The sequence below is a fragment of the Aquirufa rosea genome (assembly GCF_004118285.1).
GTDB lineage: Bacteria > Bacteroidota > Bacteroidia > Cytophagales > Spirosomataceae > Aquirufa > Aquirufa rosea.
In genome coordinates this window covers 1-57,671 of the sequence record NZ_SDHY01000006.1, presented here as the reverse complement: position 1 = coordinate 57,671, position 57,671 = coordinate 1, and the positions used below count along the sequence as shown (strand labels likewise).

The window sequence follows — 57,671 nt, the reverse complement described above, 5'->3', positions numbered from 1 at the left end:
GCTAAAAAGATTTTTGATAAGTGGGATCTCAATTGTGAGCAAATTGGTGTAGTTACTGACACCAAACGTCTTGAGTTCTACCAAGATGGAAAATTAGTAGCGGATGTGCCTGCTGATGATTTAGTTTTGGGTGGAGGTGCTCCTATTTACCATCGTGAATACCGTGAGCCTGCATATTATCAAGAATTTAAGAAATTCAAGATTGATTCAGTGCCTGATTTAGCTCCAGGTGAGATTAGTAAGGCTTTTGATTTCCTAATGAATCACCCTAACATCGCCTCTAAAAAATGGGTAGCTGAACAATATGATTCGTCCATCGGTCGTGCCAATCGAAATACCAATGCTCCTTCGGATGCGGCGGTAGTCAAGGTGCATGGTTCTAATAAGTCCATTGTCATTACGGTGGATTGTAATTCCAGGTATGTGAATGCGGATCCAGAAGAGGGTTGCGCCATAGCCGTAGCGGAGGCTGCACGCAATATTGTATGTTCAGGTGGTGTTCCAGTGGCCATTACCAATTGCTTAAATTTTGGTAATCCATATGTACCTGAAGTATATTGGCAGTTTGTGGGTGCCATTAAAGGAATGAGAAAAGCTTGTCTGGCCTTTGAAACGCCTGTGACTGGTGGAAACGTTAGTTTTTACAATCAATCTTCAGATGAAGGCCCAGTATTCCCAACTCCAACCATTGGTATGTTAGGAATCTTAGAGGAGGCAAGTAAAAAAATGACCTTAGATTTCAAAGAGGAAGGTGATTTGATATATTTGGTAGGGGAGAGTGTGAATGACATCGCTTCTTCTGAATACTTATATTCTTATAAAGGTGTGAAAGCTAGTCCGGCTCCTCACTTTAATTTGGAAACAGAACAAAATATTCAGGGAGCTATAGCTAGTTTAATTCAACAAACTTTAATCCAATCTGCGCATGATCTATCAGATGGTGGATTGTTAGTGGCTTTAGCTGAATCATCTTTCCCACGTAAGAAAGGGTTTTCAATCAATTGTGATACAAACATTCGTCAAGATGCCTTCTTGTTTGGAGAGGCGCAAAGTCGTGTATTAGTATCAGTTTCACCTGCTAAGCAGGCAGATTTTGAATCTACTTTGAAAAATCAAGGAATAGTATTCAGTGCATTGGGTAATGTGACAGGTAGTGATTTTGTGGTGGATGGACAAGTTATTTCTTCTCAATCCAAGGCTTCGGAATCCTTCCATACTGCTTTAGAGAAAGCATTGAACTAACAATTTTTTTAGATTGATATGAGCCGTTATCTACTACAATTTTCGTACGATGGCGGCTTTTTTCATGGGTTTCAGATCCAGGAAAATGCGATTACGGTTCAAGAGGAGTTGGAAAAAGCCTTGACAAAAGTAGCAGGTGTAAAGGTAGATTTGGTGGGAAGTAGTAGAACCGATGCTGGAGTACATGCGAAGCAGCAGTTTGCCCATTTTGATTTACCAGAGCATTCAAAGCCAGTAAACCTAGATTGGTTATATCGATTAAATCGCATCCTTCCGGACACCTTAGCTGTTCAAGCAATTTATCAAGTTCATAAAGACTTCCATGCGAGATTTGAGGCTACTTCTCGTACTTATGAGTACCATATTAGTCAAGTCAAAAATCCATATTTAAAGGATTACGCCTATTGGTTTGAGCTTCACTTGGATTTGCAGGCTATGAATCAAGCAGCGGCTATTTTGTTGAATCACAGAGATTTTCAAAGTTTTTCTAAAGTTAAAACCGATGTGAATACCTTTGACTGCCATATTTTTCGTGCCGAGTGGAGGCAAGAAGGGAATCAATTAATTTTTACCATTCAAGCTAATCGCTTTTTGAGAGGTATGGTACGGGCTATAGTGGGAACCTTATTAGAGATAGGTGCTGGCAAATGGACTCAGGATGATCTCATACGAATTTTAGAAGCCAAGGATCGGAAACAAGCTGGTAGAGCTGTTCCAGCCCATGGACTTCATTTAGTGCAAGTAGCTTATCCTGAGGCTACCTTTGCTTCCAAATGTTCATCATAACCTCCATCCAAGTACTAGCAAGTTTCACTTGAATGTTTTTGGCTCGGTAATTGATGCTTTTTTGATTGTACTTACTGATCCAAATCTCTTTAAAACCCAGTTTTTCAGCCTCGGCTATTCGCTGATCGATGCGGGTTACTGCACGAAGTTCACCTCCAAGTCCAACTTCAGACGCAAAGCAAATATTGGAATCTATGATTTTATCCTCATAGGAAGATAAAATAGACATACAGGCGGCTAAATCCAGAGCAGGGTCATCTACCCGAATACCACCGGTGATGTTAAGGAATACATCTTGCGTTCCCAATCGAAATCCCCCTCTTTTTTCTAATACGGCAAGCAACATATTTAGGCGCTTGGCATCATATCCTGTGGCAGTTCTTTGAGCAGTAGCATAAGATGTTTGGGTTACCAAAGATTGTATTTCAATCAACAAAGGTCTATTTCCTTCTAAAATAGTTCCTATGGCAATGCCTGAGGCGGGCTCATCTCTTGAGGAAAGTAAAATTTCTGAAGGATTACTAACAGGCCTAAGTCCATTTCCTAACATTTCATAAATACCTAATTCTGAGGTACTCCCAAATCGATTTTTAGTAGTTCGTAAAATTCGGTAAATCATATTTCTATCCCCCTCAAATTGTAAAACGGTATCTACCAAATGCTCTAAGACCTTCGGGCCAGCTATAGCACCCTCTTTGGTGATATGGCCCACCAGGAAAATGGGTGTGCCACTATCTTTGGCAAATCTCATAAGTTCCAAAGCACATTCCCTGATTTGAGATACCGATCCTGGCCCCGATTCTATTTGATCGGAGTAAAGGGTTTGAATAGAATCTATGATGATAAGGTCTGATTCTATATCAATCAGGTGCTTGAAAATTTGCTGGGTATTTGTCTCTGTGAGGATATACAAATTATTAGATAGAGTACCTAACCTATCGGCTCTCAACTTAATCTGTTGTTCCGATTCCTCCCCAGTTACATACAATATTTTTGGTCCTTGTAATGATAAGGCCACTTGAAGCAAAAGTGTTGATTTGCCTATTCCAGGCTCTCCACCAATTAATACGAGGCTACCAGGTACAATTCCTCCTCCTAAAACCCGGTTGAATTCTGGATCGGAACATTGTAGTTTGGGACTACTTTCAAAGCTGATTTCTTGCAATAATTTAGGCTTGGGAGCCGTTTTATGAGTGCTTTTGTTTTTCCAAACTTCGGCAGGGTGAATAGGTGTTTCTAGGAGCTCTTCCACAAAGGTGTTCCACTCACTGCAAGAAGGACATTTCCCTAACCATTTCGGTGAGGATTGTCCACAAGACTGACAAATAAAAGTAGTTTTGGCTTTTGCCACGTAAATAAATTAAGTACTCAAAATTACGCTTTGATTTGGTTTTTCCTTTTTTTTCGGTAAAAAAGGATAATTTTACAAGCTAATTGAATTAAACCGCCCAAACATGAAAAATTTATTGAAATTAACATTAATTATTTTGTTTGCCTTTGGGATTATGGGGCATTCAAACGCGCAATTTGGCGCCCGAAAAGCAACAGGAAGTTTTTTTAGGTTGGGAATTAAAGGAGGATTAACATTTTCTTCAATCAACGTGAAAAGTGCTTCATTTAAAGGAAGTTCCATTGATGTTCAAAGTCTAATTGATCAAAATTTAGCTTTAAAATCAGGCTATGTGGGAGGTATTTATGCTCGTGTGGGGCGTAAATTATTTTTAGAGCCTGAGATTTTACTTTCGGCAAAAAATGCCTCAATTAATATCACCGGATTAAATAAAATGGTAGATGTTTCTTACACTAGTTTGGATGTTCCATTGCTTTTGGGGTATAAATTAGGACCATTACATGTCATGGCTGGCCCTGTTGCTTCCTATAATTTAAATTCAGACAATACTATCGCACAAACTATTACGTCTGTCACTAGTTCAGCTACCGTTCGTGATGCCATATCTAAGGCGTATTTTTCCTATGCCGTAGGTGGAGGAATTGATTTATTAGGTCTGACTTTGGATATCCGATATGATGGTAATTTGACAGATTTATCGCGTACTATTCCTGTGCCAGCGGACGTGAATATATCACAAAAGGCTAGTGTTTGGAATCTTACACTGGGTATAAAAATATTATAATTAAATTTTTATTGAATGAATGAACAAATAAAGGTAATTCAGGATGAAATTGAGGGTTTTGTCATTTCAAATGAATCTGATGTCGAGCAATTCCGAATTCAGTTTGTAGGTCGTAAAAGTCGTTTGGCCAGTTTATTTGATGGGCTAAAAGATGTACCTGCAGAAAATAGGAGAGAGGTAGGGCAAGCATTAAATCAATTAAAGAATTTAGCAGAAAATAAGTTTAATACGGCCCAAGAGGCTTTTGCGAATTCAAAAGCCCATTTTGAGATTCCTTCCGATTTGACCTTGTCGAATCCTATTCAACAAGGAACCTTACATCCGCTTAGTTTAGTACGTAGTCGAATTCTTGAAATTTTTAATCGCATGGGTTTTTCTGTTTCGGATGGCCCAGAAATAGAAACTGATTTTTATAATTTTACCGCATTGAATTTTCCAGCAAATCATCCCGCAAGAGAAATGCAGGATACTTTTTTCATTGAGAAAGGAGCTGGGGATATTCAAGATGATGTCTTATTAAGAACGCATACCTCTAATGTTCAGATTCGTTTAATGCAGCATCAAAAACCCCCTATTCGGTCAGTTATGCCAGGAAGAGTTTATCGTAACGAGGCTATTTCTGCGCGCGCGCACTGTTTGTTCCATCAGGTGGAGGGCTTATATGTAGATGAAAAAGTTAGTTTTAAAGATCTAAAGGATACTCTATACCATTTTGCCAAGGAAATGTTTGGTAAAGATACTCGGGTACGTTTTAGACCTTCCTATTTTCCATTTACTGAACCCAGTGCTGAAATGGATATTACCTGTTTATTGTGCAAAGGCGAAGGCTGCAATGTATGCAAACAAGCTGGATGGGTAGAGATTGCAGGTGCTGGTATGGTAGATCCCAATGTGTTGGAAAATGTGGGTATTGATTCAAAGAAATATAATGGCTTTGCCTTTGGAATGGGCATTGAGCGTATCACGATGTTGAAATACCAAATCAAGGATTTACGCCTTTTCACGGAAAATGATGTTCGCTTTTTAAGGCAATTCAATTAACAACTCTTAACAAGAAGCTTTTTTTTGACAGGTTCAATCCCTGTACATTTGAATTTAATTTGTAAAATATGATGAATTTTAAACGCTTGAATAACGTAACTGGCTGGGCTGTTTTTGTTATTGCTTTGATTACGTACACTCTCACCGTAGAACCAACAGCATCATTTTGGGACTGTGGTGAATTCATCGCCTGCTCATATAAATTACAGGTTCCACATCCTCCAGGAGCCCCTTTGTTTTTGTTGTTAGGTCGAATGTTCTCCTTGTTCGCCTTGGGAGACGTGAGTAGGGTAGCCTTTTGGGTCAACATGCTTTCGGTGGTCAGCAGTGCCCTGACTATTTTATTTATGCATTGGACTATCGTCATGATTGGTCGTAAGGTTATCAATAAACCTTTTGAGGAGCTGTCTAAGACAGAGGCTTATACTTTGTTGTTTTCAGGTGTTGTTGGCTCTTTGGTTTATACTTTTTCCGACACATTTTGGTTCTCTGCCGTTGAGGCCGAGGTTTATGCCATGTCCTCATTTTTTACAGCTATCGTTGTTTGGGCTGCATTTCGTTGGGAATTGGTGGAGGATAAAGCGGAAGCCAACCGTTGGATTTTGTTTATTGCTTATTTGATTGGTTTGTCCATCGGTGTTCACTTATTAAATTTGGTGACTTTACCAGCCTTGGCCTTATTATACTATTTCAAACGTGAGGCTAAACCTAGCTACAAAGGAGGTTTCATATCTATATTTATTGGACTCTTTATTTTAGGTATTATCAATTCGGGTATTATTCCGGGATTGCCTTCCATTGCGTTTAAGTTTGAATTATTTTTTGTGAATTCCTTAGGATTTGGAAACGGAAGTGGTGCTTTATTTTTCCTATTCCTATTGGTAGCTGCTGTAGTGATTGGAATTAGGTATTCCTTTGCCAAGGGAAAAGAGGTATTGAATGTGGCCTTATTCTCTTTTGTATTTTTAATGATCGGCTATTCTACCTATACTGTGGCGTTGGTACGTTCGGGCTATAATCCGCCCATCAATGAAAATGATCCAAGTAATATTTTAAATTTCTTAAAATACTTGAAACGGGAGCAATATGGGGAAAGATCATTACTGTATGGACCTATCTATACGGCTGAAATTGAGGAATTTAAGCAAGGGGAGCCTGTTTACAAATTGAAAGATGGTAAATATGAAGTGTACACCTATAAGCCAGAGTATGTCTATCAAAAAGACCAGCAAATGCTATTGCCAAGGGTTTATAGTAATTCTCCTCAACACGTAGCGCTGTATCAAGAAATGCTGGGCATTCCAGCGGGACAGAAACCTACTTTTGGAGATAATTTAAAGTTCTTGTTTACGCATCAAATTGGACATATGTACATGCGATATCTGCTCTGGAATTTTTTAGGTAGAGAGAGTGATTATCAAGATGCCTGGGCTATTAATCCGTTTCAGGATTCTAGCAATCTTCCAGATAATTTGGTTAATAATAAGGCTAGAAATAACTATTTCTTCCTGCCATTAATCTTGGTTTTCCTTGGTTTTTATTTGTTATATAGTAAAAACGAGAAGGATTTTTTGGTAACCATATTGATGTTTGTACTAAGTGGGGTGGCTTTGGTGGTCTACTTAAATTCGCCACCTGTGGAGCCTCGCGAACGTGATTACATTTATGTGGGGTCCTTCTATTTCATGGCCATTTGGGCAGGTTTAGGGGTGATGCAACTAGGAGATTGGCTGGGAAAAATAGTGCGGAATAATAATTTAAAATGGGCTTTATTGGTAATTTTTGGTTTATCTGCTCCGATTATCATGGCGCAACAAAACTGGGATGATCACGATCGTAGTGGTAGATACCATCAAATAGACTTTGCTAAGAACCTATTGAATAGTTGTGCACCAAATGCCATTTTGTTTACGGGTGGTGATAATGATACTTTCCCATTATGGTATGTACAAGAAGTGGAAGGTTTCCGTACAGATGTTCGTGTTTGTAATTTATCCTTATTAGGAACAGATTGGTACATTGATCAAATGAAGCGTCAAACTTATCAATCTGCACCACTTCCTATTGAATTGACCAAAGATCAGTTCTTGGAGGGAGTTAATGATCAGGTAATGTACAATGGAAATCCGAACATCAAGGGTATGTCTTTGCCAGATTATTTAGACTTATTACATAAGAATGATCCAAGAATTCAAGCCCAAACACAGTCGGGTGATATGATTAACACTTTTCCTTCGGATTCATTGGTTATCCCTGTAAATCCAACAGAGATTGCGGCAAGCAAGTGGTTCCCTAAGGAATTTGTACCATTTTTAAGCAATAGCATAGGTTGGAAGCTTCCAGGTAAAAATATCTTCAAAGGAGAGTTGATTCAATTGGAGGTTATCGCCAATAATGCCAAAACAGGTTGGAAGCGTCCTATTTATTTTGCTTCTACCTTGCCGAATGACCAGTATTTAGGTTTGAAGGAAAGCATGCAATTGGAGGGATATGCTTATCGTTTGATGCCATTTAAAATTCCGGGTGCTAAAGATGGCTTTGTGAATACCAAAATCATGGCAGACAATTTCTTGAATAAGATGTATTGGAGAGGTTTGGATGATGAAAAGGTGTATTACCATGGAGATTTCTATTTAGGAATCCCAAGCGTAACTGCTCGATTAGGCGTTTACCGTTTAGCAGATCAATTAATTCGTGAAGGAAATTTACCTAAGGCTAAGCAAGTGCTTGATCATCTGGAGAAAGTAATGCCTGATAAGGTTATTCCATACGATCAATTCTCTGCGAGCATGGTCGGATTGTATTTAGAGGTAGGGGATGAGGCAAAAGCTATAGCTATGGCCAACAAGATAGTGAAACGTAATTCTAAGGCAATTGATTATTATTTCTCTGAGGATAATGTTCGTTCACATGACAGAGATATACAAATCGCATTTTACGAAATGAATTTGATTGTATCAGCTCTAAAAGAGTCCAAAGTATCACCTGCCAAATACAAAGAATTGGAAGATATTTTTAATAAGCAGATTGCGAGAATTAATGGATAAAGTTTAATTGAATTCCATTTAAAAAGAAAGGGCTTGATCAAATCAAGCCCTTTCTTTTTTATGTACCTAATCCCAAATTAACTAAACATATCTCTAACCTTGTGGAAGAATCCTTTATCAGATTTACCTGGCTGTGGAGCAAAGTTCTCCGAACTTCTGAGTTTCTCCAATATGGCTGTTTCTTCTTTACTTAATTGTTTCGGAGTCCAGATATTCACGTGAACTAATTGGTCGCCTACATGGTATCCATTTAATTCCTTGATACCTTTTCCTTTCAATCGTAAGATTTTGCCACTTTGTGTTCCTGCTTCCAAATTGATTTTGGCCTTCCCGCCTATGGTAGGTACTTCTACGGATGTACCTAGGGCAGCGTCTACGAAGCTAACATATAAATCATAAATAATGTTGTTACCATCACGGTGAAGCACTTCATGCGGCTCTTCCTCGATGACAATTAATAGATCACCCGCCACACCTCCTCTTGGGGGTACATTTCCTTTGCCATTCATGGACAACTGCATGTCGTTAGAAACACCTGCAGGTATTTTGATAGGGATAATTTCCTCCTCTAATACTCTACCTTCTCCAAAACACACTTCGCATTTTGCACCAATACTTTTTCCTTCTCCGCTACAGGTTGGACAGGTAGAGGATGTAACCATTTGTCCCAACATGGTTTGCTGTACTCGACGGACTTGCCCTGAACCTTGGCAGGTTTGGCAGGTTTTTAAATCTGTACCATTTTTAGAACCATTACCCGAACAAGTCTTACAAGCTACATGGCGTTTAACTTTAATTTTTTTCTCCACTCCATTAGCAATCTCCTCTAAATTCAACTTCAATTTGATGCGAAGATCGGAACCTTTACGCTGACGTCTTCCTCCACCTCCTCGACCACCGGAGAAAAAGCTTCCAAATGGACTTTCATCTCCAAATATGTCGCCAAACTGGGAGAAAATATCCTCCATGTTCATACTTCCACCACCAAATCCGCCACCAGCTGCACCGCCCATTCCCGCATGTCCAAAACGGTCATATTGAGCTTTTTTCTGTGCATTGCTTAAGACTTCGTAGGCTTCAGCCGCCTCTTTGAACTTTTCCTCTGCTTCCTTGTTGTCTGGGTTTTTGTCGGGATGGTACTTGATAGCCAATTTTCGATAGGCTTTCTTTATTTCTTCTTCAGTAGCGGTTTTCGACACCCCAAGAACCTCGTAATAATCTCTTTTTTGAGCCATTTTATAATTAGTTACCAACCACCACTTTTGCGAAGCGGATGACCTTGTCGTGTAATGTATATCCTTTTTCGATTACCTCAATTACTTTGCCTTTATCAGTTTCGGTGGGCGCTGCGAACTGTGTAATGCAATCGTGTATTTCAGCATCAAACACCTCACCTTTAGCGGGTAATTCTTTAAGGCCTTTTGACTGCAATACGGATTGTATTTTAGAAAAGATTAATTGAATTCCCTCTGAAATTTCTCCCTCTGGAGCATTTGCTAGGGCGCGTTCATAATCATCAATCACGGGAAGTAAATCAATGATTAATCCAGCGGATGCCGTCTGAATTAATTCAACCTTTTCTTTAGCAGTACGTTTTCTGAAATTTTCAAAATCAGAATACAAGCGAAGGTATTTTTCCTTCATTTCTGCCAATTCATCTGTTGTTGAAGCTTGCTCATCAGATCCTTCATTCTCTGTCAAATTTTCCTGATTTTCTGCTTGGATGTTCTCTTCCTCTAAATTACTCTCTTGTTCTTTCTTTTTCATAAGGCAAAATTAATACAATACCCATTTACACAAATCACAAGCCAAAAAGTATTGTCTGACAGTTTGGCAGAGATAAGTCATCTTCGTAATTTTAGGTTGTATGACACGCAGTCCCCATCAAGTTTCAACCATCATCAAATCAAAAGCCATAGAGGCTGGATTTTCCTTTTGTGGAATTTCAAAAGCTGATTTTCTGGAGGAAGAAGCCCCTCGTTTGGAGTCTTGGTTAAATCAGGGTTTGCATGGAGAAATGGCATATATGGCGAATCATTTTGATAAGCGTCTGGATCCTAGGAAATTAGTAGAGGGATGTCAGACAGTCGTATCCTTGGTTTTTAACTATTTTCCAAGTCCATCCCATATTCCCCTGAATCACCATTTTAAGGTGTCTAAATATGCTTATGGGGAGGATTATCATCGTGTAGTCAAGGATAAAATGCAAATCCTTTGGGATTCCTTACAAGATGACTTAGGAGAAATATCGGGCCGTATGTTTGTAGATTCTGCACCGGTATTGGAAAAGGCCTGGGCCAAGAAGGCAGGCCTAGGTTGGATTGGTAAAAATGCTAATTTAATCATTCCGAAGAAGGGGAGTTTTTATTTCTTGGCAGAGCTATTGATTGATATTCCTGCTGAGCCAGATGGCCCCATCAAAGATTTTTGTGGTACTTGTACGCGCTGCATTGACGCTTGTCCTACGGATGCACTTAGTCCATATTGGATAGATGGTTCCAAATGTATTTCCTATTTTACAATTGAACTGAAAGAAGGTATTCCAGCTTCTATGAAATCTGATTTTGAAGACTGGATTTTTGGTTGTGATATTTGTCAGGACGTTTGTCCCTGGAATCGTTTCTCTAAAGCTCACCAAGAGCCACGATTGGAGCCTTCGGCTACTTTTTTGGATATGAAAAAGGAGGATTGGGAGAACCTTTCAGAAGTGGTATTCAAAGAATTATTTCATTATTCAGCCATCAAGCGAACCAAGATTTCAGGTTTACAGCGAAATATTCTTTATGTCAATAAAAAAAACGAGTCATGAATTCATGACCCGTTTCCACAAAATTAAACCCTAAAGTGATAGTCTTACGATCAATTGTAGATCAATTTCTTCGGTAGTCTTGATGCTTTCACCAATTAGTGCGGCCGCTTTTTTACCAATTTTTTCAGGTTGATTGGACAACACCGTGATTCCACCTGCTAATATTTCTTTATATCCTTGGTCATGATAGGATATGATACCGATATCTTTACCTAATTTCCAGTTCTTAGCATCTGCGTATTTGATGGCCTGAATGAGATCAGTATCGTCCAAAGTGAAATACAATTCACCTTCGTTCAATTCTTCTCCTTCCAGACCATCCAATACTTTAAAATCCATTTGAATGGATTCACAGAAATCTCCACAGCCATTGATGAATTCTGCATCGAAGTATTCTTCTTCTGTCAATACAAGATTCAAACAACGGTATTTTTTGAACAGGTTTGTATGGTTACTAAATTCTTGAATGATTTGTGATTTGGGATGACATACGATGCTCGCATGTGTATTTTGTATGCTTTTAAACTCATGGTCCAAAAGTATCAAACGATCTCCCGCAATTTTCTTTAGGCATTTAATGTTTTCCTCTTCCTCTTCAATTAAATGAGGCATGATCACATAATAGTGGTAATTGCCCAACTGTTGACCTAGAATTTCTTGGAACTGGCGTGTCTTATATTGATAAGTAAAAATATCTACCATGACATTTTTACCCACTGCTTCATTAAATGAGTTGAAAATTGCTTTGTTGGTATCGGTAATTTTACCCACCAAAAACATGACCTTGGTTTTCAACTTGTGAGATGAATTGGAGATGAAATAGCCCTTTCTGAAAATGGAAGTGATGGCGCCCATTTTATGTAATTCAGTATAAGCTCTTTCTACTGTATCTCGGGATAAATAACATTCTTCTGATGCCTCATTGATAGATGGTAAACGCTCACCGGGCTTTAATTCCCCCATCTCAATATCTTGAAGAAGTGAATTAATTAATTGCTGGTATTTCGGCAACTTATTGTCAAAATTTTTGCCAGAAAACGAAACAAATGATTTATTCATAAACGATTAAGATAATACAGGCTTTAAAATCAGTTATAGGATAAAAACTAAATTATTTTGTCTTTAAACTTGTTCAAAATTAAGTTTGAATGCTTGTTTACATTAGGACAAATCTTTCATATATATGGATATATCTTGCAAATGAGACATTTTGCAAGAATTAGAAGGTAAATACTTTCCATTTTATCATCTTAATGTATGCCCTCTAAGCAGTCGGAACGTATAACAAGGACAAATCAGCTCAAGAATCAGGAATATTTTTCTAATTTTAAGTTTATATTTTTTGAATCCGTTGAAGCGTTTTTTTTATCTCTTATTTTGTTTGTTTACCTCTGTCTCCCAATATTTGTGGGCTCAGAAAAGTCAGCGCTATGAGCGATTGACAACGGCTTCAGGATTATCCCAAAGTACCATCTCTAAAATCATTCAGGATAAAAAAGGCTTCCTATGGTTTGCTACATCGGATGGATTAAATCGGTATGATGGTAATAATTTTTTGGTATTTAGAAGTGATCCTTCGGACTCCACTACCTTAAGTGGTAGTGATATTTTTACAATGTGCGAGGATGATGAAGGTAATATGTGGGCTGGGACCAGAAATGCAGGTTTAAATAAAATTGATTTATCTACAGGGAAAGTTTACCGATTCAGTCAGGGGCCCAATGGGGAAGATTTTTCCTCCATGACGGTTTCCTCTATTTTGAATTTAGGGAATCACCGTGTTATGGTTTCTGCCACAGGATTAGGTCTATTGGTATATGATACTCGTGAAAATAAATTGATCGCGAAGGAGACGGATGTGAAAAATCCAATGATGGCTGATGTGGTTCGCATTTTTAAACATTCCAAAGGCTCTATCTGGTTAGGAACTCGTACTGGCCTTTTGATTTCAAGGTTGGGTCCTAAATCCTATTTGCCCTTTAAATTAGCAGAAAATAACAATACTCCGGATTTTAGGGTAAGGGTGATTAATGAAGCAGCAAATGGTGATATCTTAGTAGGAACTGAAGGGCAAGGGTTATTTCGCTTTAACTCTCAAAATCAGCATTTCACCAGGGTTTTCTATCATGCGCAAAATCCTTTAAGTCGTCAAAACATTGTTACTAGCTTAACCAAAGATGCCTACAGGAATTTGTGGATAGGAACTGATAATGGCGTCTATGTAATGAATAAGGAAGATTTTTCTTCTTATTATCAAATCTCCTCCAATCCTGATCCAGATTTAGGTATCAGTTCTTTTTCTGTCACCAGTTTGTTTACAGACTCTAACCTCAATACTTGGGTAGGTACTTGGGAGGCAGGTTTGAATATAGCATTTTATCAAAAACCTAGGTTCTCCATTTTAAGGTATAAACCTAATACCTTGCAAGGCCTCCTAAGTAATAAGGTCACGGCTATTGCTGCTAGTAAAACTGATCCTGATGGAGTTTGGATTGGCTTAAATGTGGGGCTTTCTTACTTTAATTACAAGACAGGAAAAATTGATCATATCGTCAATAATGCAGGAGTAAATAAACTGAATTCCTTAGCTGATTTTGATGTCACCCTCATGCAATCGGATAAAAAGGGAAATCTTTGGATTGGGGTTTGGGGACATGGACTCATTAATTTGACTCCCCAGAGAAAGCAAATGGCTTATCCATATCTCATGGGAAATCGAGCTGCCAATTTAACAGCCATGAATCTTATGGGAGATAAGTTGTTGTTGGGTACAGCTGGTTTAGGAGTCATAGAGTTTGATATTCCAAGCAAAAAATACCGGGTTCCTTATCCAATGTTGGGCCCAAGAAATTTCAGTGCAAAAAATATTTCAAGTCTGTTAGTAGAGGCTAATAAACGGATTTGGATAGGAACCACAGGTTTTGGATTATACATCTACCATCTTGATAAGCATGAATTGACACATATTGATAAAAATGGTACATCCAATGGTATTCGATATAACAATATCTCAAAGATTTTCCAAGATAGAAATAAGCGAATCTGGGTGCTGAGCAATGGTGGGGGGTTACATTTATACCTCGGGGAAGGAAAGGGTTTCAGAAATTTTACCGTGGCTGATGGTTTAGCTTCCAATACGCTTAGAAGTATGATGGAGGATAAGCAAGGAAATCTATGGATCAGTACCAATGGAGGAATATCTAAAATGAATCCTAAGACTTTTAAATTCGTGAATTTCGATGAATTGGATGGCTTGCAAGGGAAAGAGTTTCTAGCCAATGCCTATAGTCAAAACGATAAAGATTGGTTGTTTTTCGGTGGTGCCAATGGCTTAAATTTCATTAAAGCGGATAGCTTGAGGATGAAAATGGACATACCTCCCATTTATTTAACAGGTTTGAAGATATTTAATAAGCCAGTGAAGGTAGGTGAGCCTAATTCACCTTTGGAGAAGGATATTTTGCAAACCAAACATTTGGTGCTACAGCCTGACCAAACTGTATTTAGTTTGGATTTTGTGGCCTTAGAATACCAAAGACCCAAAAACAATCGCTATGCATATATTCTGGAGGGTTTTGATAAAGATTGGAATGAAGTGGGTACTCAAAGGACAGCCACCTATACCAACTTAAATCCGGGTGATTATATCTTTAAAGTTAAAGCAACAAATTCAGATGGGGTATGGGGAGAAAAACCTTTTGAATTGAAAATAACGGTACTTCCTCCTTGGTATCGAACCTGGTGGGCTTACGGACTTTATGCCATGCTATTCTTTGGAACGGTGTTTGGATTTATGCGGGAAGTACGAATTCGGGAGGCTTTTAAGACCGATTTACGAATGAAGGAAATTGAAAAAGAGCGTATCAGGGAGCTAGAGCAAGTAAAAACACACTTTTTTACTAATATTTCACATGAGCTTCGTACTCCATTGACCTTGATTATCAGTCCTTTAGAAAAGTATTTTCTCAATAATCCACAGGCCAATAAGGAACAGAAATCTAGGATTTTAGCTATATATCAAAATGCTCAAAAGTTACTGCATTTGATTAATCAATTGCTGGATTTGTCTAAAATAGAAGCAGGTAAACACCAGCCTGTAATAGCTCAGCATGATTTGATTTTGCAAATGAATGGTATTATTCATGGCTTTGAAGCTTATGCCCTACAAAAGCAGATCAAATTGAAATGGCTGAGCCCTGTAGAATCTCTGTTTGTGTATTATGATGCTGACATCATTGAAAAATGTATCACGAATTTATTGTCCAATGCCTTTAAGCATACACCTGAGGATGGAACCATTGCTGTTAAAATGGAATTGATTAAGCAATTTTCCAATAAGTCGGAGGAGATACAAATGGTCAAAATTCATGTTATGGATACTGGCAAAGGCATCGATAAAAATCATTTGCCGCATATTTTTAATCGATTTTATCAAGTACCAGATTCGATTGGGCGAGTGGGAACAGGAGTGGGTTTATCCTTGTGTAAGGAGTTAATGGATTTGCATTTAGGTAAAATTCAAGTCAATAGTGAATTAGGAAAAGGGAGTGATTTCAATATCGAATTCCCTGTTAATATCCATCATTATGATGCTTCATGGATACAGACATCAGTGAATGTATCCTACCCTGAACCAAGCTTATTGAAGAAATCGGATGAAATGGAGATTGAGCAGGAAAAGCAAATTTTAATGGTGGTGGATGACCATGCAGAAATGCGTCTATTCATTTCAGATATTTTCAAGAATCGATTTCAAATAATTGAAGCGGAAAGGGGAGAAGAAGCTCTTGAAATGGCTTTGAAATTTATCCCTGACGTGGTCATTACTGATTGGATGATGCCGGGCATGAGCGGCGTTAATCTTTGTAGAGCCTTGCGACAAAACCCTAAAACAAATCATATTCCTCTATTAATTTTAACGTCAAAGAGTTCACATGAAAGTCAAATCGAAGGTATGCAAGCAGGTGCTGATGATTTTGTTTCCAAGCCATTTAATGCAGATATATTAGAGATTCGAGTGAATAAATTGTTGGAAACCAAAGAGCGGATGCGCAAAAATTGGCAAAAACAAATGATTCAACAAAGCTTGTCTGAGGGTAAAGCTCCAATTTATGAGGATCCTTTCTTGCAAAAAGCTACACAGTTAGTGATTGATAATCTTTCCGATGCCGAATTTGAAGTAGATGATTTAGAAAAAGGATTAGATATGAGCAAAATGCAATTGTACCGTAAATTGAAAAATTTGACCTCTTTGGCTGGAAATGAATTTATCCGATCTATCCGATTGCAACAAGCCAAATTGTTGTTGGAAAATTCTGCTTATAATATTTCAGAGATTGCTTATCAAGTAGGTTTCAATGATCCCGCTTATTTTACACGTGCATTTAAAAAACAATACGGAAAATCCCCTAAATCATTTATTCAACAAATGCAAGATGAAAAATCCTAAATACCTCGTTTTATTACTTTTTGTTCCTGTAAGCATTTTACTTTCTTCTTGGGGATTTTTAGCACACAAGACATTGCAACAAGTATCTATATATGCTTTGCCAGAGGCATTGGGAGTTTATTTTTATGCCCATCAAGATTATTTGGTCAATCAATCTGTGCGGCCTGATGTTCGTCGAAATGAAGATAAATCAGAAGAAGCCAAACATTATTTAGATATGGATGCTGATTTATTTGGGGTTAATTACAAAACGAGTATCCCACATGAATATACCGCTGCGGTGGCAAAATATGGAATTGACTCTTTGCGTAAGGAAGGTTTAGTACCATGGGAAGTTGTTCGTGTATATGGTCGCTTGGTGAATGCCTTCAAAAAGGAGATGAAAGACTCAGTACTGTTTTATGCAGCTGATTTAGGTCATTATGTGGCAGATGCACATGTGCCCTTGCATACGACTAAAAATCACGATGGGCAATTGACAGGTCAAAAAGGATTGCATGCACTTTGGGAGAGTTTAGTTCCTGAGGAGCAAGTAGTTCAGTATAATTTGGCTCAATATCAATCAAAGCCATTGGATTATATCAAAAACCCGCAAGATTTTATTTTTGAAATATTATTGGAATCGCATGCCATGCTTCCTGAATTATTTCAAGTGGAAAAAGAGGTAACTGCTGCCTTGGGAGCAGATAAAAAGCACATGCAAGTGATTCGCAATGGAAGAACCTTAAATTACTATACCAAGGAATTTATTCAGGCCTATGCGGCTAAATTGGGTAACAAGGTCCAAGATCGTATGTTAGTTTCTGCCCATCGCGTAGCCTCATTCTGGTATTCAGCCTATCGTGATGCTGGCTCTCCGGCTTGGGTAAAATCTGAGATACAGGTAAATGCAGATTTAATGTCAGCTTTTCGTAAGGAAAAGAGTGCCTGGCAGGCAAATACCTTGGTAAGTGATAAATTGTTGATTTCCATTAAGAATAGAAAAGCGGAATAAGCCGTGAAGAAAATCCTCATCCTTTCAGATACGCATTCTTTTTTAGATCCAAGATTAGAGCCACATTTACAAGCTTGTGACCAGATTTGGCATGCGGGAGATTGGGGGGCTGTCCAATTGGCTGATCAATTAATTTCTTACCAAAAGCCTATTGCTGGTGTCTATGGTAATATTGACGATCGGACTATTCGGAATATGTATCCTAAAATCATGAGATTCAAATGTGAGGAAGTTAATATTGCGATGACACATATTGCAGGCGCACCTTCTTCTTACAAGCCCGATGCGTATGAAGCCTTCTCACAGGGAATACCCCAAATTTTTGTGTGTGGTCATTCGCATATATTGCAAGTGAAGCGGGATATCAAGCGTAATAATATGTTATTCATTAATCCTGGAGCAGCAGGTCAACATGGTTTTCATCCCATTCAAACAGCCATACAATTAAAGATTGATGGGTCTAGAATTTTTGATTTGGAGGTGATACATATGGAAAGAAATCGGAAGGTGCCTAAAGAAATGTTGGAGGGTAAAATGTAAACCAAGCTAAGGAAAAAAAAAAGGTGTAAACGATAAACTGTTTACACCTCATTATATGAACACAGGATTTGGTAATTAAAAGGCGGAATAAATATTTTTAAAAAAACCTTATTTCAAGTCCCAGAAGCAAATCACTCTGCTTTTCTTGAAACAAAATTGAATAAAATATACTAGTAGCAAAAGGTTAATTTATGCCAGATGATGGTAAATATTGAACCTTATTTAATGGCAGCTCTAAATTCTAAGGGAGTTATTCCAGTCGCTTTTTTAAAATACTTGACAAAATTAGTGGGTTCATCGAACCCGGTTTCAAAGCAAATTTCTTTGACAGATAAGCTCGTTGAGCTTAGTTTACGCTTTATTTCCAAAATGATGTAATCATCCAAGAATTCTTTAGCTGTTCTATTCGTAAAGCGCTTAGATATTTCGTTTAAATGTTTGTAGGAGATGTTCATTTGATCCGCATAGTCATTGACATTACGGCTTTTATTGTACTCCTCCTCAATCAGATTTTTAAACTTTTCGAACAAATCAAATCCTTGTTTTAAATTTTGGTTCGACTGAATTAAGAGGTTTCTGTTGTTGAGTTTATATAAAATAATAGAGAATAGTGAGGAGATAATTTGGTTTTTAAGTATATAAGGGCTGTAAATATATTCTGAGGCTACCCTTCCTGCATAGTCCATCATACATTCATCTAACTGATATACAGGATGAAACATGTGGTAATTAAACAATTGAGAAATATGAAAGAAAGTGCTTGGGGTGAAGTAGTTAAGTAAATATTCTTTGGTGAAGAGAAAGAAATGCCCATGGTATTCTGATTCACTGTTTAAAGCATGAATTTGATTGGGAGAAATAATCAAACATTCGTTTTCATTTACAAGGTATTCTTTTAAGTCGACCTTGTGCCTTACTGAACCTTTCGTGATAATTAATAAAACGTAAAATTCTAATTTATGGGGGAAATAGGGAGATTTAGGTTCGTATTTAGACCAATCTCTGGAGCAAAATTCTTGCAAATCTATGCTCTCAAATCCTTCTATTTTTAGATCTTCTTTAAAGGGTAATTTGGGTATAAATTTCAAGGATTTAATAGGTTTAATTATTCTATAACGAGTCTTTCAACAACAAATTATTATGGTAATTTATTAACACCCATCAATTTAATTTATTTTACGGTTAATCGTAAAATTTTGAGAAATTTATTCAATTATTTTTTTATATGTCGACTGAAAATAGTTTGACCATTCTCATCAATTAAATGAAATTCCAAGGTTTTGGCTTGCACAAAAAAGGCAGCAAAACCATTGGTGGATTTAGCAAATTTGGCTTTATTCTGAGATTTTAAAGGAGTAATCTTACTGCCAGCCCCTGAAATAATATGATGCAGTGAAGGCCCAAGTTGATTATATTCCAAATGATGCTCGTGTCCAGCTAGGTAAAAATCTATTCCTAGGTCATTCAATAAAGACTTCCATGAATTAGCTACATGATTGACACGATCCATTCGCGGTCCCGAAGTTTCTAAGGGGTGATGTCCAACAGCAATTTTCCAACGGGCCTTGGATTTAGACATTAATTCCGTAAACCATTTCTTTTGAGCCAAAGTATCTTGAGAAATGACATTCTTTCTAAAAGGTTCATCGTCATCTTTGAAATAGCTTAATTCAAAAGGAGATGTATCCAAAAAAGCTATTAATAATTCACTTCCATCAGACAATTTAAATGATTGGGAATAATACCTAGCGGGCATATTCCATCTTCGGCTGATTTGTGAATACTCTATTTCTGCCTGCGGATTACCCGCATAATCATGATTTCCTAAAACTGGATACCAATTGACATGTAAACTATGTCCAGTGTAAATATCTTCAAAACTACTTTTCCAAATAGGATCCAAGGCGCTCGCCACGCCTTTGGGATATATATTGTCTCCCGTGGTGATGATAAAGTCTATATCTGCCTCTGTACCTGTGATGGCCATCTGCTTAGCTACTTCTTTTTGATGGTATTCACCTTGTCTACCAAAGTCACCTAACACTAAAAAGCTGATATCTGCCTTAGGATAAGTTCTGGTCTGTTGGGCAAAATTTACTTGACCAAACAACCCAATTAATAATAGCAGTAATACAAATCGTTTCATACCGTGAATGATTGAATATGTTCAAATACGCTACCTTTTTGAAAGGATTTTAATATCCAACCACCTCCAATGACATCATCTCCTTCATAAAATACCGCCGCTTGGCCGGGAGCAATGCCCGATACCTCATCGTGAAATTCCACTTTAATTTTGTCACCTAACTGCACGATATGCCCCTCTGTTCCAGGGTCTTTATAACGTACTTTGGTGATGGTTTCTATGCCCCTTTCTGGTATTTGGGCATATTTTTGTAGGTTCAATTGGCCTACATACATCCCAGTTCTATTCAAATCTTCCAGTTTACCAATGACCACCTCATTCGTTTCTTTCCTGATTTCAGTGACAAAAGCAGGAAATCCGAAGGCTTTACCTAGTCCTTTTCTTTGACCTATGGTATAAAATGGATAACCCTCGTGCTTTCCAATGATTTTTCCCGATTGGTCTACAAAATTTCCCCCTTTTACGGATTCCTCCAGATCAGGAAGACGCCTCTTTAAAAACCCTCGATAGTCATTGTCGGGCACAAAGCAAATCTCGTAGCTTTCCGATTTATTAACTAAATCCACAAAACCCCTTTCAGTAGCCATTTCTCGAATCCGACTTTTGGTCAAATGTCCTAATGGCAAAATGGTTCTGGCCAAACTTTCCTGGGATACTCCCCAAAGCACATAACTTTGATCTTTCAGATTGTCTACTCCTTTAGAAATGACATACCTGCCATTTTCATGTCGAATTTGGGCATAATGTCCAGTTGCAATAAAATCACATCCTAATTGATCTGCTCTTCGTAATAAAGCATCCCATTTAATGTGGGTATTACACATGACACATGGGTTGGGAGTTCTACCTTCCACATATTCCTGGGTGAAATAATCAATCACAGAATCTCCAAATTCTTCACGGATATCCAATATATAATGAGGGAATCCCAATGAAACAGCGATGTGCCGAGCATCATTGATGGAATCCAGAGAACAGCAGCCCGTTTCCTTTTTGGTTCCACCAGAACTGGCATAATCCCATGTTTTCATGGTCATACCAATTACCTCATAACCTTCTTCATGTAGTAAAACAGCTGCGACCGAGCTGTCAATGCCGCCACTCATAGCGACGAGAACGCGTCCTTTTGTTGTCATATTCAATTCAGGTTCAAAGCCTGCAGAAATTTTTTGCAATTTAGCGATTTATTTCTCCAATAAGTCATTTTTATTTGTAATTCAATGGCTAAACAGTAGTTTTGCCATCTGTTTTAGATTTACGTATGATGTTAAAAACAAGGGTTAAGGTATCCTCAATTGATAACCTCTCTGATGCACGCTATTGTGCAGGTATGGGGGTAGATTGGTTAGGTTTTGCCTTAGATCAAATGCCACTAGAAAAGTACAAGGAAATTAGAAACTGGTTAAGCGGAGTTGAGATTGTGGCCGAGCTTTCTGGCCTCAGTATAGACCAAATCAAAGAAATCCTAGTTTCTTATGCTCCTGATTGGATAGAAATTGATTCAAGTATTCCTTTACCTCACTTATTGGAATTTAACATTCCGAAAATGATGCGAGTGAACATAGATTCGGACAATTTACCTGCCTTATTTGCCACAGCAGCACCTTATGTAAGCTATTTTGTTTTAGTAGCTGATTCTCCAGAATCTTTACAAGGAATGGAAGATCAGATTCAGACATGGGCTGCGCAATATCCAGTTATTTTAGGGATAGAGCTGCCAGAAGAGGATTTGGATGAATGGGTGGAACAGACTTCCATACAGGGGATAGGTCTCGTGGCTGGACAAGAAGATAGGCCTGGCTTTAGGGATTTTTCGGATTTAATGAGTATCTTAGAAAAATTAGAAACGGAATAATTCAATCCATTATGCTCCAACGTATTCGCATGACTGTTCAACAGATAAAAGGCCAAATATGGGAGGGATTGGAACGTTTATCGACTTTTCTTCTGGCTTTAATAGCGCGTCTTTTAGGTGAAAAAAAATATTCGTGGTTGGTAGGACAAATTGCCATGACGAGTTTTTTCTTACGAACCAAATGGCGTTTGATTGAAGCGTTTTATGAAGAAAGAGTAGATAAAAATTCACTTTATTATAAGCCCATCGTCACGATGTGGAAAGTGGCTGCAAAGGTGCTTTTGTATGTGCTGATCTATTTGTTTGTCATTGAAACTAACATATTCTGGTTGACAGGTGAAATGCCTGGGGTGGACGAACTTCAAAATCCAAAGCTTTCACAGGCTTCTGAAATTTATTCTGCCGATGGAGTGCTTTTGGGAAAGTATTTTGCAGAAAATAGAACTCCTATTCGGGATTATAAATTAATTTCTCCCTATTTAGTACAGGCGTTGGTGGCAACAGAGGATGCTCGTTTTTATGAGCATACGGGTATCGACTTTCAAGCGTGGATAGGTGTGGCTGTAGGTTTAGTGAAAGGGGGAGACCGTGGAGGAGGAAGTACTATTTCTCAGCAATTGGCTAAGAATTTATTTAAAACTCGAACAAAAAAAGGTTTTACCAAAACGGGTATTTTAGGTTATATTCCTGGTTTAAATAAATTAATTTATAAGTCGAAGGAATGGGTCACAGCCATTAAATTGGAACGTTTTTATACCAAGGATGAGATTATTCTGTGGTATTTGAATACGGTGGATTATGGAAATAATGCCTATGGAATTAAAGTGGCTTCCAAAACGTATTTTAATACTTCCCCAGATTCTTTAAATATTCAAGAAGCAGCCATTTTGGTGGGACTTCAGAAAGCCACTACTACGTACAACCCTAAACGTTATGAGGGTAAGCCTTTGGAGGAAAATAAAGCTTGGAAACGTAGAAACGTAGTTTTGTCTCAAATGGTCAAGGCAGGTTATTTGAAGAAAACAGCCTATGATTCTTTGGCGAAATTACCTATTGAACTTCATACTAACGAGGAATCTCCCTATGATGGAACGGGTAATTATTTCAAAGTCGCCATTGCTAAGTATTTGACTGAGTGGGCAAAAGCCAATGATATGGAAATTGACTTATATCGGGATGGCTTGAAAATTTACACTACAATTGATTCCAGGATGCAAATTCATGCTGAACAGGCTGTAGAGGCAGGCATGCGCTCCATTCAAAAGACTTTTGATAATCACTGGGCAGGGCAAAACCCTTGGGTGGATGAACATGGTAAGGAAATTCCTGGATTTATAGATACAGTGGCTAAAAGAACAGAATATTATAAGGCTTTAGTCCATAAATATCCCAACAACCCTGATTCGGTGATGCATTATATGAAAAATGTGAAGCGCAAGATGTGGGTATATTCCCGTACTTCTTTGGGAGAGGAACAGATGACCATGAGTGCTTATGATTCTATTCAATACTATAAGCGCTTTTTACAATCGGGAATGATGACGTTAGATCCTTACACGGGTCATATCAAAGCCTGGGTAGGTGGATTGGACTTTAAATATTTCAAGTATGACCACGTAAAGCAGTCGAAACGTCAGCCGGGATCTACATTTAAGCCTTTTGTTTATACTGCTGCCATCGATGGGCCTAGGGATTTGTCGCCATGTTACATGATGACTGACGAGCCATTTGAATTGGAAGTAGAGGAGAATGGGGAGAAGAAAATTTGGCGTCCATCCAATGCCGACGGTACTTTTTCTTATTCGACTATGCCTTTAAGAAGGGCTTTAGCTAAGTCAATTAACTCCATTACTGCTCGTTTAACCAATGAAGTAGGGGCTGATACAGTTATGTATTATGCACAAAAAATGGGGATTAAAAGCCCATTAAAGGCAGTTCCTTCTATAGGTTTAGGTTCGTTTGATGTATCCTTGTATGAAATGATAGGTGCTTATTCGGCTTTTGTCAACGAAGGTATCCATGTGGAACCTATGATTGTTCAAGAAATCAAGGACCAAAATGGTAAAGTTTTACAACATTTTGACCCTGTTTCTTATCGAGTGATTAAAAAGGAGTCGGCACAATTAGTTCGTTCCATGCTAGAAGGTGTGGTGTATGAAGGAGGAACGGGAAGTTCCTTATTGTGGAATGAAGGGGAAGTATTATTGCCTGCCAACAATCGTTATGCGCCTGCTTTTGCTGCTAAAACGGGAACCACATCGAATCACTCTGATGGTTGGTTCATTGGTATGACCCATAACCTGATTTCGGGTGTTTGGGTAGGAGGAGATGACCGATCTATTCACTTTAGAACAGGCGCACTAGGTGAGGGCTCTAAAACCGCCTTACCTATCTATAAACGCTTCATGATTAAGGTGGTCAACGATCCTTTGTTAGCGAATTATAAACCTGTTCCATTTGATAAATTGGATAAGAGGGTAGTTAAAAAGGATTTTAATTGTCAAAGTTCATATAGTTCTTTGCCTGATTCACTTCAAGTGAGTGATTCTGAATTAGATTCATTGAATTCATTGTTAGGTAACCCAAGTGAGCCAAGCGATACTAGTCAACATTCTCCCCAATAAGCATGAGAAAGGAAGTTATAGCGGATTATTTTAAAAGTTTACAAGATTCGATTTGCAAAGGAATCGAGGTGGTTGATGGTGGCAGTCGATTTAAGGAGGATACTTGGAAGCGAAAAGAAGGTGGTGGAGGAAGGTCTAGAGTGATTACCAATGGAAATATCTTAGAAAAAGCTGGTGTAAATTTTTCAGCGGTTTTTGGGCCATTGCATCCCCAAATGGTCAAAAGCATGGATATAAAAGAGGAAGTGGATTTTTTTGCCTCTGGGGTATCCATTGTCATGCATCCCATTAATCCTTGGGTTCCCATCATACACATGAACGTTCGATATTTCGAATTGGGCAATGGGGAACATTGGTTTGGTGGAGGAATAGATTTGACTCCCCATATCATCATTCCAGAGCAAGCCAAATGGTTTCATGAGCAGATCAAGACCGTTTGCGACCGATTTGATGCAAAATATTATCCTAAGTATAAAACCTGGGCGGATGATTATTTCTACAATTCCCACCGAGAAGAAACCCGTGGCATAGGAGGTATCTTCTTTGATCATATTAAGGCAAAAAATTTGGAAGAAAAGTTGGCCAATTTTGAATTTGTTAAAGCAGTAGGTGAAGCTTTTGTTCCAATTTATAGTCATTTGATGCAGGAAAATGCCATTAGGCCTTTTGGGGAGCAGGAGAAAGCTTTTCAATTATTGCGCAGAGGAAGATACGTGGAATTTAATCTAGTGCATGATCGAGGAACTAAGTTTGGTTTAGAGACTAATGGTAGAACGGAATCCATTTTAATGAGCTTACCACCTTTGGCAAGTTGGGATTATATGCATGATTATTCTAATTATCCCTTGGGATTGGAAACGCAGAAGTTATTAGTAAAGGGGGTAAATTGGGTATAAGTATTATAGGACAAAAAGAAAGCCGTTTGAATTTCAAACGGCTTTCTTTTTATATGAAATGAATGTCTTAGTTTAACTTTCTTTTTCCCAAACTACATTAATACCATTAGGTGTCATTAAAAGTATGCGGGTGGGAGAAGGCAATAATACCAAACGAGCGCCAACCGCAGGATTTTCTATCCATTCGACCTCAACGCCCTCTTTTTTGCCGATTTCAATTTCTCCATCAGCCGTCTCAACAAATTTCTTAGCCAAATAGGCAGTTGGTAACAATACATCCGATTCTGGGCAATGCTTGATATGAACTTTCTCTAATATCTCTTCCAATTGTTCGCCATATTTCTCATTGAAATCATCTTCTAAATCATGTAGTATTTCTTCTACATCATCATAAGTTTCGTCTGAGTAGTTCAATTTAGAAAGTTCTAATCTTTTCTCTAAGATGGCAATCATTGCCTCATCAATCGTATTCATGAAGTATATTTCTATTTTTTTGTAAAGATAGGTCTTAAAATGTATTTCCTACACATATCATTCATGAAAAGGATTGACACGTTTAAAATTAGGGTCAAAAAATAATTGTCCTTTTTGGATGGACATTCCTGCTGCAAAGTTATTGTGATAAAGAGCTCCAGTACCTAGTCCTTGTGGAATACTAGGTTCTAAAGATGCGGTAAATTGAGCTATAGCCTGTAATCCGATATTTGACTCCAAGGCAGAAGTAATCCACCATCCCATTCGTCGTTTTTGAGCTTCTTCGATCCAATCCCAACTGGCCGCAAAGCCTCCTAACAGACTTGGTTTAATAATTAAATAGTCTGCCGGAACCTCTTCTAATAATTGCTTTTGCTGTTCAGGATGTTCCAATCCGATTAATTCTTCATCTAGCGCAATGGGCATGATTTGTTCTCGACAGAGTGCTGCCATGGCCTTCCACTGTCCTGAACGAATGGGTTGTTCAATACTATGAATTTCCAATTTGGCCAATTGCTCTAATTTTGAGGCAGCCTCGGAATGACTAAATGCTCCATTGGCATCGACACGGATGGTTAATTTTTCTTTTGGGTATTGACTTCGGAGATTGGAAAGTATGGCTAATTCCTCTTTAAAATGAATAGCACCAATCTTTAATTTCAAGCAGGTATAACCTTGGGTTATTTTTTCTGCAATTTGATCCTCCATGAAATCAGTATTGCCCATCCAGATTAGTCCATTGATGGGGATAGATGATTTTCCTTGACTAAAAGCATTGTCAAAATAAAGCCCATTTTTCCCGATCAAATAATCATAAACAGCCATTTCAATGGCGAATTTATAGGAGGGATAACCTAAGGGTAGCTTAGAAACAAAGAGTGGTAACTCTTCCAAACTTTCAGGAAAAAGCTCCCAATTGGCACTCTTGATGTATTTTTCAAAATCTGCCAATGCTTCTTCTTCTTCAAACTCAGGACTCAGGCCCCTCAAGGGACCGGCTTCTCCTAAACCCACTTGAAGGGGATTTTTCTTGTTTTTGATTTGAATGAAATAAGAATTCTTCTCAGTTAGGACACCTCGAGATGTTCCAGCTTCAAAGCGAAACTTCAAGGGATGTTTTTGGTAGGAAACGGAAATATCAAACATAATTGCAAGTTATTATTTTATTGGCTGTTTTGCCGCCTCATTGATTCTTTTTAGCTTTAAACTTGATATGAAAAAACTCCTCACATTTTTCCCAGCCTTACTTTATGGGATCGTTATTTCTATTCGGAATGCATTTTATGACCGAGGATGGTTTGCTTCACATCATTTTGATCAAGTCAAAACCATTGTAGTAGGGAATCTGGCAGTTGGGGGAACTGGGAAAAGTCCTTTGGTTAATTATTTGATTAAACAATTTCTAGGAAAAACCACGCTGGGGACTCTTAGTCGCGGTTATGGACGAAAAAGTCAAGGTTTTAAATGGGTTATATCTGATTCTATGGCAGATGAGGTGGGGGATGAGCCTTTAACCTATAAGACAAATTTTCCTGATTTAGCCGTGGCAGTCTGTGAAAGTAGGGTAGCGGGAATTCAAGACATGTTGAATGATCAGCCGGAATTGAAGACAATCATTTTAGATGATGCCTTTCAACATAGGGCTTTGAAAGCTGATGTGCAGATTGTTTGTACCACTTTTGATCAACCTTATTTTGAAGATCATCTGATGCCCATGGGACGTTTGCGAGAATGGCGCGAGGGGATACAGCGAGCAGATATGGTGTTGGTGACTCGTTGTCCTGCCAGTATGACAGAGAAACAAAAATCAAAATTTAGAACTCACATCCCCCAACCAGTCTTTTTCGCCTCGATTCGCTATGCTTCGGTACAAGGTAATTCTAGTGCTAGAGGTATTAAAATTTGGCATGCACTGGCTGGCATTGCTGATCCTAGTCTTTTTTTCGACCAGGTTAAGAGGTTAGGGAATTTGGCAAGTATGCAATCTTTTCCAGACCATCATCGTTTTTCGACCATTGAATTAAAGGAATTGGAATTGAAAGCTTCAACCATGTCAAGCCAAGAGGCATTCATTACTACCCAGAAGGATTATATTCGTTTGCAGGCTGCTTTTGATGATTATCCTAGGATGGCGAATAAGATGATGTTTTTGCCCATGGAAATGTATTTTTTAGAAGATGAAGCAGAATTTTGGGCAAGCTTGAACAAAGCCTTGTCAAGATAAATTCCTTATTTTAAGCTACCTTTGTGCGGATGAAACGTCGGAATCTTTTTCTTTTTACCTTGTTACTTTTTTTACCTGTAATCACCTGGGCGCAAATTAATACTCCAGGTTCAGCTACGGGATTTCCAGGTACACAGAATCCGAATGACAGAAATTCTTTCCCAAATCCCAATACTCAGAATAATAAAACCTCTAATATAGGTCCTCAAAAGAGCGGTCGTGCGGCTTTGGATGATTCAACTAAACAAGTATATGGACCCAGTACCATGTATTATTTGTATGAATCCGACGTTCTCAATTCCAAAGATGTAAAACGTAGGATTGATACTACACTTACTTTATTTCAACGATATTTATTTCAAGAGAAGAGTGGCTTTTTGATAGCTAATTTAGGGAATGATGGTACGGCTGTCCGACAAGTCTTTGTGCAGTCGCCGAACAGTTTAGGTACCCAATTGGGCTATTCTGTTTATTCTCCTTATGCTTTTCAAAGTGATCAGGTACGATATATCAATTCTAAATCGCCTTATTCAGAGGTGGAATATAATTTGGGTGGCGGTGGCCAGACTCGATTAAATTTCAATTTTGCCCGCAATGTTGATTCCTTGTGGAATATAGGTATTTCCATACAAAGGATGGTGGCTGATAAGGTATTGACGGATGCCGCTTTTAAATCTGGTGAACAGAGTTTATTGGGTCAATGGGGACTTTTGTTGCATACCAACTACCAATCAAAGACGAGGAAATATAGACTTTTGGGACATATTAACTATTTTGATCAAGGAACAAATGACCAAGGCGGGGTAAAATTATCCAAGTCTTTTACGGCAGATGAGGCATTGAAATATACCGACAACACAGCCATTTTATCTAGTTCCTCTTCACAGTCGAACGATAAATTCATCAAATTTCACATCTATCACGAGTACATTGGTTGGAAAGGCTTGCAGTTATTTCAAGCTTTAGACGTTGAAAGTCGCACTGTTAAATACCGCGACAAGGCATTTCAACAATCATTAGCAGATGGTTTTTATCCTCGTACCTATATTCAATACATTCAGGCTCCGACTGAGGATTCTTTGTATAATGAAAATCAATGGTCTTCTTATAGTCACCAGACTGGTTTAAAGGGTATTTACAAACAATTTGTATATCGTACTTATTTAAAGCAACGTTATTGGACTGTCTATAATCCATTGAATCAAAGTAAATTAGATCGTTTTGAAAATTATATAGGCCTTTGGTTAAATCAGGCTTTTACTAAAAATATTGATTTTACTGCTGAGGGGGAATATTTATTAGGTTCAGATTATAGATTGAAGGCAAGTTTTCAATCGCCCTTTTTTCAGGTCACAGCTCAGCGGATTTCTTATAGTCCAAATGTGGCTCAAAATTGGGTCTATAATACGTCTTATCGCTGGAAAAATGATTTTGCTAATATTTCCATGGATGAAATTTATGGAGGTATTAGTTTGAATGCTAAGTCGATTTACTTTAAACCTGGTTTGACTATTCAGCGTATTTCTGATTGGGTATATTTTGATTCTTTGGCTACGTCTCGTCAAAGCAAAGAAGATATTGGTGTCTTTAGAACATCGGTGGATGTTGGAGGGCGATGGAATAAATTCTCGTGGTTTACTAAGGTCTATGCCAATACCCAAAGTGGGCCAGATCTGATTCGAATGCCTAATTTATTGGTGGATGCCAATTTGGCTTTGGATGTTCAATACAAGAAGTTGTTATATGTTCAATTTGGATTTGATATTCACCACCAATCCGGCTACTATGCGGACGCTTACCAGCCAGCTTTGCAGCAATATCATTTACAAGATGTCTACCGGGTGCCTGCTTTTGTGCAAGTGGACCCTTATGTTACTCTCCGTATTAATCGAGTAAGGTTATTCTTTAAAATGTCGCATGCTAACTACGGTTTGTTGACGAATAATTACTATACGGCTTATTTACATCCTGCCATGTCTCGGGTATTTGGTTATGGGGTGAAGTGGCTGTTGTTTGATTAGAGCCACCGAGAGAGAGTAGAAGCCCTGCTTCGACCCCGGGGAGACCAGCAGCTGAGTCTGACCAGCTGAGTCTGACCAGCTGAGTCGAAGCATTGCTTCGACTTTGGGGAGTCAGGAGATCTTAGTCTGTCTTGCTGAGTCGGTTCTGCTGAGTCGAAGCACTGCTTCGACTTTGGGGAGTCAGGAGATCTGAGTCTGTCTTGCTGAGTCGGTTTTGCTGAGTCGAAGCACTGCTTCGACTTTATCTTGTTATTGATATTCTTTCCTTCAGTTTTTTATTGAGGATTTATCGTATGTTATTTGGTGTCGCTATCGATTTATGATAATTGATTACAAAAAAATATACCTAATCCACCCATGAAACCAAGAAAATTCCGTAATAAATACCGAGTTGATTCAACCCGAAAACCTAATTGGGATTATCGAAGGCCAGGAGCATATTACATCACTCTGGTTACCAAAAATAGAGTTCGCTTTTTTGGTTCAATCGTTAAAAGAAAGCCAAATTCAGAGAATGAAATGCGTTTAAGTGAATTAGGTAAATTGGCCGAAAAATTTTGGCAAGAAATACCCTTGCATTTCCCCTTTGTTGAGTTAGGTAATTTTGTCATTATGCCAGATCATATGCATGGTATGTTGATAATAAAAAGTATTCCAGAAATAAACTTGAACACAATCTCACCAAGAGAGCTAGAAACTTCACCAGATTTGCTTGTAAATGATCGAAAATTTGAGGTAAATAATGATTCAAACCTAAGAGCCAACGCAAACACCATAAGAGAAAAGATGGCCTCTATTTCGCCTAAATATGGTTCCATATCAACGGTTGTTCGATCATTTAAATCGGCTGTATCAAAATTTGCACATAGGATAAATCCTGATTTTAAATGGCATACCAATTATCACGATTACGTGGTTTTAACTAAAAATGTATATCAAAACATGCAGAGATATACACTCAACAATCCCAAGAATTGGGGTAAGAAATGAAATGATCTACAGCGATGACCACATCAAACATTTCAATTTTCCTTTTACTCACATTTTCAGCATAACAAGCTCCCGATTTTTCATTAGATTTACTTTGTTTAAATTCAACTAGTAATGACAACGATTTCACGAAGAGATTGGGTAAAAGGAGTTACCCTGGCAACCCTTGGAACAGTGGCTTTTTATGACTTGAAGGCACAAAACCCGTCGCCTCCTTCAGCTATTAAAAATATTCCTTGGACGAATAAACAAGAAAAAATATTGAATGATTGGATTGGAGTAATTATTCCTGAATCCTCCATTCCTGGTGCCCTAAGTTTAGGTGTGCCAGTTTTTGTTAAAACCATGCTCGATGATTGCTATGATGCATTCTCGCAGGAAACCTTTCGGAAGGTTTTGGATAGCTTCCCAAATTTGTTTGAAACGGCCACCAAAAAGGCATGGTCACAAGGTAGTCAATCAGAGAAGGAACAGTTTCTTTTTTCCATGGCCAAAGGAAATTTTGGTGCAGATGCACAAAAGGCGATGGCTACCCTAAAGGGCCTAACGATTCAAGGATATACCTCGTCCGAGGAAATCATGGTTAAATATTACAATTATGTCATGGCGCCAGGTTTTTTCAATGGCTGCGCTCCAGTAAAAAAATCCTAATATCAATTCAATGAATTATTTATCAAACGCAGAGAAGCGCACCTATGGTGCCATTGTGATAGGTTCAGGTATGGCAGGTGGTTGGGCTGCCAAGGAATTATGTGAGAAGGGAATTAAAACCCTCGTGTTGGAACGTGGTAGAAAAGTTACACACAATGAAGATTATCCCACCACCTTAATGTCACCTTGGGAATTCCCACATCGGGGTCGGTTGACCGAGGAAGAAATTGCCGCTAATCCGATCGCGTCCAAATGCTATGCTTTTAGAGAAGACGCTAAGCATTTTTTTGTGAAAGATAAGGAACATCCCTACGTTCAGGATAAACCTTTTGATTGGATTCGAGGCTATCAAGTAGGAGGAAAATCCCTTCTTTGGGCTAGGCAAACCCAGCGATGGTCTCAGTTGGATTTCGATGGGCCGGCTAGGGATGGATTTGCAGTACCTTGGCCAATTACCTACAATGAATTGGCACCTTGGTACTCACACGTAGAGAAATTTGCAGGTATTTCAGGAAATAAGGACGGTTTGGATTCTTTGCCCGATGGTGAATTTTTACCACCTCATGAATTAACTTGTGTCGAGAAACATTTTCAAAAGGAGGTTAAAAGACTTTATCAAGACCGGCATGTGATTATTGGCCGATGTGCCCATCTAACACAGCCGCAAGATATTCATTATCAGCAAGGTAGGGCACAATGTTTAGGTAGGAATTTATGTCAGCGTGGTTGCCCTTATGGCGGCTATTTCTCCGCCAATGCCTCTACTTTACCTTGGGCAGCTAAAACCGGTAACATGACCTTGCGTCCAGATTCTGTGGTACATTCCATTATTTATGATGAGAAAAAACAAAAGGCCGTAGGAGTGAGGGTTGTGGATGCGCATACCAAAGAAATGGTCGAGTATTATGCTAAAGTGATTTTTGTCACCGCGGCAGCACTCAATTCCAATTTGATTTTATTGAATTCCACTTCCCATCGTTTCCCGAATGGCCTAGGAAATGACTCAGGATTGTTAGGTACCCATATTGCCTTCCATAATTATAGAGCTTCCATTTCAGCAGAATATGAAGGCTATTTAGATTATAAAACGGAAGGTGGTCGCCCTAATTCAGGTTATATTCCTCGTTTCAGAAATTTATATAAGCAGGAAACCAATTTTTTAAGAGGTTATGCCGCTGGAATGAATGCAGGTAGAGGTTCCTATTCAGACAGAGAGGGACTAGGAGAAAGCTTGAAAATCTCCCTTTTAAATCCTAAAATGAATCAAATGTGGTATGCTGGTTCACATATGATGGGTGAAACTATTCCAAAACAAAGCAATCGAGTGACTTTGGATCAGTTGAAAAAGGATGAATACGGTATGCCAATTCTCCATGTAGATGTAGCCTATGATGATAATGACGATAAAATGGTTCAGGATTTCATCGAGCAATTTACTGAAATGTATACCAAAGCCGGATTTAAGAATATTCGTCATAGAGATACCAAGCAAGCTCCAGGACTAGATATCCATGAAATGGGCGGAGTTCGTATGGGAGCAGATCCTAAAACTTCTCTGTTGAATAAGTGGAATCAAATGCATCATGTGAAAAACGTATTTGTGACCGATGGTGCTTCTATGACCTCTACTTCCACCCAAAATCCATCTTTAACCTATATGGCATTTACGGCCAGAGCGGTGGATTATGCGGTAAAGGAAATGAAAAAAGGAAATTTATAATCGGCATGAAATCATTTTTAAGGAAGAGTGCTGAACACCTGATTGCTCAACATGGATTTGAACAATTACGAGAAGTGGCGGTGGTCATGCCCTCTCAAAGGTCTGCACTCTACCTTAAAACACAATTAGCTCAATTAGCCGATAAACCCTTTATTTCTCCCAGAATATATACCATTGAGGAATTTACCCTGGAAATGACAAATTCCGAATTGATTGACCCCATTTCCTTGTTGATGGAGGCTTTTGCCATTTTCCAACAAGTAAATGATAAAGTTGATTTTGATCGTTTTGTATCCTGGGGACAGCTCATGCTGAAGGATTTTGATACGCTAGATCTTTACCTGGTTGATCCTGTCCAATTGTTTTCTTTTCTTTCTGAGGCTAAATCCTTGGAGCGTTGGGGGGAGGAATATGGCGAGGATCAGCCAGAAAAATTTTTGACCGAAAATACCAAAGCCTATTTCCAGCTGTATGACCATTTGTTGGAAGTATATTTCCGTTTAAAAAATAGGTTGGAATCACTGGGTGTCGTGTATCGAGGTATGGCATATCGTCAACTTGTGGAAAATTTGGAGAAGGGTATCCCACTACCCAAGAAATTAAAAAAGGTCTATTTTATTGGATTTAATGCCCTTTCTAAAGGAGAGGAGCAAATGATTCGACATTTAATCAAGGAGGGATTAGCTACCACTCTTTGGGATGCGGATGAGTATTATATAAAAAATAGATACCATCGAGCTGGAAATTGGTTAAAACACTATGCTAATCCCCAGTCAAATTCCTATTTATCCGATGGTTCTTTTCTTTGGATGGGAAAGCATTTGCTGGAGGATCCCAAAAAAGTTCAGCTGCTTGGCTTATCCAATCCTTCGGCGCAGGTCTATGTTGCCTTGGAGAAAATTCGAGAATGGGCACAAACGTATGGGGAGCATGAACAAATAGCTTTGGTTTTGGGAGATGAGTCCTTACTAGATCAATTGACTCAATACATAGGCGAGTTTAAAGAGCGATTAAATATCACCATGGGTTTTTCTATTAAGAAAACTCAGGTTTTTTCTCTGGTGAAATTGTGGTGGGATTTGATTCAACGATCCCAAAATGATAAGTTGCCAAGCTCATATTTCCGAAAATTATGGAATCATCCTTTGATGCAAATTTATCTTCGGAATGGATCGAAAAACCAAGCGCAAGAATTCTTTGACTGGCATAAATCGAAGCTTGATGGGGATGCATTGTATATTTCATTTGAGGCCATTCGCAGTAGTAAAATACCTGTTTTACAACATGTGCTGGTGGATGTATCGGCTGAATTTTTAGGTATTTTAACTCATATAAAAAGTTTCCTCCATTTCATTATTCAAGCCTATCCCAACAATGAATGGGATGAGGAAGCTCAGGCATTGCAACAAGCATTTGATGTCTGTGAAACTTTGGAAAAGGCTCTATCTGACAAATCTAGTATTTCACTAAAGAGTGGTAAACTGTTGTTGATGCAATTGTTACAACAACAAAAACTGACCTTTGAAGGGCCAGATCATAGCTCTAGAACATTACATGTGATGGGTTTGTTGGAAACCCGTACCTTGGACTTTGATCGTGTAATCATTTTGTCTTTGAATGAAGGTTCTTTACCTGGAACCAGAAAAAGGGAAAGTTTAATTCCAACGGATATCGCCAATTTGAATCATTTTGAGCTTCCTACTTTTACCCAGGCAGATGCAGTCACTTCCTACCACTTTTATCGTTTGCTCCAAAGAGCCAAGGAAGTGGTGCTTTGTTATGTCTTGCCCTCTGAGAAATCAAGTGTGAAGGAGATGAGTCGCTTTATCAAGCAAATTCAATTTGATTGGCCGAGAAAGAATCCTAATTTAATCTTGGAAGAACCTTTGCTGACATTTAGTCATAATAAAAAGGAGGGCAAAGCTTTGGATTTTCGCATTGAAAAAACGGAGTCCATTCGACAAAAAATCAAGGATACCTTGGAGAATAGAGGTTTGTCGGCCTCGGCAATATCCATGTTGGTTACATGTTCCATGAAGTATTATTTTTCTCAAATTTTAGGTTTGCGAGATGATAAATCGGCGGATGAGGATATGGGAGCGGATGTATTTGGAACCTGGGTGCATAAGGTATTGGAATTGTTAGACAAAGAAATTTTGGAAAAGCATTCTGGTCAACTAAATCAGGTAGATTGGTCGCTTCAAGTGCAAGAGTTGGAGCAGTATTTGATGCAAGGAATTCTCGAAATTGAGAAAGAAAAAGGTGTTTTTGAAGTGGATAAGGGATTCAATTATGTCTTGAAAGAAGTGGCTAAGACATTATTGGAAAACTATATAGAAGTTTCACAAAATTGGGAAAAAGAGCCTATCCAACTGTTGGAGGTGGAGGGTTCACTTCATACTCAGGTAGAAATTCCAATGGACGGGGAGAACTGGAAGGTGAAAATAAAAGGAAGGATCGACCGTATGGACCGGGTGGGTGCAACTATCATACGCATCATCGACTATAAAACTGGAAAAGTAGAGTCTAAAGATCTGAAAATTGAGCTCGACTTAATGTCGGAATTATCCTCAGATAATTTGAAAGAAAAGCTATTTCAGCTCTGGTTATATAAGTTTTTATTAGTCAAAGAGCTTTCAAAGATCCCGGAGGAAAGAAAGGAATATTTGCAATCCATTGATGCAAATCAGGTTCAAATTCAACCGGGTATCATTTCGTTTAGAAATTTACCAGGCAAGGTATTGACGGAAAATATCGAGTTTAGAGCAAACCAGCCATTAGCCGATTTTTTACAAGAATCAGAGAAATTAATCGCTCACTGGGTGAAGCGATTAGCCGATCCTACTCAGTCATTTGAAAAAACGGATAATTTGGAAGCTTGTCAATATTGCGACTTCAAGGGTATTTGTCATCGAGAGCTGTAGTTTTTCATTTCTTTGGAACTAAAAAAACGTAATTTTACTTTTTCATACAACAATCAAATTAAATATATGACATTTCAAGACATCAACGACCGTATTGCCAGCATGGCAGCTCAAAAAGGAGGATTAGGCGTATCTTTTAAATTTGCTTTTCCTGAAGGAATCATTGTCGTAAAAAATGATGGATCGGTAACGAATGAAAATGAGGATGCGGACTGCACCATTTCTGCTACGGTAGAAAATTTTGCCAAAGTGATGTCGGGAGATTTAAATCCCATGATGGCTGTCATGACTGGAAAGATTAAAATTTCCGGAGATATGTCGGTAGCCATGAAATTGCAGAACTTACTATAATGGATTTTAAGGATACGATCATTGCCTTGGCTACTCCCTTGGGGGTAGGAGCTATTGGGGTTATTCGACTGTCGGGTGATCAGGCTATAGCTTGGGTGAATGAGGTATTCCCTACGAAAGATTTAAGTCAACAGGCCCCACATACCCTGCATTATGGGCGGATAGAATCTGCTGGAAGGGTATATGATGAGGTAGTAGTGAGTTTATACAAGGCGCCCAAATCTTACACCAAAGAAGATGTGATTGAAATCTCATGTCATGGTTCGCCTTATATTCAAGAGAGTATTATTCAATTATTTGTGGAGAAAGGGGCTCGCTTAGCTAGGCCAGGTGAGTTCACTCAGCGAGCTTTTTTAAATGGAGCCTTTGATTTGGCCCAAGCCGAAGCCGTGGCAGACGTCATAGCGGCAGATTCGGAGGCGGCTAGTAATGCTGCTTTGCATCAATTGCGAGGAGGATTTTCCAAAGAATTGGCCGCATTACGAGAAGAATTGATACATTTTGCCTCCTTGATCGAGTTAGAATTAGATTTTGGAGAGGAGGATGTGGAGTTTGCGGACCGACAAGATTTGGAGGATTTGGTCAATAAGTTATTGGATAAATTAAGACCATTGGTAGCTAGTTTTAAGGCAGGTAATGCCATTAAAAACGGGGTAGCGACGGTCATTGTGGGTAAGCCTAATGCGGGCAAGTCTACTTTATTGAATGCCTTATTGAAAGAGGAGAGGGCTATTGTATCTGATATCGCGGGAACTACCCGAGATAGTTTGGAAGACGAGTGGGTATTGGGAGGTATACGTTTCCGACTAGTGGATACGGCAGGTTTGCGGGATACCACGGATGTTATTGAGGCGCAGGGAGTACAAAGAACACAGGCTTGGGTAAAAAAAGCTCAGGTGATTTTGTATGTGGTGGATGTGAATCAAGATAGTCCTGAGAGCCTTCAAGCTACTTTGAAGGAAATGGCTGAACTGGAAATTCCATTGATGTTGATATTGAATAAGGTAGACGAAAGCATGCCCAACATCAGTGCATGGGAAGCTTTAGGATTCCCTACGGTGGCTATTTCCGCCAAATTCGGACAAGGATTAGAAGAATTTGAACAAAAATTAATCGACTTGGTGGGGCTACACCAAGTATCCAATACAGGTACACTGGTGACTAATTTACGTCATTACGAAAAGCTAAAACAAACACAAGAAACTTTGGAAGAGGTTCTAGCGGCCCTGAAATCTAATTTAACGGGCGATTTAATTGCCCAAGATTTGCGCTATGCCTTACATCATTTAGGCGAGATCACTGGCGCCATTTCTAACGATGACCTTTTGAAGAATATTTTTGGGAAGTTTTGTATTGGGAAGTAAGGTATTTTTAGGATTCACAACAATTTTGTGCCATTTCAATCCCCGTTTTATGTAAATTCCCATCCTTAAATTACAACCATGCCTCGAGTTTGTACTTATGTGAATTTTCCTGGAACGGCAGAAGAGGCCTTTCTATTTTATCAGTCGATTTTCAAGACGGAGTTTATTGGTGGAATTCAGCGATTTCATGAAATGCCAGTTGACCCTAATATGCCTCCATTGCCTGAAACGGTCAATGATCAAGTTCTTCACATTGAATTACCATTATTGGGAAATCATATTCTCATGGCGAGTGATGCACCGGCTGATTTGGGCTTTTCGCTTAGCCAGGGGAATAATATGCACATTTGCGTAAATCCAGATAGCAGAGAAGAAGCCCAACGTATTTTTGATGGCTTGTCGGAAGGAGCAAATATCAACACCCCTATTCAAGATATGTATTGGGGGGCTTTTTATGGTACCATGACGGACCGCTTCGGGATCAACTGGATGATTAGCTACCAAGTCCAATAATTTTTATGTCAGCCCAACAGTTTATCGCCGTTCGTTTTGTTCATTTCAATGGCTTGGCCGCTAGATTTAAGGCTTTTGCCCTCATGGGAGAATTGCGATCGGAGCCTTGGAAAGCTACTGGTTTGATTTTCTCTAAGCATCTGGGAACAGGCGGCGGAAATGGTTTTTCTATTTGGCCAGACTGGAAAACCTATGCTTTTTTGGGACTTTGGGAAAAGGAAGAGGATGCTCAAAAATTTTTTCAACAAGATGCCAGGTGGTTACGATTTATCGAATTATCTGATTCTATTCAGGGTTGGGATGCGCTACCATGGAAAGGACATGGAACTTGGAACCACCAACAGCCTTTTGAGTTTGCTGAAAATGCCGTCCCATGGGAAGGTCCTGTCGCGGTAATTACACGTGCTAGTATAAAACGCTCCCAAGCACTCAAATTTTGGATGAATGTGCCTTCTTCCAGTCGAGGCATACAAAAACAAGCAGGTTTAATCTTCGCTAAAGGGGTAGGGGAACTGCCCATTTTGGAACAAGCTACCTTTAGTTTATGGGAAAATACGGCTGCCTTGGATGTCTTCGCCTACCGTTCTAGAGCTCATGCTCCTATGATCAAGAAAACCCGACAATTCCAATGGTATTCGGAGGAAATGTTTGTCCGCATGAAAGTGATTCAAATCCATGGTTTTAAATCTTCACTTTCTATCGGATAATACCCATAAACGATGATATCCAATAAAAAAATTGCTACCTAAATTTGAGTCTACTAGCCAAATCTAAAAAATTGGTTTTTTATCTCATTTAGCTTTAGCTTTGAATTTATTTGTTCATGCTGGAATGTCAATCCAATCTTTGGTGTGAATAATCTTTTTGAATGAACCTAATGACCATCTTTAAAACGAAAATTGTACACCCAAATCCAAATCTATTTAATATCATGTTGAAAAAAAGAGTCCTATTGTTGGCGGTTTTGTTACTGCAAGGAATACATTTCATGGCCGATGCCCAACAAGCCCCTTTAATTCCCATTCCAGTAAAGGCCGAGTATCCTCAAGGTTTTTATACTTTACCTTCTCGAGTGGTCATTGCGGCACCTAAAATTCCCAATTTGCAAGTTGCTATTAAAAATCTATCCAATCGCTTGGAAAACACTGCCATGCGGAAAATACAGATGCTTTGGGATGCTAGTTCTCAAGCAGATTTAGCTCAAATTAGATTAGTGTTAAATACTCAGCCTCAGGCAAATTTGGGAAATGAAGGCTATACCTTGCGTGTGAATGCTAAAGGTATCGTCATCACGGCCAATCAACCTTCAGGTATTTTTTATGGTATTCAAAGCTTATTGCAATTGATGCCTAAGGAAATTGAAGCTAAGCAAACAGTGGTTAAACAAGCCTGGAAAATACCTTTTGCCCAAATCACGGATTATCCGCGTTTTGCTTGGCGTGGATTGATGTTGGACGTGGCTAGACACTTCTTCAATAAAGAGCAAGTGAAGCAATTCATCGATGAAATGGTGGCCTATAAATACAATATTCTTCATTTCCATTTGACGGATGATGAAGGTTGGCGCGTTGAAATTAAGTCATTCCCTAACCTGACCAAAAAAGGGGCTTGGAATGTGCCTAAAATAGGTCGCTTTACCGAGTTTTCTAAACCGGAACCCAATGAGCCTCGTACCCAAGGTGGATTTTTTACCAAGGAAGATATTCAGGAAATTGTAGCCTATGCCAAAGATCGTTTTGTTAATGTGATGCCAGAAATCGATGTGCCAGGTCACTCTATGGCGGCTATTGCTTCTTATCCAGAACTTTCCTGCACACCTGAGGCGGTGAATTACCAAGTTATTTCGGGTGAGCCTTTCATTGATTGGTCTCACGGACATGCAGTAGCTTTACAAGATAATACCCTTTGTCCTGCCAATGAAAAGGTGTATACCTTCCTAGATAAGGTATTTGCTGAGGTAGCCGAGATGTTTCCTTTTGAATACATTCACATGGGGGGAGATGAATGCCCAAAAAATTACTGGGAGAAGAACCCTCAGATTTTGGCATTGATGCAAAAAGAAAATTTAAAAACGCCTCAAGAGGTTCAGGCCTATTTTACTCGTCGTTTGGAAAAAATCATTACCTCGAAAGGGAAAAAAATGATGGGTTGGGATGAAATCTTAGAAGGCGGTGGACTTCCCAAAAATACGGCGGTGATGTCATGGCGAGGTATTGCAGGTGGAGTTCAGGCGGCTAAAGATGGACATGAGGTGGTGATGACCCCCAATAACCATGTATATGTGGATTTGATGCAGGGGGATGCAGCTATTGAACCTCCCGTTTATGAAACGGTTCGATTGAAAGATTCCTATGCCTTTAATCCTGTTCCTGAAGGTGTAGATGCCAAATTGATAAAAGGTGGACAGGCCAATTTATGGTCTGAGCAATTATTTACGTATCGTCACTTGCAATATATGTTATTCCCAAGAGCTTGGGCGGTTTCTGAAGCACTTTGGTCGCCACAAGAAAACAGAAATTGGGATAATTTTGTAGGTCGTGTGGAGCATCATTTTGCTCGTTTTGATCAAGCAGAAAGAAAATATGCGCCAAGCATGTATGATCCGATTATTCAAGTAGGGAAGAATGAACAAGGTCAATTGTGGGTGGAATTAAGCACCGAGGTTAATCCATTATCTGTACATTATAGCTTTGATTATTCTTATCCAGACAATTTCTATCCAGTTGCCCATGGTAAAATCATCGTACCCAAAGATGCGCTATTGATGCGAATGATTTCCTATCGTGGAAAAGAAAAAGTAGGTCGAATGATGTCTATATCCATCGAAGATTTGAAAAAACGTGTTAAAAAATAGTCAAATATGAAAAAGCTATTATTTGTTTTGTTCGCCTTGAGTTTTAGCCTGACTGCTTTTTCTCAAGCCAAATTTGAAAAGAAGGTCTTGGAGTTTGGACCTGATCAATCCCTGCCTTACCAAATCATGTATCCTGAGAATATGGTAAAGGGTAAGAAATATCCTGTGCTATTGTTTTTGCATGGGGCTGGAGAAAGAGGAAATGATAACGAAAAGCAGTTGACTCATGGGTCTAAATTATTTGTAGATCCTGCTTTTCAGGCCAAGTATCAGGCGATTGTTATTTTTCCGCAGTGTCCGGCAAATTCCTATTGGTCGACGGTTAAAATTGATCGCAATACCAAACCAACGACCTTTGTTTTTGAATATCCTAAAGAGCCCAATTGGCCTTTGGCGGCAGCCGTTAGTTTAGTGAAGACTTTGGTTAAAGAAAAGGTGGCGGACAAAAAACGTTTGTACATCATGGGCTTATCTATGGGAGGCATGGGTACCTTTGAAGCCATTTCACGTAATCCTAAATTATTTGCCGTTGCAGCACCTATTTGTGGCGGAGCGGATTTGCATTTTGTGAAAAAATATGCCAAAAAACTTCCTTTATGGGTTTTCCATGGAGATGTGGATGCCGTGGTTCCGGTAAAACATTCGCGTGAGGCAGTCGCGGCTTTGAAGGAAGCAGGTGCTCAGCCGATATACACGGAATATCCGGGTGTTAATCATAATTCTTGGGACAATGCCTTCAAAGAGCCAGAATTATTACCTTGGATTTTCTCGCATAAGAAATAGGCTGCATCTATGCTGATAAGTATTTTATTCTACCTCCAGGTTGCTTTATTACCTGGAGGTATTTTTAATATTTCAGGGGCTTCTACGGCTTCTACGACGAATTACCTGCATATCAAAAAGGGGTATGTTATGTCCTACGATGGGGTACAAGGAAAGGCGAATTGGGTAGCTTGGACTTTAACGGCCTCCGACATGGGTAATGTGCCTAGGTCTAATCGTTTTCGACAAGATGATGATTTGCCAAGATCATTCAAGAAAATTGAGGCAGACGATTATAAATATAGCGGCTATGACCGTGGACATCTCTGCAATTCCGAGGATCGCTCCTCTAGTTTTTATTTAAATGCAGAGACATTTTTGATGTCCAACATGATTCCGCAAACCCCAGAACTGAACAGAGGGCCTTGGGAAAGATTGGAAGCATATTGTCGGAAACTAGCCTTAAGAGGGCAGAATCTGACCATTTATGCCGGAGGCTTGGGAATTTTAGATAAAATTGGGAATGAGGTAATCATCCCCAAATATTGTTGGAAAGTGGTCATCGGGCCTGAAAAATCCTGGTACTTGTTGTTCCCTAACCAGCGTGACCTTCACCCCAACTGGCAGACCTTTGCAGTTCCTAAAGCTACCTTGGAAAAAATGACGGGTTTACGATTTCCTTAGGGTTTTAAAGCCCATTCTATCAGTTTTTTGGCAGCAGGGAAGTTCTCATATTCCAATGGTATCCTCCGATTATTAGTGTACTCATTGTAAATCCATGGATCGCCTAAGGCAAACACCTTTCCCTTACCGACTTTGGTCATAGACATCACGCAGTGGCCCTCTAAGCTTTCTAGACATTGTGCCGTACCTGATAGTTTAATGGTAGAGATTTCTTTGATGTAAATCTTCTTTAAGCCTTTGAAAATTGGGTTGTTAGCGGAAATTTGTAAGGTACCTTGATGCCAATTTTTACCCTGAACCATATTCAAATTAGGTCCCATAAATTCCATGCCAAAACGTTTGGCTAGGGTGTTGAATTTTGGAATCTCACAATTCGTAGTATCGTTGGCCAATAGAATCAAAGTTCCACCGGCCTTCACCCATTTCTCTATTTCATCGGCATCCTGAGCACGCATGTAATTTGGTTTGCTGGTTTCTTTTGGACTATCGGGATCTACGATGATATACACATTAGCATTGGCTAAGTTTTTAAGTGTAGGTGCTTGATCTAGGCTATCTATTCGAGCGCCTAATTGTTCAATTTGGGTGCCTAACAATTGAAAGCCAGAATCTTTTCTATCCTCCCAGGTATAATGGAAACGCTCCATTTTACCTTGTTTGTTTTTTCTGTATTCGTGGTTGAAATAATAATCCAAAACGACTTTCTTTCCTTTACCAATTCCCAATTCTTTCGCTATTTCCATTTCAATGGAAGCCATGATGAACGGACCAGTTCCTTTCAAATCGTCGGTTTTCAATGGCTCTGACATATAATAGGCAAAGCTACCATCTCGGTAGGGACTTCCGCCTAAGCCACCTACGCTCACGGTTTTTTCTAGATGTATATATCCCTGTGTGTCTTTACTGATGAATTTATCTAAGATAGCCTGATAAGATTGTTGCGCTAATGAAGAAAAAGAGGAGGGAAGATAGCCTTTGCGAACCCCCTTCATAAAGGCATATACGAACATATTGGCACAAGATGCCTCTAAGTAATTCCCTTTTTGGCTGCCCAAAGTGGGTAATTGGTACCAAAGTCCTGAAGATGAGTCCCTAACCTTCAATAATGCCCTTGAAAGTTGATTCAATTGTGTAATCAATACCGCTCTTTTGGGATGATTTTGTGGAAAATAATCTAACACATCGACCAAGGCCATCACATACCAACCCAAAGATCTTCCCCAAAAATTAGGCGAATGTCCATTTTGTTTGTTGGCCCAACCTTGTTTGCGCTCATGGTCATAGGCATGGAATAATAAGCCCGTAGCTGGATCCAATGCATTTTTATACATGAGTTCAAATTGTAGAGCAATATCATTCCAATTGTTTTCATGGAAAACTTGACTGTATTCAGCATAAAATGGCTCAAGCATGTATAAACCATCTAACCACATTTGATCTGGATAACGATCTTTATGCCAAAAACCTCCTTCTTTGGTTCTAGGTTGTTGCTTGATTTGTGAACGTAACAAATCCGCCGCTAACTTATATTTTTCATCTCCCAATTCTTGGTACAGGGAAAGCAATAAACGACCAGTGGTGATATTGTCTGAGTTAAATTCATGGAATTTATAGGTTCTTATCTCGCCTTTTTCATTCACGAAGCTTTGCATATTTTTCAAGATGTATTGAAAATAGCGCGCATCGCCGGTTCTCCAGTGAAGATTTTCCAAGGCTTTTAAGTATAATCCCTGTTCATAATCCCAAGTGGCAGGTTTACCAATTTTCACTTGAATGGAATCCGCATGCGTTTGCATCAGTGATTCTGCCATTTGAACAGAATATGGAATGTTTTGGGCCCAAGAGGAGAATAAGATTCCGCAGCAAAAAATACTTAAAAGTGTCTTTTTCATATTATCTGAGTTCAGAAATTTCACTAAAATCCATGTCGGTATAATCCTTGTTTTCTCCTGCCATGCCCCAAATAAAAGAATAGTTCTGTGTCCCAGCTCCGCTGTGGATGGACCAAGGGGGAGAAATCACTGCTTGGTGATTTTTAACCCAAATATGTTTAGTTTCTTGGGGTTCTCCCATAAGGTGTAGAACCGCCTGTCCAGGTTTTACATCGAAGTACAAATAAACTTCCATGCGACGGTCATGCACATGAGCGGGCATGGTATTCCAAACAGAACCCGGTTCTAATATGGTTAGTCCCATAACCAATTGACAAGACTGAATTCCTTCCTGATGAATGTACTTATAAATGGTTCGGTGGTTGGAGTTCTCTAATGAACCTACCGTGACAGTTACTACATTTTCTCGATCCAATTTCTCATTGGGATGTGTAGCATGGGCAGGGGAGGATAATAAGTAGAATAAAGCTGGATTATCTGCTGAGACGGAACTAAAGCTTACTTGCTGCGTTCCTTTACCCAGGTAAACGGCACTCAATTTAGATATTTCATAGTTTTGGCCATCTGCTTTCACCACACCAGGTCCACCCACATTGATAATGCCCAACTCTCTACGCTCCAAGAAATAATTAGCTTTTAACTTTTCGGGATTCGGTAAATTTATTTCGCCTAGAACAGGCATTGCTCCTCCTACAATCATACGATCATAAGCAGAATAACAAAGGTGTATTTGGTTAGATTCAAATAGTTGCTCTACCAAAAATTGTTCTCTAAGTTCTTGATTGGTAAAGGTGGAAACTTCTTTTCTGCTCGCCTCAAATCGATAGTTCATGTGATTAATTTTTAGATTAGAAAGTGTATTTAGGACTAATTCTACTCAAATAGCCTCTATCTTTACATGCAATTTCAAACTGCATGGCGGTAAATCCTACTAATTTCTTTGACGATCTGTCCTTATTTTTTAAGGAAATTGAGTTATCGGTGGAATATCGAGAAGAATTATTTGGACGAACCTATTTTCTTCCTTCATTAGCCATTCAAATGCATGCGATTAGCTTGTCAGCCTTTCAAGGGATGAAACAGGAATTGGATGAGATAGCATGGCAAGAATTGATGTGGAGCGTTTGGGATAAGTCCAATGAGCGGATTTGTTTGTGGGAGGATATATGGGTTAAACGTCAAGACTGGGTTAAGACTTATTTTCTGCATAGAAAGCAAGGTATCAAATCCATATTTGCTCGTGACTTACGAGTAATTCCTCTAAAGAAGGATCAAGTCAATAATTTTTTAGACCAAGAGCATCTGTTGGGAGCGATAAAAGCTAAGTACTACTTGGGTTTGGTTGTTCCCTTGCATCGTCAGTTCAGAAACATTACGAGTGATTATGTGATTGAAGGGCAAAAATTAGTGGGTGTGGCAGCTTTTTCAAAACCAATTATCATGAATGAGGCTGGACTAGAGGGTCAAAGATCTGGCGAATTAATCAGGTATTGTTCCATACAAGGGAGTAGAATTGTTGGAGGACTGAGTAAAGTGATTCAATCCTATTTGACTCTAGAAAAGGTGGATAATTTGATGACATATATTGATTTGGAATGGAATAGGGGAAATGGATACCAGTCGATCGGATTCCAACAAGTTCAAATTACTCCTCCGATTTTATTTCAATTGGATGCCAAGGCTAATCGTGCGATCACATCATCTTGGGATTCTGCCGATGTTTGTACTTTGGGTAATTTAAAGCTGAGGAAGTATTTCTCTTAAATTTTTTCTTCCTGCGCTTAACTGTATTTTTGTGTATGAGCCATCCTTTGATAACCCTATTAGGTCCTACTGCCAGCGGAAAAACTGCTTTGGCTGTTGAATTAGCCAGAAAAATCAAGGGTGAAATTATCTCTGCCGATTCTAGGCAATTGTACCGTCGATTGGATATTGGAACAGGAAAGGATTTGGAAGAATATGGTTCAGGGGAACAGGCGGTGCCGTATCATCTGATTGATATTATTGATGTTGGCGAACCATATTCCGTGGCTCATTTTCAAAAGGATGCCTTTGAGGCGATGAGGAAAATTGATCAAGCGGGGCATTTTCCAATACTTTGTGGAGGAACAGGCTTGTATATTGATGCAGTATTATCGAGTTACCAGTTTTCTAAATTACCGCCATTTTTAGATTCACCCTTAGAATTGAATCGGCCATTCATCATATTTGGTGCCAATCCCTCCTGGAACAAGCGAAGAGAAAATTGTTCTCTTAGACTATTTCAGCGCTTGCAAAATGGCATGATTGAGGAGGTTGTTCAATTGTTGCAAGGGGATATAGAGGCAGATGATTTACGTTGGTTGGGTTTGGAATATAAATGGTTAGCCGATTTTGTCGAAAGAAGGATTAATCGGGAGCAATTGGAAAAAGGACTCGAGGTAGCCATTCACCAATTTGCTAAAAGGCAAATGACATTTTTCCGTAAAATGGAAAGGTCAGGAATCGAGATACATTGGATTCCAGAGGATTTAAAGCGGTCAGAAGCAGTAGATTGGATGATTTCCGAATTAATTTTTAGGGATTTTTTACCAAAGGATTTGCTTAACAGCTAAAAAAGGGCTTAATTTGCATTCTCAAAATGAGACAGAGGGTTGTCAGAGTGGTCGATTGAGGCAGTCTTGAAAACTGTTGACTGTAACAGGTCCGGGGGTTCGAATCCCTCACCCTCTACCAAAAGCGCAAATTAATTTGCGCTTTTTTTGTTTTAAGGCCTTTCCCATTTATCATATTATTATCGTATTTTCATTGCATGAAATTATACCTTATACCCACGCCTATTGGTAATCTGGAAGACATCACCTTGAGAGCTATTCGGGTATTAGGTGAAGTGGACGCTATTTTGGCTGAGGATACCCGTAACACGGGTCAATTACTAAAGCATCTTCAAATCAATAAGCCCTTGATGGCGCATCATGCGCACAACGAGCATGCGGGTGTGGCAGGTGTTATAAAATTATTACAGGCAGGTAAAAACATAGCCTTAGTTTCCGATGCGGGTACTCCTGGTATTTCTGATCCTGGTTTTTTGTTAGTAAAAGCATGTGTAGAACAAGGCATTGAAGTGGAGACCTTACCAGGTGCCACAGCCTTTGTTCCGGCCTTAGTGAATTCGGGATTCCCTTGTGACCGTTTTGTATTTGAAGGATTTTTGCCTCATAAGAAGGGCAGACAAACCCGTTGGAAAGCTTTGGCGGAGGAAGAAAAAACGATTGTTTTATATGAATCGCCTCATAGAATCCTTAGAACCTTAGAACAGGCGGTGGAGTTTTTAGGAGAGGAAAGACAAGTGATGTTGGCAAGAGAATTATCTAAACTGCATGAACAATTGATACGTGGCAGCGCCGCAGAAGTATTGACCTATTTACACCAGCATCCTGATAAAGTTAGAGGTGAGATGGTCTTGGTTATTGCTCCCAAATAAGATTTATGAAATACGTTTTTATCCTATTATTCAGCTGTTTTAGCTTCATATCTTTTAGTCAAAATAAGTTAAGTGCACAATCTAGGGTTTCTCTAGTCACCATCGCACCAGGAACAGAGCTATATTCTTTTTTTGGCCATACCTTAATTCGTGTTTATGACCCAGATACGGGCTTGGATCGTGCCTATAGTTATGGAACCTTTGATTTTCAAACAGAAAATTTTTATTGGAAGTTTTTAAAAGGAACATTGCCTTATTCTTTGTCCTACAATCAAATGTCCGACGTCTTAAATTATTACGCACAATACGAGAACAGGACCTTAAGGGAGCAGGTATTAGCATTGAATGAGCAACAAAGAAATCAAGTTTTTCAGTTATTAGAAACGAATTATCTACCTGAAAATCGCTATTATCAGTATAAGTTTTTTTATGATAATTGCGCCACTCGGATTCGTGATATTTTTGAGAAAACTGCTCCAGGAGTATATCCATGGGAGAAATTGCAACAATTGAAAGGCCTTTCTTATCGCGATTGGATGAATCGTTATTTGCCGGAAAATTCTTGGGTAACTTTTGGAATGAATTTGGCCTTGGGCTTTCCCTCGGATGTGAAGGCGTCGGCCTCGCAGGCCTGCTATTTGCCGGATAATTTAGAAATAGCAACAGCGCAGGGAACATTTCAAAATAAGAAAATAGTAGAAGCATCTTTGACTTTGTTTGAGGCTCAGCCCAATAGTCCCGTTGGATTTGACCCTTTGGGCCCAGTACCTGTCTTGATGGTGATTTCAGGGTTGTTACTACTTTTATCTACCCGATTTTCGCATGAAAAAGCCTTATTGTATGGGCTAGATATAGCGCTATTCTTTATTTATGGGCTTTTGGGTATGCTGATTTTCTTTTTGGCCACCGCTACAGACCATGAGGTGATGGCCTACAATATCAGTTGCCTTTTCCTTTGGCCCATTAATTTTCCTTTGGTTTTTTGGTTTGCTAAAAATCCCAATCAATCATTGTGGAAAAAATATATTCGAATAGCCTTTTGGGTGGCGATAATAGCCGCCTTGATAGCTGCATACTTTTATTGGGGCTTGTTTTTAATTGCCTTACCACTCATTATTCGTTTCTTCTTTTTGTCTCAATTTTATTCTAAATAGTTCATATGAAGTTCATAGAATTACGAAGTGATACATTTACGTTGCCTACTCCTGGCATGAAGGAGGCCATGTTTTCAGCACCTTTGGGAGATGATGTTTTTGGCGAGGACCCCACAGTGTTGGCCTTGGAAAATAAAGTAGCGGCCATGTTTCAAAAGGAAGCTGCCATCTTTTGTACTTCGGGAACGATGAGTAATCAAATGGCTATTACCGCGACTGTCTCTCAGGGCCAGGAGGTGATTTGTGACGAATTATCTCATATTTACTTATATGAAGGCGGGGGAATTATGGCTAATGCTGGTGCATCAGTGAAATTATTGAAGGGCGATTTAGGTAGATTAAGCAAAGCCCAGATAGAGGCGGCTATTTCTCCAGACGATATCCATGCCTGTGAAAGCACTATGGTAAGTTTAGAAAATACGGTAAACAAAGGGGGGGGAAGTGTTTATTCAAGTGAAAGTTTAGAAGAAATTTCAAGTTTTTGTCGATCCAGAAACTTACACTTACATCTAGATGGTGCTCGTATTTTCAATGCGATGGCGGTTACAGGACAAAAGCCCTCGCAATTCGGAGCATGGTTTGATTCTATTTCCGTTTGCTTATCCAAAGGCCTGGGCGCACCCATTGGATCCGTGTTGGTAGGAGATGCCCCATTTATCAAGAAGGTTAAAAGAATTAGAAAACGCATGGGCGGAGGATGGAGGCAAGCGGGGATGTTGGCCGCTGCGGGTATTTATGCCTTAGATTATCAAGTGGAACGTTTGCAAGAGGACCATCGAAGAGCGAAGGATATTGCTCAGATATGCTCCCAACTCTCATGGGTAGAAAGTATCCTGCCTGTGGTAACCAATATAGTTATTATAAAAATACAAGAGGGATTACACTCGACGGTTAAGGTGGCAGAATTGGCTCAGAAAGGTATTAAATGTGCTCCATTTGGTGCAGAATACATTCGTTTTGTGACTCATTTAGGCTTTGATGATTCAGATTTACAACTTTTTGAGGAATACATTCAATCATAAGAATTAAAGTGTCATGCATCACAAGGATGGAAATTGAGTAGAATAGTCTTATACTTGACTCTTTTATGTAGAAATATCCCTTTAGCTATGCAGAGAAAAGCGCTTAAAATGTTCCTTCATCCTGGGAAAGAGGCGGAGTACAAGAAAAGACATGATGAAATTTGGCCAGAATTGGCTAGTCTTCTTACATCCACAGGAGTTCAAAATTATTCCATTTTTTTAGATGAAGAAACGCATATTCTTTTTGCTTATTTGGAAGCAGAAGATTTGACTAAGTTAGATGATTTGCCCAATCATCCCATTATGCAAAATTGGTGGGCTTATATGGCTGATATCATGGAAAGTAACCCAGATAATTCGCCCAAATCAGTAGAAATTCCTTCTGTATTTTATTTAGCTTAATTTTCTTTAGGATGCGCAATAATCTTGTTTTTACCCTATTTCTGGTTCTTGGTATTTCTTTCTTGGGAATTTCTAAGCCCAACAAAAAACAAATTTTAGCTCAAATGCATTTGGCTAACCAATATTTTCAGCAAAAATGGCCTGATGTGGGTAAGGTGATTGTAAGTCCAGACCGAACCCGCCCATCCAATATTTGGACTCGGGCAGTTTATTATGAGGGATTGATGGAATTATACAAATTAGATCCTCAGGAGAAGGATTTAAAATACATGACAGATTGGGGTAATTTTCATCACTGGGGTTTGAGAGATGGTCTTTCAACAAGGAATGCAGATAATCAAGCATGTGGGCAAGTTTATTTGGACTTGTTTGATATTCAGGCAGATTCAGCTCGAATAAAACCTATCAAAACCAACATTGATAACATGTTGGCAACAGATAAATCAGATGATTGGTCATGGGTGGATTGTTTACAAATGAGTATGCCCGTTTTTGCTAGATTAGGCACTCGCTTTCATGATAGCCGATATTTTGAAAAAATGTATGATTTGTACGTATTTACCAAATACAAACATGGAGGTAAAGGTCTTTATAATCCTACGGAACATTTATGGTGGCGAGATAAAGATTTTGTACCTCCCTATAAAGAGCCCAATGGGGAAAATTGTTATTGGTCAAGGGGAAATGCTTGGGTATATGCTGCCCTGGTACGTACCTTAGAAAGTATGCCGAACAATGCTCCGCATCGGGATGAATATATTCAAGACTTTAAGGATATGTCGGCTGCCTTATTACCCTTGCAACGGAAGGATGGATTTTGGAATGTGAGTTTGAAAGATGAAAGTCATTTTGGTGGGCCAGAATTAACAGGTACGGCTTTGTTTGTGTATGGTATGAAATGGGCCTTGAGAAATGGAATTTTGAAGGATAAGAAATATCAAAAAGCTGTGGATAAAGCCTGGGAAGCAATGAGTACCTGTGTGCATGCCAATGGTTTTTTAGGTTATGTGCAGGGGACAGGAAAGGAGCCCAAAGATTCTCAGCCTGTCAGTTTTAATTCTATTCCTAACTTTGAAGATTTTGGGCTAGGATGTTTCCTTTTGGCCGGTTCTGAGATGTTAAAATCGAATTAGTTCTATTTTTTATTAAATTTTTCTAATTTCGAATTGTACTAAATTATATAAAATGAAAAAATCTATCATTAGTGCCATTGTAGGAGGATTGATTATCTTCTTCTGGCAAGCTGCCTCCCATGTGGCATTCAACTTACATGAGCCCTCGCAAATGTATACTTCTAATCAGGATAGTATATTGACAACATTGAATCAACATTTAAAGAAAGAAGGTGGTTACATTTTGCCAAGAATGGAAAATGAGCAAGACATGGCACAGGCTGAGGCTTTTGCTAAATCGGTAACAGGTAAGCCTTGGGCACGTATTCAATATTATACCAATTATCAAATATCCATGCAGGATAATATGATACGAGGTCTATTGGTAGATATTTTCTTGGTCTTTTTGGTGATTTATCTCATTAAGCAATTGAAGGTCGCTCGAATGCGAGATATTCTAAGTTTATGTCTAATTGTAGCTATTATTGTGTTTACTAATGGAGCTTATACAGAGCATATTTGGTATCCAATATTTGATTTGAGAGCTCAATTAATTGATTTAATTGTGGCTTGGGGCTTATGTGGTATTTGGTTAGGATGGTATATGCCCAAGAAATCAGCGTAATAAGATGAATTAGAAAAAATGTAGAATGTAGAAATGATTAACTCTACATTCTACATTCTACATGCTACAATTATTTTGCTGGAGTTAAGATTAAATTTCTATACTCTACTGGGCCATGGTCTCCTTGAATCATAATAGGACCAGGTTCACCTTCGTTGCTATCTAAAGCTCCACCAGTGATACCAGGAATTTCGGCTTTGTAGATTACTGTTTTCCCATTTAAGGTGACAGTTATATTTCTTCCAACTAATTCAATATCATAGGTTTGCCATTCTCCTGCTTCTTTGGCTACATTTTCTAATGGAGCAATAAATCCATAAACAGCACCTAATTGATCTTTCGCAGGTTCTAAACCTTTGCTGTCTGCCACTTGAATTTCATAACGTCCACGAAGGTAGATACCACTGTTACTTTCCTTTGGAACTCTAAACTCAGCATGTAATTTAAAATCACCGAATGTTTGTACTGTACGTATATTTGCCCCCGTTCTCGGACTTTTCATCACACCATTTTCTGCCACCCATTGATTGTCTGGTCCTAATGTTTGCCATCCATCCATGTTTTTTCCATTGAATAAACTGATAGATGTGCCCCATACAGGTGCCTTTTCTCTCCATAATTTGGGTGCTCTAACACCTAAAATTCTGAACTTCTCACCAAGTGGAGTAGTAATGGTTCCTATCAACTTATCATCTTTTAATTCTGCCTCTAAGCTTAAATCTCTTTCAGAATTTTCCCATTGTGGTGGAATACTAAAGGATAGTACATTGTTGGCAAAATTTACTTTAGAAATAGGACGTGAACTCCCGCCATCTCCTACAAAATGCCCTGTAAGCGTTTTTAAACCTGAATGGGTTACCTCAAGCCAAGCGGGCGTAGTAACATTTCTTTTAGTAATGGTAATATCCCATCTTCCTTCAACCACAGAATGACCAGCTGGTACCTGTGCCAATGTATGAAAAGAGAAGCTAAGAACCCATAGAATCATTGAAAGCTTACTTAATAGAATAAATCTTTGTTTCATAGTAAAATTGAGTATTGTTTGAATTTTGAAATTACAATTTTTTGCTGGTTTTCATTTCTAAACTTCATAAAATTGAATAATAGTAAGGTCTTTACTGATTTATCAATCGCTCTTTGGGTTTCTTCTTTAATAATTAGGTTTGGAGATTAGAGTGAAGTGTTACTTGGTCGTCGGAATAGTATATTTTATCTATTTATACTCAATTAAATCTATCCACCTGATTATTTACTGATGATAAAATTTTAGATTTACCCACATTATTACCGTGTTTAATGGATCAAGATAAATATACCAGATATCAATTTTTGAAATCTATTGGTTTCAAAGGCTCAGCCTTAGTGGCTATTTTGGCGGCTTGTACCAAAAAGGAAGACGCTATTTTAGAGCCATTAATTCTAAATAAAAATGGACAAAAAGTAGCCTCTTTGGATAGTACCAATGCAAGTCAAGTAGTGAGTTCTGCCTCCAATTCAGGTAGTAGTTCAGGAAGTAGCTCTAGTTCAGGAAATACCGGAGGTAATGTGTCTGCCTCTGCAAATTTAGTTGGTAAGGTTACCACTGACGAATTGAATTCTATTAAAAATTACTTGGTTAAATTAGATTTAACTAGCAGTGCTACTAATGCCTTAAAGACAGCGGGTGGCTATATCATCACGAACGGTACTGTGGTGGCTTGTTCATCGGTAGGCGAATATGTGGCAGCACAAAATCTTTGTACGCATCAACCTCGTCAACGGATTGTATTTAATCGGACAGAATATTATTGTACAGACCACGGAGCTCGTTTTTCTTTGAGTGGCCAAGGATTAAATTCCTTGGGTAGCCGTGGACTTACAGTCTATAAAACAGCCAATGACGGCAAGAATCTTGTAATTTATCTTTAATCATATGACCTTATTGATTTCATTATTTTTGAATGTATTGATTTGGGGAACAGATTTTTCCGCAGCACAAACCAATGCCCAACAACAGCATCATTTAATATTGTTAAATTTTTCAGGTTCAGACTGGTGTGGACCTTGTATCAAATTAAAGAAAGATGTATTTGAGTCGAAAGAATTCACGGCCTTTGCTGAAATGAATTTAGAACTAATTCGTGCTGACTTTCCGAGGTTAAAAAAGAACCAATTGTCCAAAGAGCAGCAACTAAAAAACGATGCTTTAGCGGAGAAGTACAATGGTGCAGGTAAATTCCCATTGACCCTATTGTTAGATGAGCACGGTAAAATCTTGAAAGAATGGGAAGGCTATCAGCCTTCGGTTGCTAAATTCATTGCCGAAATAAAACAATACAGATAGCTCCATGCCTCTTTTTTCATGCACTGATTTATTGATGGGTAACCGATTTGATTTAGCTGTGGTTGGATCAAATGAAAGGGAGGCCAAGAGGGCTTTGGATAGTGCAGTGAAAGAAATTCAGCGAATTGAGAATCTATTAAGTACCTATAAAGATGATTCTCAAACCAATCAAATCAATAAGCAAGCTGGGATAGCTCCCGTGAAAGTAGATCAAGAGGTATTTGATTTAATTCAACGGGCACAAAGAATCTCTGATTTAAGTCAAGGAGCCTTTGATTTATCTTATGGTTCCATCGACAAGCGCCTTTGGAATTTTGATCAAGAAATGAAGGAATTGCCTTCTAGAGAACAGGCTCAAAAATCTGTGCAATTGATTAATTATCAGCATATTGAATTAGATGATTCAAATCTTACTGTTTTCTTGAAAAAAAAGGGTATGCGCATTGGATTTGGAGGAATAGGGAAGGGGTTTGCCGCGGATAAAGCGAAGGCCTTGTTGCTTTCAATGGGTTTTAGTAATGGCCTAGTCAATGCATCAGGGGATATGTGTGCTTGGGGGAAAAATGAACATGACCAAGATTGGTCAATCGGCATTGCTAATCCGGATAATCCTAAGCAAATGATTGCTGAGTTTACCTTGAGTAATTCTTCTGTTGCTACCTCAGGCAATTATGAAAAATTTGTCATGATTGGAGGCAAAAAGTACTCGCATACCATTGATCCACACACTGGATATCCTATTCAAGGGGTAAAGAGTGTTTCTGTTTTTGCGCCTTTTGCTGAATTAGCTGACGCCTTAACCACTCCCTTGGCTGTGATGGGAGTTTCGGTGGGCATCGATTTAATCAATCAAATCCCTGGTTTGTCCTGCATTATGATTGACGACGATAATTGCGTATTTTTTTCTGAAAGTATCAGAAAACAACCCTCTAAATTGTCTTATTAACCCTACCATATGAAACGTTATTATTACTTGGCATGTATGTTGGGCTTGTTATCGCAAGCATGTACCTCAGTCAAGGAATTTCAAAAAAGTCGAATCAATGATTCTGAAATGGAATTGTCGGCCAGAAAGTCTGAGAAATTTGAACAAAGCTTTTATCTCTACAGAGAAGGGGCATCGGGTGCCAATGGGGGTAAAAGTGGAGGAGGATGTGGTTGTAATTAAACTAGAATCATGAAGAAGATCATCATAGGTATAGGACTTTATTGTTCGTTATTACATGGAGTAAGGTCGCAAGAGTATTTATCTTTTCGCAAGAATGGAAGTGCTCAAACTACAACGGATAGTACGGGTCCTTATGTAAAACGAACGTTAAAATTTGAAGAAGCTAATTTGGTTAGTGGTTATTATTTTCAAAACGGAAATAATTCCGCCATTACGGGAGGAATAGGAACAGAACGATTAACGGATTTTGCGAATTCCATGGAATTGCGCTTTTCGAAGCTTGATCGATTTAATCGCTTGCATAATTTCACATTTGATGCGAATGTAGATTTTTATACTTCTGCCTCTTCAGACAAAATAGATCCTCTCACAGTTTCATCTGCTTCTAGGAAAGATACCCATTTTTATCCTAGTTTATCTTGGTCTGTAAAAGATGATGGGATTAGAACAACGCAGGGCTTAAGTTATTCTTTCTCTACCGAATACGATTATAAATCGCATGGTTTGAATGCCTTTTTTACGAAACTTTCTAAAGATAAAAATCGTGAATTTTCCATTAAAGGAGGAGCCTTCTTTGATACTTATATGGCTATACTTCCAGCAGAATTGAGACCTATTACTTATCCATCAGGTGCGGAAGATGATAAAAGGGGAATAGCTTACAAACCTAGAAATTCATATAATGCCTCATTTTCCTTGTCACAGGTTATCAATCAGCGTTTACAAGTCATGGCCATGATTGAACCCAGTTATCAAGAGGGATTATTAAGTACTCCCTTTCACCGAGTTTATTTTACCAATGGAAATGAAACGGTGGAAAAATTACCAGGAACTAGGTTTAAGTTGCCAGTAGGTTTTAGATTAAGTTATTTTTCAGGCGATAGAGCCGTTATTCGTGCCTTTTATCGAGCTTATGTCGACGATTGGGGTATGACGGCGCACACTACCAACTTGGAGATTCCGTATAAAATAACCCCATTTTTCTCCATCAGCCCCTTTTGGAGATTTAATAGCCAATCTGCCGTAAAGTATTTTAAAGCCTATGCTCAGCATGTGCCATCAGAGCTATATTATACCTCCGATTATGATATTTCAAGCTTTACAAGTCATTTTGTGGGAATGGGCATCCGTTTAGCACCTCCAGGAGGTATTGCAGGATTGTTGAATTGGAGTTCATTGGAAATCAGGTATGGCTATTATTCTCGTTCTAATGGTATGTATGGACATTCTATTTCAGCACATATCAAGATTAAATAAAAAAATCTCCCTGAATGGGAGATTTTTTTTGTGGAGGCTACGACCTATCGAACCGATAGAATCTAAGCCATTTATTTCTAACACTTTAACTTATTTACGAATATACTCAATTCCCCTTTTAAGCACCAATTTATCACCACTTACATCAAAGATCGAT

The 57,671-nt window shown here is 38.8% G+C and carries 50 protein-coding genes and 1 tRNA gene (1 of these 51 running past the window's edge); 39 read left to right on the top strand and 12 right to left on the bottom strand.

Annotation, left to right across the window (positions count from 1 at the left end):
- Together purL and truA are read left to right on the top strand one after the other, a co-directional pair.
- Window positions 1–1,242, top strand: the 3' portion of a protein-coding gene (gene purL / locus ESB04_RS09940; protein ID WP_129027590.1) for a phosphoribosylformylglycinamidine synthase subunit PurL. It extends 987 nt beyond the left edge of the window; 1,242 of the gene's 2,229 nt are visible here — the last part of the coding sequence; its start codon lies beyond the left edge, outside the window; the stop codon is at window positions 1,240–1,242.
- A gap of 18 nt (window positions 1,243–1,260) precedes the next feature.
- A complete protein-coding gene (gene truA / locus ESB04_RS09935) occupies window positions 1,261–2,028 on the top strand; it encodes a tRNA pseudouridine(38-40) synthase TruA (RefSeq protein ID WP_129027589.1) in 768 nt (255 codons plus the stop codon).
- On the opposite strand, the gene radA is transcribed toward truA, so the two are convergent.
- Complete coding sequence (gene radA / locus ESB04_RS09930) at window positions 2,000–3,379, bottom strand: DNA repair protein RadA (protein ID WP_129027588.1); 1,380 nt, start codon at window positions 3,377–3,379, stop codon at window positions 2,000–2,002. The genes truA and radA overlap by 29 nt on opposite strands.
- A gap of 103 nt (window positions 3,380–3,482) precedes the next feature.
- Between radA and ESB04_RS09925 the strand changes: the two genes are divergently transcribed.
- The 3 genes from ESB04_RS09925 (at window position 3,483) to ESB04_RS09915 (ending at window position 8,251) form a co-directional block, all read left to right on the top strand.
- Window positions 3,483–4,163, top strand: coding sequence for a porin family protein (locus ESB04_RS09925; RefSeq protein ID WP_129027587.1), 681 nt, complete (start codon window positions 3,483–3,485; stop codon window positions 4,161–4,163).
- Window positions 4,164–4,178: 15 nt separating this feature from the next.
- Entirely contained in the window at window positions 4,179–5,204 is a 1,026-nt protein-coding gene (gene pheS, locus ESB04_RS09920; protein ID WP_129027586.1) for a phenylalanine--tRNA ligase subunit alpha, read from the top strand.
- 68 nt (window positions 5,205–5,272) lie between these two features.
- Window positions 5,273–8,251, top strand: a complete 2,979-nt coding sequence (locus ESB04_RS09915; protein WP_129027585.1) for a glycosyltransferase family 117 protein — start codon at window positions 5,273–5,275, stop codon at window positions 8,249–8,251.
- A gap of 77 nt (window positions 8,252–8,328) precedes the next feature.
- Here ESB04_RS09915 and dnaJ read toward each other — a convergent pair whose 3' ends face one another.
- Window positions 8,329–9,486, bottom strand: coding sequence for a molecular chaperone DnaJ (dnaJ, locus tag ESB04_RS09910; protein ID WP_129027584.1), 1,158 nt, complete (start codon window positions 9,484–9,486; stop codon window positions 8,329–8,331).
- Window positions 9,487–9,493: 7 nt separating this feature from the next.
- Window positions 9,494–10,018, bottom strand: coding sequence for a nucleotide exchange factor GrpE (locus ESB04_RS09905; protein ID WP_129027583.1), 525 nt, complete (start codon window positions 10,016–10,018; stop codon window positions 9,494–9,496).
- Between the two features lie 100 nt (window positions 10,019–10,118).
- Between ESB04_RS09905 and queG the strand changes: the two genes are divergently transcribed.
- The gene (gene queG / locus ESB04_RS09900) at window positions 10,119–11,060 is read left to right on the top strand and encodes a tRNA epoxyqueuosine(34) reductase QueG (RefSeq protein WP_129027582.1); all 942 of its coding nucleotides are present in this window, start codon (window positions 10,119–10,121) and stop codon (window positions 11,058–11,060) included.
- A gap of 30 nt (window positions 11,061–11,090) precedes the next feature.
- Here queG and ESB04_RS09895 read toward each other — a convergent pair whose 3' ends face one another.
- Window positions 11,091–12,119, bottom strand: coding sequence for a GntR family transcriptional regulator (locus ESB04_RS09895; protein WP_129027581.1), 1,029 nt, complete (start codon window positions 12,117–12,119; stop codon window positions 11,091–11,093).
- A gap of 322 nt (window positions 12,120–12,441) precedes the next feature.
- Between ESB04_RS09895 and ESB04_RS09890 the strand changes: the two genes are divergently transcribed.
- The 3 genes from ESB04_RS09890 to ESB04_RS09880 are packed head-to-tail and all read left to right on the top strand — an operon-like array spanning window position 12,442 to window position 18,043.
- Window positions 12,442–16,509 (top strand): hybrid sensor histidine kinase/response regulator transcription factor, encoded by a 4,068-nt coding sequence (locus ESB04_RS09890; protein WP_129027580.1) that lies wholly within the window; start codon window positions 12,442–12,444, stop codon window positions 16,507–16,509.
- Complete coding sequence (locus ESB04_RS09885; protein ID WP_129027579.1) at window positions 16,496–17,503, top strand: zinc dependent phospholipase C family protein; 1,008 nt, start codon at window positions 16,496–16,498, stop codon at window positions 17,501–17,503. The genes ESB04_RS09890 and ESB04_RS09885 overlap by 14 nt, the downstream gene beginning before the upstream one ends.
- A 3-nt stretch (window positions 17,504–17,506) precedes the next feature.
- Complete coding sequence (locus ESB04_RS09880; RefSeq protein ID WP_129027578.1) at window positions 17,507–18,043, top strand: metallophosphoesterase family protein; 537 nt, start codon at window positions 17,507–17,509, stop codon at window positions 18,041–18,043.
- Window positions 18,044–18,261: 218 nt separating this feature from the next.
- Here ESB04_RS09880 and ESB04_RS09875 read toward each other — a convergent pair whose 3' ends face one another.
- The 3 genes from ESB04_RS09875 to mnmA all read right to left on the bottom strand — a co-directional run bounded on the left by ESB04_RS09875 (window position 18,262) and on the right by mnmA (window position 21,325).
- Window positions 18,262–19,131 carry an AraC family transcriptional regulator gene (locus ESB04_RS09875; protein WP_129027577.1) on the bottom strand — a complete coding sequence of 290 codons (870 nt, stop codon included), beginning with the start codon at window positions 19,129–19,131 and terminating at the stop codon, window positions 18,262–18,264.
- A gap of 125 nt (window positions 19,132–19,256) precedes the next feature.
- Entirely contained in the window at window positions 19,257–20,189 is a 933-nt protein-coding gene (locus tag ESB04_RS09870; RefSeq protein WP_129027576.1) for a metallophosphoesterase, read from the bottom strand.
- The gene (gene mnmA, locus ESB04_RS09865; RefSeq protein WP_129027575.1) at window positions 20,186–21,325 is read right to left on the bottom strand and encodes a tRNA 2-thiouridine(34) synthase MnmA; all 1,140 of its coding nucleotides are present in this window, start codon (window positions 21,323–21,325) and stop codon (window positions 20,186–20,188) included. The genes ESB04_RS09870 and mnmA overlap by 4 nt, the downstream gene beginning before the upstream one ends.
- Before the next feature lie 125 nt (window positions 21,326–21,450).
- Here mnmA and ESB04_RS09860 point away from each other — a divergent pair, with 125 nt between their 5' ends.
- From ESB04_RS09860 to hemF, 3 genes are read left to right on the top strand one after another with little or no spacing between them, the layout of a single operon-like run.
- A complete protein-coding gene (locus ESB04_RS09860) occupies window positions 21,451–22,044 on the top strand; it encodes a hypothetical protein (RefSeq protein WP_164969635.1) in 594 nt (197 codons plus the stop codon).
- A gap of 11 nt (window positions 22,045–22,055) precedes the next feature.
- Window positions 22,056–24,668, top strand: a complete 2,613-nt coding sequence (locus ESB04_RS09855) for a transglycosylase domain-containing protein (RefSeq protein WP_129027573.1) — start codon at window positions 22,056–22,058, stop codon at window positions 24,666–24,668.
- Between the two features lie 2 nt (window positions 24,669–24,670).
- Window positions 24,671–25,564 carry an oxygen-dependent coproporphyrinogen oxidase gene (hemF, locus tag ESB04_RS09850; RefSeq protein WP_129027572.1) on the top strand — a complete coding sequence of 298 codons (894 nt, stop codon included), beginning with the start codon at window positions 24,671–24,673 and terminating at the stop codon, window positions 25,562–25,564.
- Between the two features lie 72 nt (window positions 25,565–25,636).
- Here the strand turns inward: hemF and ESB04_RS09845 are convergent, their stop codons facing one another.
- Window positions 25,637–26,038, bottom strand: coding sequence for a hypothetical protein (locus tag ESB04_RS09845; protein ID WP_235832226.1), 402 nt, complete (start codon window positions 26,036–26,038; stop codon window positions 25,637–25,639).
- 57 nt (window positions 26,039–26,095) lie between these two features.
- On the bottom strand, window positions 26,096–27,184 hold the full coding sequence (locus ESB04_RS09840) for an o-succinylbenzoate synthase (protein ID WP_129027571.1): 1,089 nt from the start codon (window positions 27,182–27,184) through the stop codon (window positions 26,096–26,098).
- Window positions 27,185–27,251: 67 nt separating this feature from the next.
- On the opposite strand from ESB04_RS09840, the gene lpxK reads away from it, so the two are divergent.
- From lpxK to ESB04_RS09775, 13 genes are all read left to right on the top strand, one after another.
- Window positions 27,252–28,262 (top strand): tetraacyldisaccharide 4'-kinase, encoded by a 1,011-nt coding sequence (gene lpxK, locus ESB04_RS09835; protein ID WP_129027570.1) that lies wholly within the window; start codon window positions 27,252–27,254, stop codon window positions 28,260–28,262.
- 29 nt (window positions 28,263–28,291) lie between these two features.
- Window positions 28,292–30,283 carry a putative porin gene (locus ESB04_RS09830; RefSeq protein WP_129027569.1) on the top strand — a complete coding sequence of 664 codons (1,992 nt, stop codon included), beginning with the start codon at window positions 28,292–28,294 and terminating at the stop codon, window positions 30,281–30,283.
- Window positions 30,284–30,640: 357 nt separating this feature from the next.
- Complete coding sequence (locus tag ESB04_RS09825; protein ID WP_129027568.1) at window positions 30,641–31,273, top strand: transposase; 633 nt, start codon at window positions 30,641–30,643, stop codon at window positions 31,271–31,273.
- 114 nt (window positions 31,274–31,387) lie between these two features.
- Window positions 31,388–31,924, top strand: coding sequence for a gluconate 2-dehydrogenase subunit 3 family protein (locus tag ESB04_RS09820; protein ID WP_129027567.1), 537 nt, complete (start codon window positions 31,388–31,390; stop codon window positions 31,922–31,924).
- Window positions 31,925–31,934: 10 nt separating this feature from the next.
- Window positions 31,935–33,644 (top strand): GMC oxidoreductase, encoded by a 1,710-nt coding sequence (locus ESB04_RS09815; protein ID WP_129027566.1) that lies wholly within the window; start codon window positions 31,935–31,937, stop codon window positions 33,642–33,644.
- A gap of 5 nt (window positions 33,645–33,649) precedes the next feature.
- Window positions 33,650–36,568 carry a PD-(D/E)XK nuclease family protein gene (locus ESB04_RS09810; protein WP_129027565.1) on the top strand — a complete coding sequence of 973 codons (2,919 nt, stop codon included), beginning with the start codon at window positions 33,650–33,652 and terminating at the stop codon, window positions 36,566–36,568.
- Window positions 36,569–36,634: 66 nt separating this feature from the next.
- Window positions 36,635–36,919 (top strand): SCP2 sterol-binding domain-containing protein, encoded by a 285-nt coding sequence (locus ESB04_RS09805; protein WP_129027564.1) that lies wholly within the window; start codon window positions 36,635–36,637, stop codon window positions 36,917–36,919.
- Window positions 36,919–38,283, top strand: coding sequence for a tRNA uridine-5-carboxymethylaminomethyl(34) synthesis GTPase MnmE (mnmE, locus tag ESB04_RS09800; RefSeq protein WP_129027563.1), 1,365 nt, complete (start codon window positions 36,919–36,921; stop codon window positions 38,281–38,283). Before ESB04_RS09805 ends, mnmE begins: the two co-directional genes overlap by 1 nt.
- Before the next feature lie 78 nt (window positions 38,284–38,361).
- Complete coding sequence (locus ESB04_RS09795; RefSeq protein WP_129027562.1) at window positions 38,362–38,796, top strand: VOC family protein; 435 nt, start codon at window positions 38,362–38,364, stop codon at window positions 38,794–38,796.
- Window positions 38,797–38,801: 5 nt separating this feature from the next.
- A complete protein-coding gene (locus ESB04_RS09790; RefSeq protein ID WP_129027561.1) occupies window positions 38,802–39,503 on the top strand; it encodes a hypothetical protein in 702 nt (233 codons plus the stop codon).
- Between the two features lie 224 nt (window positions 39,504–39,727).
- Window positions 39,728–41,650: a beta-N-acetylhexosaminidase gene (locus ESB04_RS09785; RefSeq protein WP_235832225.1), complete on the top strand. Its 1,923-nt coding sequence runs from the start codon at window positions 39,728–39,730 to the stop codon at window positions 41,648–41,650.
- 6 nt (window positions 41,651–41,656) lie between these two features.
- Window positions 41,657–42,433, top strand: coding sequence for a carboxylesterase family protein (locus ESB04_RS09780; RefSeq protein ID WP_129027560.1), 777 nt, complete (start codon window positions 41,657–41,659; stop codon window positions 42,431–42,433).
- A gap of 9 nt (window positions 42,434–42,442) precedes the next feature.
- A complete protein-coding gene (locus ESB04_RS09775; RefSeq protein WP_129027559.1) occupies window positions 42,443–43,096 on the top strand; it encodes a DNA/RNA non-specific endonuclease in 654 nt (217 codons plus the stop codon).
- Here the strand turns inward: ESB04_RS09775 and ESB04_RS09770 are convergent.
- Window positions 43,093–44,988, bottom strand: coding sequence for a glycoside hydrolase family 88/105 protein (locus ESB04_RS09770; RefSeq protein WP_129027558.1), 1,896 nt, complete (start codon window positions 44,986–44,988; stop codon window positions 43,093–43,095). The two genes, ESB04_RS09775 and ESB04_RS09770, sit on opposite strands and share 4 nt — an antisense overlap.
- A gap of 1 nt (window position 44,989) precedes the next feature.
- The gene (gene kduI / locus ESB04_RS09765) at window positions 44,990–45,820 is read right to left on the bottom strand and encodes a 5-dehydro-4-deoxy-D-glucuronate isomerase (protein WP_129027557.1); all 831 of its coding nucleotides are present in this window, start codon (window positions 45,818–45,820) and stop codon (window positions 44,990–44,992) included.
- Window positions 45,821–45,903: 83 nt separating this feature from the next.
- Between kduI and ESB04_RS09760 the strand changes: the two genes are divergently transcribed.
- The 9 genes from ESB04_RS09760 to ESB04_RS09720 all read left to right on the top strand — a co-directional run bounded on the left by ESB04_RS09760 (window position 45,904) and on the right by ESB04_RS09720 (window position 52,766).
- The gene (locus tag ESB04_RS09760; RefSeq protein ID WP_129027556.1) at window positions 45,904–46,752 is read left to right on the top strand and encodes a hypothetical protein; all 849 of its coding nucleotides are present in this window, start codon (window positions 45,904–45,906) and stop codon (window positions 46,750–46,752) included.
- 35 nt (window positions 46,753–46,787) lie between these two features.
- On the top strand, window positions 46,788–47,582 hold the full coding sequence (locus tag ESB04_RS09755) for a tRNA (adenosine(37)-N6)-dimethylallyltransferase (RefSeq protein WP_129027555.1): 795 nt from the start codon (window positions 46,788–46,790) through the stop codon (window positions 47,580–47,582).
- Window positions 47,583–47,615: 33 nt separating this feature from the next.
- A tRNA-Ser gene (locus ESB04_RS09750) sits at window positions 47,616–47,703 on the top strand.
- A gap of 76 nt (window positions 47,704–47,779) precedes the next feature.
- Window positions 47,780–48,451, top strand: coding sequence for a 16S rRNA (cytidine(1402)-2'-O)-methyltransferase (rsmI, locus tag ESB04_RS09745; protein ID WP_129027554.1), 672 nt, complete (start codon window positions 47,780–47,782; stop codon window positions 48,449–48,451).
- Between the two features lie 5 nt (window positions 48,452–48,456).
- The gene (locus ESB04_RS09740) at window positions 48,457–49,605 is read left to right on the top strand and encodes an Lnb N-terminal periplasmic domain-containing protein (protein ID WP_129027553.1); all 1,149 of its coding nucleotides are present in this window, start codon (window positions 48,457–48,459) and stop codon (window positions 49,603–49,605) included.
- Window positions 49,606–49,610: 5 nt separating this feature from the next.
- A complete protein-coding gene (locus ESB04_RS09735; RefSeq protein WP_129027552.1) occupies window positions 49,611–50,627 on the top strand; it encodes a threonine aldolase family protein in 1,017 nt (338 codons plus the stop codon).
- Between the two features lie 87 nt (window positions 50,628–50,714).
- Window positions 50,715–51,029 (top strand): L-rhamnose mutarotase, encoded by a 315-nt coding sequence (gene rhaM, locus ESB04_RS09730; RefSeq protein WP_129027551.1) that lies wholly within the window; start codon window positions 50,715–50,717, stop codon window positions 51,027–51,029.
- Between the two features lie 11 nt (window positions 51,030–51,040).
- A complete protein-coding gene (locus tag ESB04_RS09725) occupies window positions 51,041–52,162 on the top strand; it encodes a glycoside hydrolase family 88/105 protein (protein ID WP_129027550.1) in 1,122 nt (373 codons plus the stop codon).
- A gap of 52 nt (window positions 52,163–52,214) precedes the next feature.
- On the top strand, window positions 52,215–52,766 hold the full coding sequence (locus ESB04_RS09720) for a hypothetical protein (protein ID WP_129027549.1): 552 nt from the start codon (window positions 52,215–52,217) through the stop codon (window positions 52,764–52,766).
- 70 nt (window positions 52,767–52,836) lie between these two features.
- Here the strand turns inward: ESB04_RS09720 and ESB04_RS09715 are convergent, their stop codons facing one another.
- Window positions 52,837–53,790, bottom strand: a complete 954-nt coding sequence (locus ESB04_RS09715) for a 3-keto-disaccharide hydrolase (RefSeq protein WP_235832224.1) — start codon at window positions 53,788–53,790, stop codon at window positions 52,837–52,839.
- A gap of 272 nt (window positions 53,791–54,062) precedes the next feature.
- On the opposite strand from ESB04_RS09715, the gene ESB04_RS09710 reads away from it, so the two are divergent.
- The 5 genes from ESB04_RS09710 to ESB04_RS09690 are packed head-to-tail and all read left to right on the top strand — an operon-like array spanning window position 54,063 to window position 57,514.
- A complete protein-coding gene (locus ESB04_RS09710) occupies window positions 54,063–54,674 on the top strand; it encodes a Rieske (2Fe-2S) protein (protein WP_129027548.1) in 612 nt (203 codons plus the stop codon).
- Between the two features lie 4 nt (window positions 54,675–54,678).
- Window positions 54,679–55,089 (top strand): thioredoxin family protein, encoded by a 411-nt coding sequence (locus tag ESB04_RS09705; protein ID WP_129027547.1) that lies wholly within the window; start codon window positions 54,679–54,681, stop codon window positions 55,087–55,089.
- A gap of 4 nt (window positions 55,090–55,093) precedes the next feature.
- The gene (locus ESB04_RS09700) at window positions 55,094–56,035 is read left to right on the top strand and encodes an FAD:protein FMN transferase (RefSeq protein ID WP_129027546.1); all 942 of its coding nucleotides are present in this window, start codon (window positions 55,094–55,096) and stop codon (window positions 56,033–56,035) included.
- Between the two features lie 9 nt (window positions 56,036–56,044).
- Complete coding sequence (locus ESB04_RS09695; RefSeq protein WP_129027545.1) at window positions 56,045–56,257, top strand: DUF4266 domain-containing protein; 213 nt, start codon at window positions 56,045–56,047, stop codon at window positions 56,255–56,257.
- Window positions 56,258–56,266: 9 nt separating this feature from the next.
- Window positions 56,267–57,514, top strand: coding sequence for a DUF3570 domain-containing protein (locus ESB04_RS09690; RefSeq protein ID WP_129027544.1), 1,248 nt, complete (start codon window positions 56,267–56,269; stop codon window positions 57,512–57,514).
- Window positions 57,515–57,671 lie beyond the last annotated feature (157 nt).

Bases quoted from the DNA above. Each gene is read 5' to 3' on its own strand.
- truA (WP_129027589.1), top strand. From the start codon at position 1,261: ATGAGCCGTTATCTACTACAATTTTCGTACGATGGCGGCTTTTTTCAT.
- ESB04_RS09925 (WP_129027587.1), top strand. From the start codon at position 3,483: ATGAAAAATTTATTGAAATTAACATTAATTATTTTGTTTGCCTTTGGG.
- pheS (WP_129027586.1), top strand. From the start codon at position 4,179: ATGAATGAACAAATAAAGGTAATTCAGGATGAAATTGAGGGTTTTGTC.
- ESB04_RS09915 (WP_129027585.1), top strand. From the start codon at position 5,273: ATGATGAATTTTAAACGCTTGAATAACGTAACTGGCTGGGCTGTTTTT.
- dnaJ (WP_129027584.1), bottom strand. From the start codon at position 9,486: ATGGCTCAAAAAAGAGATTATTACGAGGTTCTTGGGGTGTCGAAAACC.
- ESB04_RS09905 (WP_129027583.1), bottom strand. From the start codon at position 10,018: ATGAAAAAGAAAGAACAAGAGAGTAATTTAGAGGAAGAGAACATCCAA.
- queG (WP_129027582.1), top strand. From the start codon at position 10,119: ATGACACGCAGTCCCCATCAAGTTTCAACCATCATCAAATCAAAAGCC.
- ESB04_RS09895 (WP_129027581.1), bottom strand. From the start codon at position 12,119: ATGAATAAATCATTTGTTTCGTTTTCTGGCAAAAATTTTGACAATAAG.
- ESB04_RS09885 (WP_129027579.1), top strand. From the start codon at position 16,496: ATGAAAAATCCTAAATACCTCGTTTTATTACTTTTTGTTCCTGTAAGC.
- ESB04_RS09870 (WP_129027576.1), bottom strand. From the start codon at position 20,189: ATGAAACGATTTGTATTACTGCTATTATTAATTGGGTTGTTTGGTCAA.
- mnmA (WP_129027575.1), bottom strand. From the start codon at position 21,325: ATGACAACAAAAGGACGCGTTCTCGTCGCTATGAGTGGCGGCATTGAC.
- ESB04_RS09860 (WP_164969635.1), top strand. From the start codon at position 21,451: ATGATGTTAAAAACAAGGGTTAAGGTATCCTCAATTGATAACCTCTCT.
- ESB04_RS09855 (WP_129027573.1), top strand. From the start codon at position 22,056: ATGCTCCAACGTATTCGCATGACTGTTCAACAGATAAAAGGCCAAATA.
- hemF (WP_129027572.1), top strand. From the start codon at position 24,671: ATGAGAAAGGAAGTTATAGCGGATTATTTTAAAAGTTTACAAGATTCG.
- ESB04_RS09845 (WP_235832226.1), bottom strand. From the start codon at position 26,038: ATGAATACGATTGATGAGGCAATGATTGCCATCTTAGAGAAAAGATTA.
- ESB04_RS09840 (WP_129027571.1), bottom strand. From the start codon at position 27,184: ATGTTTGATATTTCCGTTTCCTACCAAAAACATCCCTTGAAGTTTCGC.
- lpxK (WP_129027570.1), top strand. From the start codon at position 27,252: ATGAAAAAACTCCTCACATTTTTCCCAGCCTTACTTTATGGGATCGTT.
- ESB04_RS09830 (WP_129027569.1), top strand. From the start codon at position 28,292: ATGAAACGTCGGAATCTTTTTCTTTTTACCTTGTTACTTTTTTTACCT.
- ESB04_RS09825 (WP_129027568.1), top strand. From the start codon at position 30,641: ATGAAACCAAGAAAATTCCGTAATAAATACCGAGTTGATTCAACCCGA.
- ESB04_RS09820 (WP_129027567.1), top strand. From the start codon at position 31,388: ATGACAACGATTTCACGAAGAGATTGGGTAAAAGGAGTTACCCTGGCA.
- ESB04_RS09815 (WP_129027566.1), top strand. From the start codon at position 31,935: ATGAATTATTTATCAAACGCAGAGAAGCGCACCTATGGTGCCATTGTG.
- ESB04_RS09810 (WP_129027565.1), top strand. From the start codon at position 33,650: ATGAAATCATTTTTAAGGAAGAGTGCTGAACACCTGATTGCTCAACAT.
- ESB04_RS09805 (WP_129027564.1), top strand. From the start codon at position 36,635: ATGACATTTCAAGACATCAACGACCGTATTGCCAGCATGGCAGCTCAA.
- mnmE (WP_129027563.1), top strand. From the start codon at position 36,919: ATGGATTTTAAGGATACGATCATTGCCTTGGCTACTCCCTTGGGGGTA.
- ESB04_RS09795 (WP_129027562.1), top strand. From the start codon at position 38,362: ATGCCTCGAGTTTGTACTTATGTGAATTTTCCTGGAACGGCAGAAGAG.
- ESB04_RS09790 (WP_129027561.1), top strand. From the start codon at position 38,802: ATGTCAGCCCAACAGTTTATCGCCGTTCGTTTTGTTCATTTCAATGGC.
- ESB04_RS09785 (WP_235832225.1), top strand. From the start codon at position 39,728: ATGTTGAAAAAAAGAGTCCTATTGTTGGCGGTTTTGTTACTGCAAGGA.
- ESB04_RS09780 (WP_129027560.1), top strand. From the start codon at position 41,657: ATGAAAAAGCTATTATTTGTTTTGTTCGCCTTGAGTTTTAGCCTGACT.
- ESB04_RS09775 (WP_129027559.1), top strand. From the start codon at position 42,443: ATGCTGATAAGTATTTTATTCTACCTCCAGGTTGCTTTATTACCTGGA.
- ESB04_RS09770 (WP_129027558.1), bottom strand. From the start codon at position 44,988: ATGAAAAAGACACTTTTAAGTATTTTTTGCTGCGGAATCTTATTCTCC.
- kduI (WP_129027557.1), bottom strand. From the start codon at position 45,820: ATGAACTATCGATTTGAGGCGAGCAGAAAAGAAGTTTCCACCTTTACC.
- ESB04_RS09760 (WP_129027556.1), top strand. From the start codon at position 45,904: ATGGCGGTAAATCCTACTAATTTCTTTGACGATCTGTCCTTATTTTTT.
- ESB04_RS09755 (WP_129027555.1), top strand. From the start codon at position 46,788: ATGAGCCATCCTTTGATAACCCTATTAGGTCCTACTGCCAGCGGAAAA.
- rsmI (WP_129027554.1), top strand. From the start codon at position 47,780: ATGAAATTATACCTTATACCCACGCCTATTGGTAATCTGGAAGACATC.
- ESB04_RS09740 (WP_129027553.1), top strand. From the start codon at position 48,457: ATGAAATACGTTTTTATCCTATTATTCAGCTGTTTTAGCTTCATATCT.
- ESB04_RS09735 (WP_129027552.1), top strand. From the start codon at position 49,611: ATGAAGTTCATAGAATTACGAAGTGATACATTTACGTTGCCTACTCCT.
- rhaM (WP_129027551.1), top strand. From the start codon at position 50,715: ATGCAGAGAAAAGCGCTTAAAATGTTCCTTCATCCTGGGAAAGAGGCG.
- ESB04_RS09725 (WP_129027550.1), top strand. From the start codon at position 51,041: ATGCGCAATAATCTTGTTTTTACCCTATTTCTGGTTCTTGGTATTTCT.
- ESB04_RS09720 (WP_129027549.1), top strand. From the start codon at position 52,215: ATGAAAAAATCTATCATTAGTGCCATTGTAGGAGGATTGATTATCTTC.
- ESB04_RS09715 (WP_235832224.1), bottom strand. From the start codon at position 53,790: ATGAAACAAAGATTTATTCTATTAAGTAAGCTTTCAATGATTCTATGG.
- ESB04_RS09710 (WP_129027548.1), top strand. From the start codon at position 54,063: ATGGATCAAGATAAATATACCAGATATCAATTTTTGAAATCTATTGGT.
- ESB04_RS09705 (WP_129027547.1), top strand. From the start codon at position 54,679: ATGACCTTATTGATTTCATTATTTTTGAATGTATTGATTTGGGGAACA.
- ESB04_RS09700 (WP_129027546.1), top strand. From the start codon at position 55,094: ATGCCTCTTTTTTCATGCACTGATTTATTGATGGGTAACCGATTTGAT.
- ESB04_RS09695 (WP_129027545.1), top strand. From the start codon at position 56,045: ATGAAACGTTATTATTACTTGGCATGTATGTTGGGCTTGTTATCGCAA.
- ESB04_RS09690 (WP_129027544.1), top strand. From the start codon at position 56,267: ATGAAGAAGATCATCATAGGTATAGGACTTTATTGTTCGTTATTACAT.